Origin of the sequence: Nonomuraea sp. NPDC001636, from assembly GCF_040298265.1 — a bacterium.
GTDB lineage: Bacteria > Actinomycetota > Actinomycetes > Streptosporangiales > Streptosporangiaceae > Nonomuraea.
In genome coordinates this window covers 1-54,727 of sequence record NZ_JBEOZT010000033.1, presented here as the reverse complement: position 1 = coordinate 54,727, position 54,727 = coordinate 1, and the positions used below count along the sequence as shown (strand labels likewise).

Below are 54,727 nucleotides of genomic sequence, written 5' to 3'. Positions count from 1 at the left end.
TCACGCCGATCGTCCGAGGTTGCGGCAGGTGCTCGACCGGCTGGTGGCCGGCGACCGCGGGCCCGGCGTCGTGGCCGAGGTCCGGGACGGCGACGACCCGCCGTGGTTCGGCGCCGCGGGCGTGGCCGACCTGGAGACCGGCCGCCCCCGCGGCCCCGGCGAGCACTTCCGCATCGGCAGCTTCACCAAGGCGTTCGTCGGGACCGTCGTGCTGGGCCTGGCGGCCGACGGCGACCTGGCCCTGGACGCCCCCGTGACCACCTGGCTGCCCGGCGTCGTCGAGGAGCACTTCCCCGGCGCCGACGCCGCCCGCATCACCCTGCGGCTGCTGCTCAACCACACCAGCGGCCTGCCGGACGCGCTCCCGGGCCAGGAGACCCCGCCCGCCGGGAAGCCGGGCGAGCGGTTCGTCTACTCCAAGGTCAACTACAACCTGGCCGGGATGATCATCGAGGCGGCGTCCGGCTCGACGCTCGCCGAGCAGATCGACCGCCGCGTCGCGGCCCCGCTGGGGCTGACCGGGACGTACCTGCCCGCGGCCGGCGAAGGGCTGCGCGACCCGCACGCCCGCCACTACTCCGGCCAGGACGAGACCGGCCAGGATACGGCCCGCCACGACGTGACCGGCGCCGACCTGTCATGGGCCTGGGCCGCCGGCGGCATGGTCTCGACCACGGCCGACCTCCACCGCTTCCTGGCCGCACTGCTGGGCGGGCGGCTGCTCCCGCCCGCGCAGCAGGAGGAGATGTTCACCACCGTGCCCACCGAAGGCGCCGGCTGGGTGCCCGACACCCGGTACGGGCTCGGCGTCTACTCCCAGCGTTTCCCGTCCGGGGTCACGCTCTGGGGCGGGGGCGGCTACATCCAGGGGTCGATGACATACGCGATGGGCGACCGGCAGGGCCGCCACACCCTGGTCGCCAACGTGAACGGCGACTGGGGCGACTTCCTGGGGACCTGCGCCGAGCTGTTCCAGGCCGACTTCGGCTGACTGCGCGGGTTCCAGGCCGACTTCGGCTGACGGCGCAGGCCCCTGGCCGACTTCGGCTGACGGCGCGGGCCCCACCGGCTCAGACGAGCCCGGGGACGGTCACGTCGGCCGTCCTGACCTCGCCTGTCCGGCCGGCGAACATCTCCCCCATCCGCTCGACGCCCGGGAACACCGCGACCGTCATGAACAAGGTCCGGCCGTCCGGGCCGCCGAGCGCGGCGGCGAAGCAGGCCCGGTCGAGCTCGATCCGGTCGGTCACCTCGCCGCCCTCGCGCACCCGTACGCAGGCGGCCCCCTGTTCGTCGTCCACCTGGGTCCAGATCGCGCCCTCGGCGTCCATGCAGATGCCGTCGCCGCCGATGGGCGCCCACACCCGCCGGCCGGACAGCCCGCCGTCCGCGCCGATGTCGAACGCCGTCAGCCGCCGCGTCCAGGACTCGGCCACGACCAGCGTGGAGCCGTCCGGGGTCACCGCCATCCCGTTGGGGAAGTACAGGTCCTCGGCGACCACCCGGGCCTCGCCGTCGGGGCCGACCAGCGCGATCACGCCGGGCGCGAAGTCGGCCCGGCCGAAGTCGAAGCCGACGCAGTTCACGTAGATCCGGCCGCGGCCGTCCACGACGACCTCGTTCGGCCCGGGCGGCAGCGCGCCCAGGTCGGCGTGGACGGACGTCGTGCCGTCCGGCTCCACGCGCAGCAGCTCGTGCTCGCCGGTCACCAGCAGGCGGCCGTCGGGCAGCCAGCCGAGGCAGAACCCGGCGGGTTTCGGGCCGCGGGCGACCACCTCGCGCTCGCCGTCCGGGGTGACGGCGACGATCTCCTGCACCCCCCAGTGGGAGAACCACAGCCGGCCCTCGTGCCAGCGCGGCGACTCGCCCACGCACAACCCGGTCACCAATGTCTTCGTCTCGGTCATGTCGTCATGCCTCCTTCTGCCCTCTACACGAAAGGCGGAGGCCCGGATCGACATCGCCGGGAAAAAGATTCGCGCGGAATCTACAGGGCCGCGCGGGCGCGCTCGGCCAGCGCGGCGCGGTCGACCCCCGCCAGGGCCAGCGCCCGCGGGACCGTGCCCACCTCGGCCTGCAGGACGCCGAGCAGCACGTGAACCGGCCGCAGGTCCTTCTTGCGGCAAGTGGCGGCAAGCCGCTCGATCGCCAGCCTGACCGACGCCCCGAGCTGCGGCCGCCGCTCGGGGTCGGGCGTCGAACGCAGGTCGAAGGCGGCCGCCGACACCCCGGCCGCGGCGAGGCTGTGCTCGAACTCCCGCCGCAACGCCGCCCGCACCCCCGCCTGGTCGAGCCCGGCCTCGGCCAGGATCGGCCGCGCCGCGGTGTCCTGCGGCGCCGCCATGGCCAGCAGCACGTGGTGGGCCTCGATCGTGGGGGAGCTCTCCGCGCGCGCCTCGGCCTCCCCCCGGACCAGCACGTCGTGCAGGTAGCGGTCGAACGCGCCGCTCATGCCCGCCTCCTCAGCTCGACCCCGGCCGCGATGAGCCGCTTGGCGTGCTTCTTGTGGACCGCCTGGCGGGTGACGCCGAGCGCCTCGGCCACCTGCGGCCAGCTCCAGCCCGCCCGCATCGCCTGCTCCACGGCGGCGTCCTCCAGCTGGTCGGCCAGGCGGCGCAGCGCGACCACGGCCGCGAGCGCGTCCGCGGGCTCCTTGACTGACATTCCAGCCACCCTAGGCGTCCGCCCCCGGAACAGGCAATTCAGGTTGCTTAAAAGGCGGCCGATGCGTCATCCCGGGAGCCACCGGGTAGGGCCAGGGAGGTCATGAGCACGATCGAGAACGCCGGGGCCGCCGCCTACCGCATCCCCACCGACCAGCCGGAAGGCGACGGCACGCTGGCCTGGCGGTCCACCACCATGGTCGTCGTCACCCTGGCCGCCGCGGGCGTCACCGGCACCGGCTGGACCTACGCCCCGGCCGCCGCCGCCTCGGTCGTCACCGAGCTGCTGGCCGGCGTGCTGACCGGCGCGGACGCCGCCGACATCCCCGCCCTGCACGCCGCGATGGTCCGGCAGGTGCGGAACGCGGGCCGTCCCGGCGTCGCCGGCTACGCCGTCTCGGCCGCCGACGTGGCGCTGTGGGACCTCAAGGCGCGCCTGCTCGGCCTGCCGCTGACCCGCCTGTTCGGCGCCGCCCGGCCCGAGGTCCCCCTGTACGGCTCGGGCGGCTTCACCACCTACGACGACGAGGCCACCACCGCCCAGCTCGCCCACTGGGTGCACGAGCAGGGCATCGGCCGCGTCAAGATCAAGATCGGCGAGTCGTCCGGCGCCCGCCCCGACCGCGACCTGCATCGCGTGGCCCTGGCCCGGCGCGTCATCGGCGACCGGGCCGAGCTGTACGTCGACGCCAACGGCGGCTACACCGCCAAACAGGCCGTCCGCCTGGCCGCGCGCATGCGCGAGCACGACGTGACCTGGTTCGAGGAGCCCGTCTCCTCCGACGACCTGCCGGGCCTGCGGCTCGTCCGCGAGCGGGCCGCCCCCGACGTCACCGCCGGCGAGTACGGCTGCGACCCCGCCTACTTCACCCGCATGTGCCAGGCCCAGGCCGTCGACTGCCTTCAGGTCGACGCCACCCGCTGCGGCGGCTACACCGGCTGGTTCGCCGCCGCCGCGATCGCCGCGGGCCACAACCTGCAGGTGTCCGCCCACTGCGCGCCCAACCTGCACCTCCCGGCCGCCGCGAGCACCGCCAACCTGCGTCACGTCGAATGGTTCCACGACCACCAGCGCATCGAGGCCGACCTGTTCGACGGCGCCGCCGACCCCTCCGGCGGCCTGGCCCGCCCCCGGCCCGACGCCCCCGGCCACGGGCTGGAGCTGCGCGCCGCCGCCGCCGAACCCCACCGCGTGGCCTGACGGAAGGAGCGGGCGCCGATGCGGATCGAGGACTACGCCCTGATCGGCGACATGCACACCGCCGCGCTCGTCGGCCGCGACGGCTCGATCGACTGGTTGTGCCTGCCCCGCTTCGACTCGCCCGCCTGCTTCGCCGCGCTGCTCGACGGCCCGTCCGCCGGACGCTGGCTGCTGGCCCCCGCCGGCGGCGGCCGGGCCACCTCCCGCGGCTACCGCGAGGGCACCCTCATCCTGGAGACCACCTGGGACGGCCCCGGCGGCAGCGTCCGGGTGGTGGACTTCATGCCGCCCCGCGGCGAGGCCCCCGACGTCGTGCGCATCGTCGAGGGCGTGCGCGGCCGGGTCGAGATGACCATGGAACTGGTGCTGCGCTTCGACTACGGCCACGACGTCCCGTGGCTGCGCTACGAGCCCGGCGTGCTGGCCGCGGTCGCCGGCGGCGACGCCACCTGGCTGCGCACCCCGGTCGAGCTGTGCCCGGACGCCGACCGGCACCGCACCACCGCCTCCTTCACGGTGGGGGAGGGGCAGCGGGTGCCGTTCGCGCTGACCTGGCAGCAGTCGTGGCTGCCGCGCCCGGAACCGGTCGACCCGCCCGAGGCGCTGGCCGACACCGAACGGCTGTGGCGCGAGTGGGCCCGCCGGTGCGGCTACCAGGGTGACTACGACGAGGCCGTCCGCACGAGCCTGCTCACCCTCAAGGCCCTCACCTACGCCCCCACCGGCGGGCTCGTCGCCGCCGCCACCACCTCGCTGCCCGAGCAGCTGGGCGGCCCGCGCAACTGGGACTACCGCTACTGCTGGCTGCGCGACGCCAGCTTCACCCTCCAGGCCATGATGACCGCGGGCTACGACGCCGAGGCGCGCGCCTGGCGCGAATGGCTGCTGCGGGCCGTCGCCGGGCACCCCGCCGACCTGCAGATCATGTACACCGTCGAGGGCGGCCGGCGCATCCCCGAATGGACCGCCGACTGGTTGTCGGGCTACGAGGCGTCCCAGCCGGTACGCGTCGGCAACGCCGCCTCCGGGCAGCTCCAGCTCGACGTCTACGGCGAGACCCTCGACTGCCTGCACCTGGCCCGCCGGTCCGGCCTGGCCGTCGACGACGAGGCCTGGGACCTGCAGAACGCCCTGATGAACTACCTCGAAGGCATCTGGGACCAGCCGGACAACGGGCTGTGGGAGACCCGGGGGCCGCGCCGCCAGTTCGTGCACTCCAAGGTGCTGGCCTGGGTCGCGGCCGACCGCATGATCCAGGCCGTCGAGGCGTTCGGCCGCGACGGCCCGGCCGGCCGCTGGCGCGCCCTGCGCGAACGCATCCACCAGGACGTCTGCGCCCACGGCTACGACGCCGAACGCAACACCTTCACCCAGTACTACGGCTCGACCGGCCTGGACGCGGCCCTGCTGCTCATCCCGCGCCTCGGCTTCCTGCCGCCCGGCGACCCGCGCGTCGTCGGCACCGTGGACGCGATCGCCCGCGACCTGGTCCACGACGGTCTCGTCCTGCGTTACCGGGCCGAGGACGTCGACGGCCTGCCCGGCGGCGAGGGCACCTTCCTGGCCTGCTCCTTCTGGCTGGCCGACGCCCTGGCCGCGACCGGCCGCCGGCGCCGGGCCACCGAGCTGTTCGAACGGCTGCTCGGCCTGCGCAACGACGTCGGCCTGCTGTCGGAGGAGTACGACACCGTGCACCACCGGCAGGTCGGCAACTTCCCGCAGGCCTACAGCCACGTCTCGGTGATCAACACCGCGACCGTCCTGTCGGGCCGGTTCAGGCCTGGGCGCCCTCGGCGTCAAGCCGGGTGAAGGTGGCCCCGTGCAGCACGGCGCGGGCGCCGAGCACGTGCCCGTCGCACATCCTGGTCACCGTCCCGGCCTGGTCGGTCACCTTCCACCGGACCAGCTCCTGGCAGGGCCGGCCGGCCCGGTCCTGCGGCCAGGTGCGGTGGCAGACCCGGCACTCGGTGATGTTCGCCCGGTAGGACAGGGTGTTGCCGTGCTCGGGGCAGACGCCCCACGGCATGCCGCAGACCTGCTCGCGCTGCGCCCGCAGCCGGGCCAGGTCGCCGGCCGCCCGTTGCAGGTCCTCGCCGCCCCGGTCCAGCCAGTCGGCGGCGTGCCGCGCGGCCCGGAGCTGGTCGCCCTCGGGGGACCCGGCGGGCTCGGTGTCGCACAGCGAGCGCACCTCGGCGGCGAGGTCCTGGGCGCGGCGCGCGAGGTCGCGCAGCTGGGCGGGGGTGACAGTCATGAGGGCTCTCATCTCGTCAGGGCCGGGCGGCAACGGTGGGCGACGGTCACGCGACGGGAACGGCCGGCCGGCCGCTCCCGCCCTCCAGTCTCCTCAGCCCGGCGCGCCCGTGGCGCGCTCGCGGCCCACGAGTTCGCGCGCCTGACGGCCGGGAGCGTCAGGACGTGGGGACGCCGCTGTAGGCGGGCCCGAAGAACACCAGCGTCACCAGGTCCTCGGTGACGTCGTGGAAGCGGTGCTCCTCGCGGGCCGGGACGAACAGGGTGGTGCCGGGGCCGACCTCGACGGTGACGCCGCCCGCGGTGAAGGAGGCGCGCCCGCTGGTGACGACGTAGATCTCGTCCTCGGCGTGCGGCGACTGGCCGTCGACGGCGCCGGCCGGGATGGAGTACGTGCCGAAGCTGAGCGCGGGCACGCTCAGGTGCTCGGCGAAGTTGGCGGAACCGTCCGGGGCGGGCTCGAACCGGCCGCTGTCGATGATCTCCATGGCCCGTGATCCTCTCACGCCGGCGCGGGTGGGCCCGCCGGCGGGGAGATGCTTGCGGCTTGCCCTAAATGTGAGTAAATGTCACGTCATGTGGCGGAGCTGGAGTGGCCGGTTGTCCGCGGCCGTCAAGCGTGAGCTGTCGTACGTGCGCGGGCAGGCCGCCGGGCTGGCCAAGCGGGGGTCGTACCAGCGGCTGCAGGCGCTGCAGATCGCCAAGGCGACGCTGGCGGCGGTGCTGGCCTGGCTGACGGCCAGCCGGCTGCTGGCGCTCGGCGCCACCTGGATCGCCCCCGCGACCGCGGTGATCATGGTGCACGCCACCGTGTACCGCACGCTCACCAACGGCCTGCGCCGGGTCGCCGCGGTCGGCGCCGGGGTCATCCTGGCCGGCAGCATCGGGCACCTGCTCGGCCTGGGCGTGCTGAGCCTGGTCCTGGTCGTGCCGCCCGCGCTGGTCGCCGCCCGCTGGCACCGCATGGGCAACCACGGCTCCGACGTCGCCACCACCGCCGTGCTGCTGCTCTCCTTCGCCGCCGCCTCCCAGGAGCGCTACCTGCTGGCGTACGTGCTGGCCACGGCCATCGGCGCGCTGAGCGGGGCGGTGGTCAACAGCGTGCTGTGGCCGCCGCTGTACCGCGACCGGCCCGACGCGGCCGTCCGCCGCCTGGCCCGCGAGACGGCCGCGCTGCTGACCTCCGTCGCCGAGGGCTTACGGGACGAGTGGAACCTCTCGGCGCTGCCCGACTGGGAACGCCAGGCCGTCCGGCTGGACGAGCACCTGGCCGACGCGGCCGCCGCCGTGGCCGACGGCGCGGAGAGCCGCCGCTACAACCTGCGCCACAGCCTCCACCCGGTCACGGCCGCCCAGGACCACGAGCAGGTGCTGCGCCGGCTGACCACGCTGGCCGCGCACGTGCACACGATCGTGCACGCCCTGGCCCACCTGGAACATCACGACGGGCCCTCGACCGACGTCAGCCCCGACTACGCCCGCGACTACGCCGACCTCCTGGACGTGCTGGGCGATGCCGTGACGGCCACCGTACGGCGCGACCCGGACCCGGGAAGGGTCCGCACCCTGCTCGGGCGGGCGGAGGCGCAGGCGAGCCGCATCCACGACCAGATGACGACGGAGATCCAGAAGGGCGAGGTCGCCCACCCGGCCGGCTGGGCGCTGAGCGGCAGCCTGCTCACCGACGCAGAACGCATCCAGGCGGTCCTGACCGACATCCTGGCGGCCACGCCCGGCGGCCAGGACGACGACAACCGCCCCTCGCCCGCCGCCCACCCCTGACCCGTCCGGCCGGCCCGCGTTTGCCCGGGGAGCCGTCGCGCGGCACACTCGGGACCATGCCCATCAGGTCGTTCCCCGAGCCGGACGTGCCCGCGCACCTGCTGGCCCAGGTGCGCGACCTGCAACGGGAGGCCTGGCCCGGCCACGACTTCCCCGCGCCCGGCGGCGGCCCCGCGCACGACCCCGCCCTCGCCCCCCGCACCATGCTCCTCCTCGACGAGGGCGACGGACGCGACGAGGGCGACGAGGGCGACGAGGGCGGCGGGCGCGACGAGGGCGACGGACGCGACGAGGGCACGGTCCTGGCCGCCCTGGACATCCTGTCCAAGACCCTCAGCCACGCCGGCCACCGGTTCCGCGCCGCGGGCCTGAGCACCGTGGTGACCAGGAAGGCGGCCCGCGGCCGGGGGCACGGCCGCCGCCTGGTGGCCGCCGCGCGCGCGGCCGTCGCCGACGCGGGCTTCGACGTCGCCCTGTTCACCTGCGACCGGCCGCTCCAGGGCTTCTACGAGAGCGCCGGCTGGTCGGCGATCCCCGGCGCGGTGCTGGTCGGCGGCACCCCGCAGGCGCCCTTCCCCAGCGACCTGCCCGGGTTCGACAAGGTCACGATGGGCGACTTCCCCTCGCCCCACGGCCGGGCGCACCGGCTGTCGTTCCACCACGCGCGCGTCGAGCTCCACCCCGGGGAGATCGACCGGCTCTGGTGAGCCTGCCTCAGGCGTCCTGACCTCGCCGGACCAGCGGCAGGAAGACCTCGTCCACGATCTCCACGAGGACGTCGTCGGGCGCGCTGGGCGCACCCCGCACCACGAACTCGTTGCGCAGCAGCACGATGGCCACCGTGGCGACCCGCGGGCGCAGCGACTCGGGGGCGGCCTCGCCGCGGGCCACCGCCCGTTCGAGGACGGCCAGCCAGGGCGCGGCCACCGCGTCGTCCGACTGCTCCTGAAGCTGGGCCAGCAGCTCGGCGGCGCCGCCCGCGGCGGCGATCAGGTCGCGCAGGATCGCGCCGAGCGGCGAGCTCCAGTAGCGGTTGGCCCGGCGCAGCAGCTCCAGGGCGTCGCCGCGCAGCTCGCCGGTGTCGGGCGGCGAGACCGTCGTGGCCAGCTGCTTGTAGGCGGCGACGCCGAGGGCCAGACGGCCCGGCCAGCGGCGGTAGATGGCGTTCTTGTTGGTGCCGGCGCGGGCGGCGACCTTGTCCATGGTCAGCCCGGCGAACCCCGACTCGGTGAGCTCGGCGGCCGCCGCGCTCAGGATCGCCTCCTCCAGCGCGGCCCCGCGCCGCCGTGTCCGCCCGCCTGCCTCGGCCATCGCCACCCTCCTCGGTCTGAGGGTACCGACCGTACCTCATATAGGCTAAGGTACGGTCCGTACCGTAAATGAGAAGGGAACGCCCATGCGTGCCAAAGGCATCAGCTACGACACCGGTTTCGTCATCAACGGGACGATCGGCCACCCGGGGTTCGACCCCGACGTGGTGGCCCGCGAGATGCGCGTCATCAGGGACGACCTGCACTGCACCGCCGTCCGCGTCATGGGCGGCGACCCCGACCGCCTGGAGATCGCCGCCGGTCACGCCGCCGACCTCGGGCTGGAGGTCTGGTTCTCGCCCTACCCGCTGGAGCTGACCGAGGAGGAGATGCTGGCGCTGTTCGCCGACTGCGCCGAGCGCGCCGAACGGCTCAGGCGGCGCGGCGCCGAGGTGGTCTTCGTCGCCGGCGCCGAGCTGTCCCTGATGAGCAAGGGCTTCCTGCCCGGAGACGACATCGACGAGCGGGTCGCCCTGCTGAGCCGTCCGGAACGGGTGCGCGAGCTGGTCGGCGGCGTCCGCGCGCGGGTCAACGACTTCCTCGGGCGGGCGGTGGCCGTCGTGCGCGAGCGGTTCGGCGGCCGGGTGACCTACGCCTCCGTGCCGCTCGAAGGCGTCGACTGGACGCCGTTCGACCTCGTCTCCGTGGACCTCTACCGGTCGGCCGAGATCGCGGACGTGTTCGAGCAGGGCGTGCGCGGCCTCGTCGCGGAGGGCAGGCCGGTCGCGATCACCGAGTTCGGCTCGGCGACCTACCGCGGCGCGGGCGACCGGGGCGCGCTCGGCCTGGAGATCGTCGAGTACGCCCCGAGCACCCGCGAGCCCGTCCGGCTGACCGGCGAGCACGCCCGTGACGAGGAGGGCCAGGCCGCGTACGTGCGCGAGCTGCTGGAGATCTTCGACGCCGCCGGCGTGGACAGCACCTTCGTGTTCACCTTCGCGCTGCGCGACCACCCGCACCGCCCCGACGGCGACCCCCGCGACGACCTGGACCTGGCCAGCTACGGCGTCGTCAAGGTCTACGAGGACCGCGCCGGCACCGCCTACCCCGGCCTGCCCTGGGACCCCAAGGCCGCCTTCGCCGCCGTCGCCGGCCACTACGCCAAGCACTGACATGACCCTGCCCACCACCACACTCGGCCGCACCGGCCTGCGCGTGAGCCGCCTCGGCTACGGCGCCATGGAGCTGCGCGGCCCCCGCGCCTGGGGCCCGCCGGTGTCCGACGACGCGGCCCGCGCCGTGCTGAACGAGGCCCTCGACGCCGGGGTGAACCTCATCGACACCGCACCCGACTACGGCGACGCCGAGGAGCACATCGGCCGCTGGATCGCCCACCGCCGCGACGAGTTCGTCCTGGCGGGCAAGTGCGGCTGCTCCCTCACGGACGGCGACCCCGCGCACGACTACACGGGGGCGAACGTGCGCGCGGGCGTCGAGCGGAGCCTGCGCCGGATGCGCACCGGCCATCTCGACGTCCTGATGGTGCACCTCAGCCCGAGCGTCTCGGTGATGGCGGCCGAGGACACCGTCGCCGGGATGCGGGCACTCCAGGACGAGGGCCTGATCCGCTTCACCGGCATGTCGGGGGAGCTGCCGCACCTTCCCGAGCACATCGCGACGGGCGCGTTCGACGTGTTCCTGCTGCCCTACTCGGCGCTCGACCGCTCCCACGAAGGGCTGGTCGGGGCCGCCGCGGCGAGCGGGGCGGGCACGATCGCGCGCGGGGCGGTGGCCCGCTCGCTCGCGCCGCCGCCCGCGGCCGTGCCGGAGCCGGTGCGCCGGCCGCTGGCGCAGCGCCACGCCCGGCTCGCCGCCGCCCGCCTGGAGGAGCTGGCGGACGGCGCGCCGGTGACCGAACTGCTGCTCCGGTTCATCCTCGGACATCCGGAGCTGCACGCGGTGATCGTCGGCTCGGCCCGGCCGGAACACCTGCGGGCCAACGTCGCCGCCGCCGGCAAGGGCCCGCTGCCGCCCGACGTGGACGCGGCCGTCCGCGCCCGCCTGGGCCCGGCGTAGGGGAGGCGGGTCACTGGTCGTCGAGGAAGGTCAGCACGGCCAGCACCCGGCGGTGGCCGCCGTCCGAGACGGCCAGGCCGAGCTTGGCGAAGATGCTGCCGATGTGCTTGTGCACCGCGTTGTCGGTGATCGTCAGCCGCTCGCCGATCTCGGTGTTGCTCAGGCCGTGGGCCATCCAGGACAACACCTCCCGCTCCCGGCCGGTGAGGCTGTCCAGGCCGTGGCCCCGCCCGGCCATGAGCTGGGCGATGACCTCGGGGTCCATGACCGTGCCGCCCGCGGCCACCCGGCGGACGTCCTCGACGAACTGGCTCACCCGGCTGACCCGGTCCTTCAGCAGGTAGCCGACGCCGCCGGAGCCGTGCGCCAGCAGCTCGCGGGCGTAGATGCGCTCGACGTACTGGGACAGGACCAGGATGGGCAGGGCGGGGTCGGCGCGCCGGAGGGCGACGGCGGCCCTGATGCCCTCGTCGCGGAACGACGGCGGCAGCCGCACGTCGGCGATCACCAGGTCGGGCCGGTGCTCGGTGACGGCGTCCAGCAGGCCGCCGGCGTCCGGCACGACCGCGGCCACCTCGATGTCCTTGCTGGTCAGGAGCAGTTCCAGCCCCGTGGACAGCAGGACGTTGTCCTCGGCGATCACGACGCGCACGGCAGCTCCACGACGAGACGGGTGGGCCCTCCGGGAGGGCTGTCGATGGACAAGGTACCGTCGAGTGCGGCGGCCCTCCTGCGGATGCCCGTGACGCCGGTGCCGCGGCTCTCGTCCACGCCGCCCTTGCCGTCGTCGCAGACCTCGATGCGCAGCACGCGTCCGGACGCCAGCCGTACGGTGACGTGGCCGGCGCCGCTGTGCTTGGTGGCGTTCGTGACCGCCTCGGCCACGATGAAGTAGGCCGCCGTCTCGACCGCGGCGGGCACGGCGCCGAGGCCGCTCACGTCCGTCTCGACGGGCAGGCCGGCCTTGGCCGTCACGGCGGCCACCGCGCCGGCCAGCCCCCTGTCGGCCAGAACGGGCGGGTACATCGTGCGGATCACCTGCCGCAACTCGGTCATCGCCTCCTCGGTGCCCTCGTGCGCGTCCTTCAGCAGCCGGCCGACCGGCCCGCCGTCGTCGTCGAGCGCCTCGCGGGCCATGGCCAGCCGCATCGCGATGGCGACCAGCCGGGCCTGGGTGCCGTCGTGCAGGTCGCGCTCGATGCGGCGCAGCTCGGCGGCGTGCGCGTCGAGGACGTTGGACCTGCTCTCGGTCAGCTCGCCGACCCGCTCGGCCAGCCGGTCGGCCGCCGAGGGGGCGAGCGCGGCCAGGCAGGCGCGGGCGTGCAGCCGGGCCAGCCGCGGCAGCGCCCACCAGGCCAGCGGCGCGGCCAGGACGACCTGCGCGACGCCCATGCCGATCGCCTGCTCCCACCCGGTGACCGGGAGGGCCACCAGCAGCCGCAGCGGGTCGTCGGCGGGGAACAGCCACCACAGCGGGGCCTCCAGCACGGGGTTCACCAGCAGCCCGGCCACCCCGAGCGCGGCCAGCGCGGCGGGCAGGCCCACGACGACGTGCAGCGCCGTCCAGCGCAGGTCACGCCTGGCCCGCGTGCCCACGAGGAGCTGCCGCCACTGGTCGCGCACCCCGGTCACGGCGGGCGGCGCCGGGCGCGCCGGCACGGCCACCCCCAGCACCGCGCCGGCCTGCGCGCGCTGCCACTCGGTCCACCGGCGGAGCACCGCCATCATGCGCGGCACCAGGACGAGCCCCGCTCCGCCCACCGGGACGAGCAGGACGCCCGCGACCAGCACCGCCAGCGAGACCATCGCCGCCAGGGCCGACGCGAACACGATCAAGTGATACCGAACGAACCGCCACAGAGCTTTCACGTCACGTCATGATCTTCCGGGCGGGTAGCTCCATGGCGAGGGACACAATCGTCATCACTGCCAGGATAGAGGCGGGGACCAGCCACAACGGCCCGGCAGGCAGCGGGCGGGCCAGGAAGCCCACGCTCAGCAGCACCAGCGGCACCGCCGACAGCACCAGCCCCGACAGCGACGCCCCGGCGCCCACGAGCAGCGCCTCCCAGCGCACCACGCGCCTGAGCTGACGCCGGGTCAGGCCGATCGCGCGCAGCCCGGCGAACTCCTCCCGGCGCGCGGTCGTCGTCGCCACCAGCCGGTTGGCGACCGACACCAGCACGTAGCCCAGCAGCACGGCGAGCACGGCCACGTTCACCAGCGTCTGGGCCGAGGCCATGGCGGCCTGCGGTCCCGCGGCGCGGCTGTCGAAGCGCAGCCCGGGGCGGCGCGCCAGGTCGCCGAAGTCGGCGGGACGGGCCAGCACCGCGCTGTCCAGGCCGGTCGTCGTGTGCGCGGCGGCCAGGTCGCGGGAGACCACGATCGGGCCGAACCCGAGGCCGCGCCGGTAGGTGGCGGCCACCCGCGCCCGCACCCGCGCGCCGTCGCCCATGATCAGGTCCATGGTCCGGCCCACCTGGCCCAGGCCCTCCTCCACCGCGACGGCCGCGCCCTTGAGCCCGGACAGGCCGCCGTCGGCGAGGTCCAGGTCGACCAGGCCCTCGGCGTCCGGGCCGAGCGCCATGGCGGGCCTGGCCATCAGGGCGGGGCTGTCGCCGGTCAGCAGCGGCTCGGTCACCACGGTCGTCATCGCCATGCCCGCCGCCTTCGTCCGCGACCGCACGTCGGCCAGCAGGTCGCGCGGGACGCCGCCGAGCTCCGGAGCGGTGATCGTGACCAGGCCGCGCAGGCCCAGGGCGACCTCGTCGGCGCGCGCCCGCTCCATCGTGGTCTGGGAGAGCACCACGCTGAGGCCGAGCGTGAGGACCATGCCGAGGGCGGCCACGGCCCCGGCGGTGCGCAGCGCGTACCCGTGGGAGTTGTGCACCGCCAGCCACAGCGGGCCGGGCAGCCGCGTCATGAGCCGCGACCCGGCCACCGCCCTGGCCACCCCCTGCACCAGCCGCGGACCGGCCAGCGCCAGGCCGATCACCGCGACGATCGACGCGATGCCCGGACCGATCATGCCCGCCTCGCTCCGCACGAACAGCGGCGTCACCGACAGCGCCAGCGCGCCGAGCATGAGCAGCAGCCCCGCCCGGGTCCGCCCCGGCGACGGCGTGCGCGGCTCGGGCAGCCCGGAGACCACCGGCATGCGCGAGACCCGCAGCGACCCCGCCCACGCGGCCACCCGCGTGACGCCGAGCAGCAGCAGCGTCGCGGCCACCGCCGGCAGCGGCCCGTACACCAGCGGCTGGTCGGCGCGCACCAGCCCGATCCCGGTCAGCAGCTCGCCGAAGCGGGCGGCCAGGAAGTAGCCGAGCGCGGCCCCGAACGGCACGGCCGGCAGCGCCGCCGCCGCGGCCTGGACGGCCACCAGCCTGCGCACCTGACGCGGGGTCGCGCCGGCCGCGCGCAGCAGGGCGAGGTCGCGGCGCTGCCGGTTGACCGACAGCGCCAGGCCGCCGCCCACCACGAACCCGACCACCAGCAGGCTGATCCCGCCGATCGAGGAGGGCAGGACCAGCAGCAGACCGCGGCCGGCCGCCGCGCCCGGCGACTCCGCGTCGGCCCGGTCCCGGCCCGTGGCGTACGCGTAGCCGTCGCCCAGGCGGGCCTTCAGCCGGGCGGCCAGCGTCTCGGGGGAGACGCCGGGCGCCGCGCGGACCGCGACGAGGTCCACCGTCCGCGCCCGGCCCGCCGTCCGGGCGGCCAGAGCGGCGGCGACGGCGTCGGTGAAGTACACGCCGGGGGCGTCCACCACGGCGCTCACCCGGTAGGTGCCCGGCGTGCCGGCCGCCGTCAGCCGCAGGCGGTCGCCGACCCGCGCGCCGCTCACCGCGATCTCGTCGGCGGCGCGCGGGGCCCGTCCGGCGGTGATCCGGCCGCTCAGCGCGAGGGACGACCAGCCGTGCCCGGCGGTGGCCGGGTCGGCGGTCCGCCCGGCCGTCCCGGACCCGGCGGCGGCGGGAAAGGCGAGGTCACCGGCCACGGCCGCCACGCCGGGCACCCCGGACGCCGAGGCGACCAGCGAGCCGGGGATCCTGGCGCGTTCGGGCAGCGCGATGTCCGGCTCCTCCTTCAGCGGGATCGTCTGCCGGGCCGAGACCAGCACGTCCGCGCCCGACAGCCGCAGGGGCGGCTGCGCGCGGAAGGCCGAGTCCACCAGCACGCCGGTCCCGGTCACCAGCGCCATCCCGCCCAGCACCGCCGCGAACACCACGACCAGCCCGCCCGCCTTGGCGAGCGCCAGCGCGAGCCTGATCATGCGACCCGCTCCCCGCTCAGCCGCGCCAGCCGTACGGCCAGGTCCTCGGCGGTCGGGGCGGGCAGGACGTCGAGGACCCGCCCGTCGGCCATGACCACGGTGTCGTGCGCGCGGGCCGCGGCGGCCGGGTCGTGGGTGACCATGACGACGGTCTGGCCCAGGTCGTCGACCAGCTCGCGCAGCAGGTCCAGCACGTGGGCGGCGCTGCGCAGGTCGAGGGCGCCGGTGGGCTCGTCGGCGAACACCACGTCCGGGCGCGCGGCCAGGGCCCGGACGATCGCCGCCCGCTGCTGCTGGCCGCCCGACAACTCCGTGGGCAGGTGCCGCATCCGGTCGCGCAGGCCCATCCGGTCGACCAGCTCGCCGAGCCAGGCCCGGTCCGGGCGCACCCCGGCCATCCGCAGCGGCAACGTGACGTTGTCCTCGACGGTCACGGTGGGCAGCAGGTTGTAGGACTGGAACACGTAGCCCAGGTGCTTCCTGCGCCACTCCGTGCGGCGCGTCTCCGACATGCGGGTGACCTCGACGCCGCAGATGGTGATCTCGCCGGACGTCGGCGGCTCCAGGGCCGCGGCGGCCTGCAGGAGGGTGCTCTTCCCCGAGCCCGACGGCCCCATCACGGCCACGAACCGGCCGCGCGGGAAGGCCAGCGAGACGTCGTCGAGGGCGACCACGTCACCGTAGGTCTTGCTCACCCGCTCCAGCGTGACGACCGCCTCCATGACGGGCCGCACGACCGCGCTCACGACCGGCCTCCGGCGAAGCGCAGGATCAGCAGCCCGGCGATGCCGACCACGCCCACCACGCCCGACGCCAGCCCGACGGGGTTCAGATCGCCCCCCGTGACGATGTTGGCCGCCACGTTCACCGAGGCCCCGCCCACCGCCATGATCCACAGCAGGGGGCGCGACGCCGGTCGCCGGGGCCGGGTCCGCGGGCTGCGCGCCGGCCGCTCATATGTGTCAATTCTGTACGGATCGCTCATGGGGACAACGCTAGGGACGCCGGTCTCCGCGCTGAATCCCGCCAGCAACCGAAGTAACGGTACAGACTGCTGTAATACGTACGACCAGGGATCGGGAGGAAGACACGGTGAAGCGGATCGGGGTCATCGGGGTGGGCGAGATCGGCCGGGCCATCGTGACGGGCCTGTGTGAGGGGCCCGGCGAGCGTCCCGAGGTGTTCCTCTCCCCGCGGGGCGCCCGCGCGGCGGCGGAGCTGTCGCAGCGCTACGCCGACGTGCACGTGTGCGCCTCCAACCAGGAGGTGGCGGACCGCGCCGAGCTGGTCGTCCTCGCCGTGCGCCCGCCGGACCGGCACGACGCGCTGGCCGGCCTGCGCGTGGCCGACGACACGATCGTGGTCAACGTGATGGCCGGCGTCGCCGTCGAGGAGCTGCGCAAGCTCCTGGACACCCGCGCCACCCTGGTGCGGGCCATCCCGCTGCCCGCCGTCCGCGTCCGCGACTCCGTCACGGTGACCTGGCCGTCCCACCCGGTGACCGACGCCCTGTTCGAACGGCTGGGCGGCGTGCTCGCAGCCGAGGACGAGGCGGCCTTCAACGTCTTCTCCGCGCTGACCGCCACGCTCACCACCCACCTGTCCTACCTGGCCACGCTCAGCACGTGGGCCGCCGGGCACGGCGTGCCGCCCGAGGTGGCGGAGGGCTACGTCCGCGGCCTGTTCCAGGGGCTCGGGCGGGCTCTGGGCGACGAGAGCCGTTCGCTGGCGCGGCTCGCGGCCGACCACGAGACCCCGAACGGCAGCAACGAACGCGTCCGCACCACCTGGTTCACCCCGGCCAGGTCGCAGGCCCTCGCCGGGACGCTCGACGACCTGCTCGACCGCCTCACCTGACCGGGGGCTCCCGGCCGGGCGGTCACCGGCAGTCCTTCCCGGGCACGCAGAACCGCACCTCCGGGTAGCGCGCCGACGGCCCGTCCAGCAACGGCTGCGGCCTGCCGCGCAGGTGCAGGTCGAGGAAGGCCCGGACGTACGCGCGGACGATCTGCGTGGGCCGGGCCGCGTCCAGGGAGCCCGGCGTGCCCAGGCCGAGCGCCCTGGCCAGCAGCGGCACGTCGGTGAAGGACTGGTGGTCCGCGCCGGGCAGCGTCAGCCACCGCTTCCAGCCGGACAGCAGCTTCCAGTCGCGGTCCCAGGAGGTGTCGCGCCCGCCCGGCGGGTGGCCCGCCGACCCCAGGAACAGGAACGGCCGCGACAGCCCGCTCTTGGGGATCCGGGCGTACGTGGTGCCGTCCATGTCGAGGCCGGCGCGGATCCGGCGGTCCTTCAGCATGGCCTCCACCGCCGCGGCCCCGCCGATCGAGTGGCCCGCCATCGCGATCCTCCTCCGGTCGATCAGCCGCGAGCCCGGCCACGCCGGGTCCGGGCCGGTCAGCCGGTCGAGCACGAAGGAGACGTCGGCCGCCCGCGCCGCGGTCACCCTCGGCCCGAACCCGGGGTCGGTGTCGCTGTCGCAGGCCACGCACGTCGCGATCCGCCCGCCGGGGAAGGTCGTGGCGTAGTTCTCGTAGGCGTGGTCGACGCCGGCCACGACGTACCCGTGCGAGGCCAGGTCCTCGGCGAGGGCGGTCAGCGTGCCGCGCGGCAGGGTGAAGCCGGGGGAGAGCACCACCAGGGGCAGGCCGCCCGCCCGTCCGGCGGGCTCGGCGTCGGCGCGGGCGTTGGTCCGCACCTTGCTCAGCACGTCGGCGGGCGCGCCGGTCACCCGCTTGCCCTTCAGCGTCAGCTCGGACTCCTCGGCCGACATGTAGGGCGCGGGCGTGCCCGTCCGCGCCCGCGCCGGGTACCACAGGGTGACCATCAGCTCCCTGGCCTTCGCCTCGGGCGCCCACGGGTCGGCGCGGGAGGCGTCCTTCAGGTACAGGACGGTGGCGCCGACCGGCCGGTCGCCGGTCGGCGGGGGCAGCGCCGGGGGAGCGGCGGGCGTGGCGGTCGTGGCCGACGGGCGGGCGGCGGCGGCCCTCGGCGGCGCGGGCGCGGCGCACGCCGACAGCAGGCACGACACGGTCAGGACGGCCGACACGGCGTGGGAGATCGGCTTCGGTACGACGGCATGGCTCATGAGAAGGTCCGTCCTCGTCGGCACAGGGGATCGTCAGGGGTGCAGCAGGTTCAGCGCCGCGGCCAGGGCGGGGTCGCGCCCGGCGGCGGCGTCGCGCGGGGTCAGCGGCACGTGCACGTCGGGCGGCACGCCGACCCGGTCGATCGCCTCGCGCCCCGGCGCCAGGTGATGCCTGGACGGGAACGCGAGAACGGTGTTGTCGCCCAGCGCGTACGGCTGCGCCGGCCCCGACACGGCCCCGGCCGTCCGCGTCCCGACCAGCCGGCCGAGCCGCAGGTCCTTGACGGCGGCGCTGAAGTGCTCGCACGCCGAGGCGCAGCCCCGGTCGGTCAGCACCACCAGCGGCAGCCCGACCAGCGGGACGGTGTCGTCGGTCCGCATGGTCTCGCACGAGCCGTCCGCGGCGCACTGGTAGGCGGTCACCGCGCCGTGCGCGAACCCGCCCAGCAGCCGGTTCACCTCCCCGGGGCTGCCGCCGCCGTTGCCGCGCAGGTCCAGCACGACCCCGGCGAGCGTCCTGCCGGTCCGCAGCCGGGTGATCGCCCGCAGCACCCGGTCGGCGGAGTCGGGCGCGAAGCCGCTCATCCGCACGTGGGCGACGTTCCCGGCGAGCAGGCCGGCCGCCACGACGGGCAGGGTGTCGGGATCGGGCCGGAACAGGCGGGGCTTCAGCGTCACGGTGCGGCGGCGGCCGGTGTCGGGACGCAGCAGCCGCAGCCGGACCGGGGCGGCCTGCGGGTAGCGCGGGTAGAGCGCGGCGACGACGGCTGGGGTGACCTGGGTGCCGACGAAGGGCGCCGAGCCGTCGACCGACTCGACGACGTCGCCGGGGCGCACTCCGGCGGCCCGCGCCGGTCCGCCGGGCACGGCGGTCACGAACAGCGGCGGCAGCGCCGTCCCGGGGGCGTCGGCCCGGCGGGCGCTGGCCGTGAGGCCGAGGCCGTACTGGTCGCCGTCGTAGGCGTCGGGCGGGCGTCGTGCGCCGTGCTCCCAGCGGGCGTGGTCGTCGCCGAGCGTGGCCACGATCGCCTCCAGGGTGGCGGCGGCCAGCCGGGCGCGCAGGGCGTCGTCGCGCGGCAGGCGGTCGGTGACCCGCCGGTAGGCGGCCTCGAACGCGGTCCAGTCGGCCGTCCTGTCGCCGGTCAGCGCCGGCATCGTGGCCTCGGGCAGGTCGTGGCCGGCCCGGTTGAGTTCCGTGACGAAGGCGGCGAACCCGGCGGTGAGCAGCGTCCGGCCGTCCAGCGCGGCGGCGCCGTAGTAGCGGGCGAGCACGCACCGGTACGCCTGCGCCACCACGTCGATCGTCGTGGGCCGTTCCGCGCCGGGGGGAGCGCCGCCCTGCGGCGGCGCGCACACGGCCGGGCCGGCCGCGGCCGCCCCGGCGGGCCGGGCCTCGCCCAGGGCCCGCAGCCGGTCGGCCCGGTCGGCCAGGTGGTAGAGCGGGCCCAGCAGCAGGACGGCGTCCGCGCCGCCGTCGGGCACGGGCAGCCGCCGCGCGTCGCCGACCCGGGCGCGCAGCCCCGGCACCCTCGCCGCCCGCTCCACGTGCAGCGGCACGGGGTCCAGCAGGTCCACCTCGTAGCCGTCGGCCAGGCGAGTACCTCGCGGGTCACGGTCATGATCGATCGTGGCCGCCCCGCCGGGCCGGCGGCAACGAATTTTCTCCCGGCGGTGGCCGCGCGCTTTGTTATCCGAGCGTGTAAATTTATCCTTATGGATAACAATCAGGTCTGGCGGCTCGTCCGGGTCCTCTTCGCCGCCGTGCTGCTCCTGTCGATCGCCACGCTCGGCGTGGCCGCCGTCGTCGGCGGCAACTGGGTGGTGTGGCTGCGCGCCGCCGCCGTCGCCGCCGCCTCCGCCTGGCTCGTCTCCCTCGCCGGGCAGGCCGCCCGCGGCAGACGGGCCGCCTACGTGCGCATCCGGTTCGTCTCCGTCGCCGCGCCCGTCGGCGTCGTGCTCATCCTCCTCGCGCCGGACAGCGGCTACCCGCTGTGGATGAAGGCCGAGCAGGCCGTGGTCGGCGTCCTGGTCGCCGCCGTCGCGGTCGTCGTCAACCGCCGCGCCGTGCGTGCGGCGTTCCCGAAGCGTGGCAAGCTGGGCTGACATGGAGAGCTCCGGAACCCGTCAGGCGGCCACCGAGGCCCGCAAGGCCCAGATCGCCTCGGCCGCGATCGCCGTGCTCGCCGAGCGGGGTTACCCGGAGACCACGTTCGAGGCCATCTGCCGGCATGCCGGGCTCAGCAGCAAGAGGCTGATCTCCTACCACTTCTCCACCAAGGAGCAGCTCTTCGAGGCCGTCGTCCGGCAGGTCGTCTCCGACGCGGCCGCCTTCATGCGGCCGGCGATCGAGGCCGCGTCCGGAGCCCGTGCCCAGCTGGAGGCGTTCATCAGGGCGAACATCGCCTTCATCGCCGCCCATCCGGCCCACGTGCGCGCGGTCCAGCAGATCGCGTTCAACCGCGCGCCCGTGGGGGGCGGCGAGCGGGACGCCGCCATCGCCAGGCTGGTCGCGCTGTTCGACGACGGCCAGCGCAGCGGCGCGTTCCGGGCGTTCGACAGCGTCCTGATGGCCACGTCCCTGCGCGCCGGCATCGACGCGGTGGCCGACCGGGTCGCCGGCGGCCTCGACCCCGGCCACTGCGCCGACGAGCTCGCCGAGCTCTTCGACCGCGCCACCGCGAGAACACCCCGCCCGTCCTGACCGGCCGTCGGGCATCATGGTCGGCATGCCGGCCCTCGTCGATCCCACGCCCGCGTTAAGGGCGTCGTTCCTGGAGGCGGTGGCCGAGTTCCGGGCCGACCGCGACTTCCCGGTCCCGTGGTTCGTCCAGGACGTCGATCCCGCGGCGCTGACCGGTCCGGCGGCCTTCGCGTCCTACGTCCGGCGGCTGCTGGGCGAGCGCACCCAGGCGGGCGTGCGCGCGGGGTTCGTGCCGATGACCACGCTGTGGTGGGCCGACGGCGACCGGTTCCTCGGCAGGCTGGCCGTCCGCCACCGGCTCACCCCGGAGCTGGAGCGGCTCGGCGGCCACATCGGCTACGACGTGCGCCCGGGCGCCCGCCGTCAGGGCCACGCGACGGCGATGCTGGCCGCGGCGCTGCCGATCGCCCGGCGGCTGGGCGTCGACCCGGCCCTGGTCATGTGCGACCGGACGAACACCGCCTCCCGGCGGGTCATCGAGGCCAACGGCGGCCGGCTCCTCGACCTCACCGAGCGCAAACGCCGCTACCTGGTGCCCACCGGGCCCGGGTAGCGGCCCGCGGTCACGGGCGTTCGCCGCGCTGCGCGGCCCGCAGGTCGAGCCAGCCGATCAGCTTGACGTCCTCGGCGTCGAGGACCTCCCGGACGTCGGGGTCGGTGAACAGGGCCAGCTCCCAGCCGCGCTTGGCCGCGCCCGGCATGATGGCGCGCAGCTCGTCGGTGTCCTCGAACGGGTGGATGTAGATCTCCGTCACGCCCGGCCGCAGCGAGCGCAGCAGCCCGATCATGTCCTTCTTGAGCGAGTCGTAGTCCTCGCCGTCGGACTGCTGGAAGGGCAGCGACCACAGGTGGTCGAGGATGACCACCCCGGCGTCGTCGGCCATCGCGGCCAGGGCCCGCGCCACGGGCTCCAGCTCCTCCGGCGCGCCGGTGCCGGCCAGCGAGCGGGGCAGGCGGAAGGGCAGGCCGAACTCGGCGCACACCGGCAGGACGACGTCGAGGAAGTGGCGGCCGGTGGCCAGGCCGTACAGGCTGCCCATGTGGTTGTCGGCGTGCGAGGGGTCCAGGCCGAGCGCGACGGCCTTGCGGATCTGGTTGACGATCTCGACGCGGACCTCACCGGGGTCGGCGGACCGTTCGAAGGAGGCGCAGTCGCGGAAGAAGTGGCCGGTCTCGTCCACCAGCGTGGGGACCGGCCGGTCGCGGGTGACCGGGCCCCAGCGGTACCCCTCCCACTCGCTGGTCAGCGTCAGGTGCACCCCGACGTCGAAACCCGCGGCCTCGGCGGCGGCCTGCGGCGCCCACGGGCAGGGCGTCATCACCGTGGCCGAGCTGATCGCCCCCGCCCGCAGGAGGGAGGTGATGCCGAGGTTGGCCGACCGGCTCATGCCGTAGTCGTCGGCGTTGACGATGAGCAGCCGGTCGTCGGGGGCGTGACCGAGCCGGGAGGCGAGCGTCATCAGCGAACCCTTCGTAGGTGGCGGCCGGTGGACGACCCCGCGCGACCGATCGTGCAGCACGCGACGACCTTCGTCAATCACCGTCCCGCGATCAGTGCTCCAGGGGCGTGAGGTCGAGGACGGCCAGCCGGTCGGGGTCGGCCAGGATGTCGATCGCGGCGATCCGGCCGTCGCTGACGGTGAAGCTCATGACCGAGTACAGCCTGCCCTCGACGGTGTTGACCAGCCCCGCCAGACCGTTGACGAGCGCCGGACGGGCGACCGCGCCGATGGGCGAGCGGCGGAAGGCGACCGCCTGACCGGCCACGTCCGCCGCGCCGCGGACGACCTTCATGCCGCCGGTGAGCAGGCCGCGGTCGGCGCGCAGCACCACGTCAGGATCGAGGACGGCCAGCAGCGCGCCGAAGTCGCCCTCGCGGGCCGCGGCCAGGAACGCCGCCACCACCCGGCGCTGACCGGCGAGGTCGGGATCGGGGGTCGGGGCCGCGCCGCGCACCCGCTGACGCGCCCGGCTGGCCAGCTTCTTGGCCGCCACCGGCGTGCGTTCCACGATGGGCGCGATCTGCTCGAACGGCAGGCCGAACATGTCGTGCAGCACGAACGCCAGCCGCTCGGCCGGCGACAACGACTCCAGCACGACCAGCAGCGCCAGGCCCACCGAGTCGGCCAGCAGCACCTCCTGCTCGGGGCCCGCGGCCGGGTCGGCGGCCTCGGCCCGGCCGACCACCGGGTCCGGCAGCCGCGCCTCCAGCGGCTCCTCCCGCAGGGCCTTGCGGGCGCGCAGGATGTCCAGGCAGACCCGGCTCACCACGGTGGTCAGCCAGGCGCCCAGGTTGGCGATGTCGCCCGAGTCCGAGCGCGCCAGCCGCAGCCACGCCTCCTGGACCGCGTCCTCGGCCTCGGTCAGCGAGCCGAGCATGCGGTAGGCGATCGCCTGCAGACGGGGACGATGCCCCTCGAACCGATCAGCCAGCAGGTCATGGGGAGTCATAGCGATATTTCCTCTCAAAGGGGCGTCCTCATTCTGCTGACGCGTCCAACCGGAGAAAGGTGACCGCCGCCGCCCCGGGACACTTGCCGGGCGGGCGCGTCCGCGAGACGGTGGCCGGATGCGTGACATCCCCGGCCCTCCTCCCGCGGCGGACGGCGGGCTGAGCGCCGTCGCGGCCGCCGGCGGCCTGCACACCTACCAGCTGCGGCTGCACGAGCGGTACGGCCCGCTGGTGCGCTTCCAGCTCCCCGGCACGCCGTCCGCGATCTCGGTGGCCGACCCCGTGCTGCTGGAGGCCACGGCCGCGATCGACGCACGCCCCGACGAGCTCTTCGCGTTCCTCGCGCCCCTGTGCGAGGCCGGCAACCTGCAGACGCTCCCCGCCGACGAGCACGGCCCCTTCCGCCGGGTCCTGCTCTCGGTGCTGGCCGGCCGCCGCTCGCACGAGGCGCACTTCGCCGGCTTCGTCACCCTGGCCACCGAGCTGGCCGACCGCTGGGAGCGCCGCGCCGCCGACGGCCCGGTGGCGCTCCAGCAGGACCTGAGCGAGCTGTCCCTGCGCATGATCGCCCAGTACGCCCTGGGCGGCGGCCTGGCCGACCCGGCGCGGGTGGTGCGCGCGTTCGAGACCGTGCTGACCGTCCACCTGGGCCGCCTGCACGAGCGCGGCGACGACCTCGCGCGCGGCGACCGGGCACTGGCGTACCTGCGCGAGGTCGTGGACGGGGTGCTGGCCCGCGGCGGCAGCGAGCTGGTCGCTGCCCTGGCACAGGCGGCCATGTCGCCCGCCCGGATCAGGGACACCGTGCTCATGATCATGCTCGCCGCCCACCACACCACCGGCGTGGCCGTCTCCTGGACCCTGCACCTGCTCGCGCGCAACCCCGGCCCGGCCGCGCGGGTGGCCGCCGAGCTGGACGACGTGCTGGGCGACCGCGCCGCCCCCGACTACGCCGACCTGCGACGCCTTCCGTACCTGGAGATGGCGCTCAAGGAGTCGATGCGGCTCTACCCGCCCGGTCCGTACGGCGCCCGCGAGACCACCGAGGACCTCACCCTGGACGGCCACCACGTCCCGGCCGGCACCACGATCTTCTACCCCTTCTGGGCCGTGCACCTCGACCCCCGCCACTGGCCGGACCCGCACGCCTTCCGGCCCGACCGCTTCACCCCCGAGGAGCAGGCCGCCCGCCACCGCTACGCCTACCTCCCCTTCGGCCTCGGGCCGCGCGGCTGCGAGGGCGCGAGCCTGGCCATGGTGGAGGCCGAGCTGGTGCTCGCCGTGCTGCTCAGGAGGTTCGCCTTCGAGCCGGTCGAAGACCATCCGGTGACGCCCGTCGAACGGTTCGTGCTGTGGGCCGAGCACGACATCCGCCTGCGCCTGACCCGCCGCTCCCCCCGCTGACCACCCGGACGGGTGTGGCGGGGCTTGCCTGGGCGTGCCCGCTGGCATATGAGTGGTGCACGCTCGTTCGGACGCCGCCGGCACACCTATGCACGGGGAGAGTCGATGAACATCCGCGGGAAGGCGACGGCCACTGTGGCGGCCGGCGTCCTGGTCACGATCACCACCCTCGCCGCGGGCGGCCCGCCCGCCTCGGCCCGGACCACGGCCCGGACCACGGCCCCGGGGGTGACGCACGAGGAAAACCCCCGCGTCCCCGCGGGCGCCGCGTGGTCGGAGGCGTACTTCCCCTCCGCCGACGGCAGCGGCGTCGAGCTGCACGCCGACGTGCTGCGCCCGGCGCACCTGCCGGCCGGCGCGCGGACGCCGGTGATCGTCTCGGTCGGCCCCTACTTCGCCCACGCCGGGCAGACCGGCCCGGAGGGATGGGACCAGGTCGGGCCGTCGGCGCGGTTCCGCGACTTCGTCGACGGCGCCGGGCTGATGACCCGCGGCTACACCTTCGTGATGGTCGACCTGCGCGGCTTCGGCGGCAGCACCGGCTGCCTCGACTGGGTCGGGCCGGGCGAGCAGGCCGACGTGCGGGCCGCCGTCGAGTGGTCGGCGGCCCAGCCCTGGTCCACCGGCAAGGTCGGCATGTACGGCAAGTCGTACGACGCGGTCACCGGCCTGGTCGGCAACAACCTCAGGCTGCCGAGCCTGAAGGCGGTCGTCGCCCAGGAGCCGGTCTGGAACATGTACAACTACCTGTTCAGCAACAAGGTGCCGCGGCCCAACGTCACGGGCACGCCGGAGGCGTACAACTCGATCGCGACGATGGCGCCGATGGCCGGCGACAGCGACCGGTACAAGGCGAACGCCCAGTACGAGACCGCCCATCCCGCCTGCCTGTCCGACAACATCACCAACAACAACAATCCCGACCTGCGCTCGGCGTACTGGCGGGCGCGCGACCTGGCCGATCGCGCGGCCGGCACCAGCACGCCGCTGCTGGTCACCCAGGGCTTCATCGAGCCCAACACCAAGCCCGAGGACATGGAGGTCTACCTGGACAACCACCGCGGGCGCGAACGCGGCTGGCTCGGCCAGTGGGAGCACGTGCGCGGCAACGACACCGACGCCCAGGGCCGGCTGCTGCAGGGCCGGGCCGGCTGGTTCGACGAGGTGATGCGGTTCTACGACCAGTACCTGCGCGGCGTGCGGCCCTCGGTGAGCGACCCGGCGTACGCGATCGAGGACAGCCTCGGCGGGTGGCGCGCCCAGCCGGCCTGGCCGGTGGTCACGACGTCGTACGAGGCCCCGCTGTCGGCCGGCGCGTACCTCGACGACGGCGGCGGCGCCGCGGCGACGGCGACCACCGCCCCCTCCGGCCGCTGGGACATGGAGCACGCGCCGCCGATCGAACCGCTCTCCACCGCCGAGAAGAGCTCGGCCAGGCAGAGCGCGGCCGCCTCGGGCAGCTTCTGGACCTGGTCCACGCCCGCCGCCGAGCGGCTCAGGCTCACCGGCACGCCGCGGATCAGGCTCGACGCGAGCACGAACGGCAACGTCATGGTCCGCCTGTGGGACGTCGCCCCCGACGGCAGGGCGACGATGTTCGACGAGAACGTCGCGCTGCTGGAACGCCGCGGCCCGGTCGCGTTCGACCTGAAGTCGGCCGACTGGACGTTCGAGCCGGGCCACCGGCTGGGCGTGCAGATCGGCACCATCGAGTCCAACGGCTGGCTGGACGTGCCCTCGGGCAACACGATCAAGGTCTCCGGCGCGCGGCTCAGCCTGGACCTGCTGTCCACGCGGCACGACGTGCCCACCCAGGGTGACCGCTCGCCGTACCTGGACCGGTACCTCGCGGCCTACACCACCACGCTCGGCGGCGTCGGCCCCGGCACCTTCCCGCTGCGGCTGTCCCGCCACTGACCCGCCCGTCCCCGGCCCGTCCCACGCCCGATCCACCGGGCCGGGGGACGGGCCGGGGACGTTCCTGGCCGAATGCCGGCACATCGTCCTGGACTCGAACTGATGGAATGGGTGGGTTTGGGGTGACGCCGGTGTCAAGGTTGCATACTTCCCCGCATGATCTTCACGCAGGCAGAGCTCGACTACCTGGCCGGACAGCACCTCGGCCGGCTGGCCACCGTCTCCCCCTCCGGAGACGTGCAGAACAACCCCGTCGGCTTCTTCGTGGACGCCGCCACGGGCACGATCACCATCGGCGGGCACGCGATGGGCGCCTCCAAGAAGTTCAGGAACGTCCAGCGGGGCAGCACCGCCGCCCTCGTCGTGGACGACCTGGCCTCGGTCGACCCGTGGGTGGTGCGCGGCATCGAGATCCGGGGCACGGCGGCGGCCCTGGCCGACCACGAGCCGCCGGTGCCGTACTTCTCGCGGGAGGTCATCGTGATCACCCCCGTCAGGATCGTGTCGTGGGGGATCGACGGCGGGCGGTCGTCCCGGACCGTCTGAGGGCGCGGGCCGGCGCCGGTCGCTAGCGCGGCGGGCGCCAGCCGTGCGCGAGGAGGTCGAAGACCTGCTCGACGGCCCCGCGAAGATCCGGCCGCCCCCGCGTGAGCGCCGGGGTCTCCAGGACGAACCGGGCGAGCGCGTGGCAGGCGACGTCGTCGGGGGCCACGCCCGCGTCCTCGGCGATGGCCGTGCCGAGGGCGGCGGCGTGCCCGGTCCACATCCGTTCGTAGTACTCAGGCCGTACGTCGATCGCCCGCTGTTCGCGCTGCCCGTCCCGCACGTGTGGGAACGGTCGTCCAGCGTGACCCTGCTCGGCGACGCCGCCCACCTCATGCCGCCGCTCGGCGCCGGCGCCAACCTGGCCATGCTCGACGCCTGCGAGCTCGCCCTCGCGCTGGCCGGGTCCGCCACGGTGGCCGAGGCCGTGGCCGCGTACGAGAGCACCATGCTCCCGCGCGCGGCGGACGCGGCCCGCGCCCTTGAGCACGGCGCCGAGGCCCTGCTCGAACGGCACGAGAGCGGCGAGCTCACCGCCTTCGCCCCGCCCCGCCGCTGACCCGGCCCCGGCCCTGTCCCCGCCCCTGAGCCCGGGGGGCCTAACGCGTGGCCGCGGTCACGAACAGCGGCAGGGCGAGGAACAGCCGCCCGGCCCGCGCCCGTTCCCGCTGCTCGGCGAGCCAGGTCTCGGCCTCCGCCGCACTGACCGCCCCGGCCGAGCGCGCCATCCCCGCCAGGTCGGCCAGCACGGCCACCAGCGTCGCATCGGTGACGACGCTGGTGCGCACCTCGACGGTGACGTCGGTGAAGCCGGCGTCCAGCAGCAGGTTGCGGGTGGCGCGGACGACGCGGGGCGATGTGACGAGGTCGGCGCGGGCGTGCACGATCCGGCGGGTGAGCGCGGCGTCGCCGGAGTCGATGACGATGGTGTCCCAGTCCTGCCCGAGCAGCACGATCCGCCCGCCGGGCGCGAGCACCCGCCGCGCCTCGGCCACGGCGCGGGCCGGGTCGTCCAGGACGTGGTATACCTTCTCGGCGCGATAGCCGCGCAGCTCGCCGTCGGCGAACGGCAGCGCGTACGCCTCCGCCACCCGGAACTCGGCGGCGGGCCACCGCCCGGCCGCCACGCCGATCATCCGCTCGTCGGGGTCGACGCCGATCGCCCGCGCGCCCAGCTCGGCCATCTCCGCCGCCGCGCGGCCGGATCCGCAGCCCACGTCGGCCACCGCCGCCCCGGGCGCGAGGCCGAGCAACTCGTAGGAACGCGCCCGCAGCTCGGCCGCCCCGGGCAGGTGGTCCGCGAGGTCGAGCAGGGCGATGAGCGCGTCGGTCTCCTGGCCGGTACGGCCTGTCGTCTGGTTCTTGGTCATGTGCGGGATCCTGCGGCTTAAAGTGCGCTTGAAGTCAAGCCGCTTCCTGGGATCGGCGGTCCTGGGAAGAGCGGTCCCGTTTCGCCGCCGGGGCGGGAGCGGCAGGGTGGGGTGCGGCCGCGCGAAGGGCCGGTCCGGGCGAGGAGGGTGATCACGCGATGAAGGCTGTGCGGTTCCACGAGTACGGCGGGATCGACGTCCTGCGGGTGGAGGAGGTCGAGCGTCCGGCGCCGGGCCCCGGTCAGGTGCTGGTCGAGGTGCGGGCGGCCGGGATCCAGCCCGGCGAGACCATGATCCGCCAGGGGGCGCGGCACGGGCGCTGGCCGGCGACGTTCCCGTCCGGGCAGGGCAGCGATCTGGCCGGCGTGGTGGTGGCGGCCGGTCCGGAGGTGCGCGGGTTCGCGGTGGGCGACGAGGTGCTCGGCTTCACCCATCGCAGGGCGAGCCACGCGGAGTTCGTCGTGGCCGACGACGTGGCGCTGACCCTGCGGCCCGTGGGGCTGCCCTGGGAGGTGGCCGGGTCGTTGTACGTGGCCGGCACGACGGCGTACGCCACGGTGTTCGCGGTCGATCCGGGGCCGGGGGAGACGGTGGTGGTGTCCGGGGCGGCGGGCGGCGTCGGGTCCATCGCCGTGCAGCTCGCGCGGCGGCGGGGCGCGACGGTGATCGGGCTGGCGAGCGAGGCCAACCACGCCTGGTTGCGGGGGCACGGCGTCGTGCCGGTCGCGTACGGGGAGGGCGTGGCCGGGCGGATCCGGTCGGCCACCGGCGGCAAGGTGCACGCGTTCATCGACACCTACGGGGACGGTTACGTCGATCTGGCGGTCGAGCTGGGCGTGCGGCCCGACCGGATCGACACGATCTGCGACTGGGCGGGTGCGGCCAGGGTCGGCGCGCGGACGTACGGGGAAGGGGCGGCCGCCTGCGCGGTCGTGGTCGGGGAGCTGGCCCGGCTCGCCGCGCGGGGGGAGCTGGAGGTGCCGATCGCCCGCGTGTACCCGCTGGAGCGGGTCCGGGACGCCTTCGGCGAGCTGGAGCGGCGGCACACCCACGGCAAGATCGTCCTCAGGCCGTGACGACGGCCTGCGGACGGCCCGCGCCCGACACGGAACACCGCGCGCGGGCTACGGAGGGGTCGCTCTGCGGTGGAACAGCGCGCGCGGCTATGGACGGGTGGCGCGGACGTGGAACAGCGCGTGCGGCAGGTCGCCTTCGGTCTCCACCAGGAACCCCGCAGCGGGGATCAGCGTGCCGAGCAGGGCGCGCAGGTCATGGCGCATCGCGGGACCGGCCAGCGCGCCGACGACGCGGCGGGCCAGCGCGCCGGTCGGCGGCCGGAACTCGGCCACGAGCAGCCGCCCGCCCGGACGCAGCACGCGGAACATCTGGCGCAGCGCCTCCGGCCTGGCCGCCACGGGCATGTGGTGCACCGCGAAGCTGGAGACGACCAGGTCGAACGAGCCGTCCGGGAACGGCAGGTCCTGGCCCTCGCCGACCACGTAGTCGCAGTTGGCGGGGGCGCGCCGGGCGGCGTACCCGATCATCTCGGGGGACGGGTCGAGGCCGGTCACCCGGCCGCTCGGGGTGACCACGGGCGCGATGATCCGCGTGAGGTAGCCGGTGCCGCAGCCGACGTCGAGCACGCGGTCGCCGGCGCGCGGCCCGGCGGCGGCCAGGCGGGTGAACGCGGCCCGGCGTCCGCCGAGGAACGCGACCGCGCTGAGCAGCTCGTACCGGCGCGGGTAGTCGATGGTGCCGCCGGACTCGGCGTGCTCTTCGTGGTGGTGCAGAAACCTTCCCAGCATGGCGGTTCCTCCGGTCAGTTGCCGAACAACCTGTTCGGTAATGAATGATGTGTTCGTACGGGACGCGGGTCAACGAGCAGATCGGCCGTGGCGTCCGGTAGCGCACAGGGAGGGGGAAGGTGTCCGGAGACCGGCGGGTGCGGCGCACGCGGCGACGAGTCCGGGAGGCGCTGGTGTCGCTGATCCTGGAGAAGGGCTACGAGGCGGTGACCGTCACCGACATCATCGAGCGGGCCGACGTCGGCCGCTCCACGTTCTACGCCCACTTCTCCGGCAAGCAGGAGGTGCTGCTCAGCAACCTGGCCGAGCTGGCGTTCCTGCGGCGTCCGCCGGGCGGCGGCGCGCCGGGGGAGCTGTTCGCGTTCAGCCTGCCGATGTTCGAGCACGTTCGCGAGCAGGAGCGGCTGGTGCGCGCCCTGCTCGGACGGCGTGGCGGCGGGCCGGTGTACGCCCGGGGCGAGCAGGTGGTCGCCGACCTGGTCAGGGCCGACCTGCTGGCGGCGGGCGCGCGGGAGCAGGCCGGGCTCGACCTGCTGGTGGTGTGCGTGGTGGGGGCGTTCATGGGGCTGATGCGGGCCTGGCTGGACGGCGTGACCGCCGCCTCGCCCGCCGAGCTCGACGCCGCCTTCCGCGCGGCGGTCACCCCGGGCGTCCGAGCCGTCCTGGGCCCGTCCGCGGGGTGCGGCACGTAGGCTACGGTGGGAACGTATGTGATCTACGGTCAGGAGACCGGACATGGCAGGTGACGACGACATCTCCGGGTGACACCGGAGACTGATCGGCCCGGGCGTGCGCGCGTGAGCGCCGCCGACGTGGGCCTTTCCGTCGTTCCACGAAACCCTGTCCCCTTCACCGGGCGGCTTCGGCGCGCCCGCGTCCTCCTCCGAGGTTCACATGCTCTCCAACCCCTGCCCGCCGGCCGGCGACGCGCTGCTGGCTCACGATCTCGTCCGGACGCTGGGCACGCGGCGCGTGCTCGACGGCCTCTCGCTCACCGCCGCCCCCGGCCGCCGGATCGGGCTCATCGGCGAGAACGGCGCGGGCAAGTCCACGCTGCTGCGCCTGCTGGCCGGCGTGGACGAGCCCGACTCCGGGACCGTCGTCCGCCCCGCCGACCTGGGCTTCCTGCACCAGGAGCTGCCGTTCGCGGCCGAGGACACGCTCGCCGACGTGCTCGACGACGCCCTGCGCGAGGCGCGCACGGACCTGGCCGAGCTCGACCGGCTCAGCCAAGAGCTGGCCGGGTCGCCGGACGACGCCGCGCTGCTCGAAGCGTACGGGGCCCGGCTCGACCAGGCGCAGCAGCACGAGTCCTGGGACGCCGACCGGCGGGCGGAGATCGTCCTGGACCGGCTGGGCCTGGGCGGCGTGCCGGGGACGCGGGCGCTCGGGTCGTTGTCCGGCGGGCAGCGCGGCCGGCTCGCCCTGGCGGCGCTGCTGATCAGGCGGCCCGCCGCGCTCCTGCTCGACGAGCCCACCAACCACCTCGACGACGACGCCGCCGTCTTCGTGGAGGAGGAGCTGCGCGGCATGACCGGCGTGGTCGTCGTGGCCAGCCACGACCGGGCCTTCCTCGACGCGGTCTGCACGGACCTGCTCGACCTCGACCCCGCCGTGGACGGCCCCGTCCGGTACGGGGGCGGCTACAGCGCGTACCTGACCGGGAAACGCGCCGAGCGCGAACGCTGGGAACGGCGACACGCGGCCGAGCAGGAGGAACTGGACGAGCTGCGCCGCGCCGTCGCGGTGACCGCGCGGCGGGTGGCGCAGGACGGGTTGCGCCGCGACAACGAGAAGATGGGCTACGGACACCGCGCCGGGCGGGTGCAGCAGCAGATCTCCCGGCGGGTGCGCGAGGCCGCGCGCCGGCTCGCCGAGCTGGAACGCGAGCAGGTCCCCGCCCCACCGCCCCCACTACGCCTCCGCCCCCGCCTCACCGCCCCCCTCCCTCCCCCCGAAGGCCCGCAGGAGCACCGTGACGACGCGGCGCTTCCTCCCCTCGAAGGTCCGGAGGGAGATCGTGGCGACGGAGCGCTTCCTCCCCTCGGAGGTCCGGAGGGAGATCGTGGCGACACCGCCCTCCCTCCCCTCGAAGGTCCGGCAGTGGATCGTGGTGGCGCGGTGGGCCGGGGTGGTGGGGTTTTGGTGTCGGCGCGGGACGTCCGGGTGGCGGGGCGGCTCGCGCTCGACCGGCTCGACCTGCGGGAGGGGGACCGGCTGCTGGTCACCGGCCCGAACGGTGCGGGCAAGTCCACCCTCCTCGCGGTCCTGTCCGGCGACCTGGAGCCGGCCGGGCGGGTACGGCGGCGGCCGGGGCTGACCGTCGGCCTGCTGCCCCAGGACACGACGTTCGAGCACCCCGCCCGCACGGTGCGGGAGACCTACGAGCGGGCCCTCGGGCCGGAGCGCGCCGAGGCCGTGCCCCTGCGTTCGCTCGGCCTGATCCGCGCCCGCGACGCGAACCTGCGGGTGGGGGAGCTGTCCGTCGGCCAGCGCCGCCGCCTCGCGCTGGCGCTGCTGATCGCCGACCCTCCCGACGTGCTGCTGCTCGACGAGCCCACCAACCACCTGTCGCCGGGCCTGGCCGACGAGCTGGAGGCCGCCCTGGCCGCGGACGGCCCCGGCGCGGTCGTGGTGGCCAGCCACGACCGCTGGTTGCGCGCCCGCTGGCGGGGCCGCCGTCTGCACCTGCCCGGGGAGGGCGTGACGTGCCTCCCCCAGGACCGGGGGGAGGGCTGACGAGAGGGGTGGCGAGAGGGCTGACGTACGTCCCGTAGTACCTGGGAGCTACGCGGGAAGTGAGCTCCGCAGCGGGAGGCGCGCGGCCGGGGGCGATCCGTAGCGTCGGGGGAACCGTCCCCCCGTCGGAAGGGTTCCCATGGGCAACCGCGGCCGCCGCCTCCTGCTCGCCACGCTCGTCGCCGCCTCGGTGGCGGGCCCGGCGGCGTGCGTGTCGGGGGAGGTGCCGGCGCCCGTCCCCGGCGTCGCGCCGCCGTCCGGGCTCGCCGGGCGGTACGCCGCCGGGCGCGCGGCGATCCTGGCGGCCGGGCGCGACGCCGTCCGGCACGGCCACCGGCGCCGGGCCGCCGCGCTGCGCGAGATGGCCGATCCGGCCCGCCGGTTCCTGTCCTTCGACGGCCGCGACGCCGGCCGGGCCGTCGAGGTGTTCGGCGACCTGGCCACCGCCGTCCGGATCGCCGTGCTGGTGCCGGGCGCGGGCATCACCCTCGACAAGTACGGCCTGCTGCGCGGCGGCTCGATGCGCCTGCGCGCCGCGCTGGGCGGCCGGTCGGCCGTGATCGCCTGGCTCGGGTACGCCACCCCGAGCAGCGTGAGCCTCCAGGCGCTGACCCTCGACCGCGCCGACCGGGCCGCCCCCGCCCTGCGCGCCTTCCTGGACGAGCTGCGCGCTCTCCGGCCCGGCGCGCGCATCTCGCTGCTGTGCCACTCCTACGGCTCGGCGGTGTGCGGCCGGGCCGCGCCCGGGCTGGACGTGGCCGCCCTCGTCCTGTTCGGCAGCCCCGGGGCGGGCGTGGCCGACGCCGCGGCGCTGCGCACCCGGACGCCGGTGTGGGCCGGGCGCACGGCCGGGGACTGGGTCGGCCGGCTGCCGCACGCGTTGGTCGAGCTGCCGTCCGGCACCCTGGGGCTGGGCGCGGACCCGGTCGCGCCCGGGTTCGGGGCGCGGGTGTTCGACGCGGGCGGCGGCGGCCACAGCGACTACCTGGCGGCCGGATCGACGGCGCTGGCGAATCTCGCGCGGATCGTGACCGGCTCACCCGTAAGCTGGACCAAGGGTGTAAGCCAGGACAGAACGAACGTGGGCGAGGGCGGATGAGCAGGCTGCGCAAGGCCCTGGCCACGCTGGGCGCGGACCTGTGGACCATGGCCCCCGACCCCCTGCCGCGCATGGGCGGCCCGCGCGCCCTGTCCCGGCTCCCGCACGTCGCCGTCGCCCTGTACGCGCTGGTCATGGGCCTGTACCCGGGCGGGGAGGGCATCGACCCGACCGTCCCGCTGCTGGCCATGGCCATGGCGGCGGCCATGGTGCTGGCGATGTGGCGCCCGCTGGCCGCCTGGTGGGCGACGATCGTCCTCGTGGTCGCCGGGGCGCGGTCGGGCATGGTGTACGTGTCGGAGCAGCTGAGCTTCCCCTGGATGGTGCACCCCGAGACGTACGAGCGGCTCCCCTTCCCGCGCGCCGACCCGACCGCCTTCCCGTGGACGGGCTCGGGCGTCGCCCTGCAGGCCGGCGTGCTGTTCCTGCTGGCGCTGCGGGTACGCCCCGGCCTCGCCGTCAAGGCGCTGGTGATCACCACGCTGACCGTGGTGGCGATCGTGGTGCTCATGCCCGAGGCCAACGGGGGCGGCCTGGGCGCGACCGCCCTGCTCGCCGACGCGGTCGCGGTCGCCGTCGGGGCCGGGGTGCGCCAGCTCAGGACGACCCGTACCCGGCTGGAGGCCCAGGAGGAGCTGACGGCCGAGGAACGGGCCCGCCGCACGCTGCTGGAGGAGCGCGGCAGGATCGCCCGCGAACTGCACGACGTCGTCGCCCACCACATGTCGGTGATCTCCATCCAGGCCCAGGTCGCGCCGCACCTGGTGGACGACCCGCCGCAGGAGCTGCGGGAGAACCTGGCCGGCATCCGGGAGAACGCCGTGGAGGCGCTGACCGAGCTGCGCCGGGTCCTGGGCGTGCTGCGCGCGCAGGACCAGCCGGCCGACGCGCCGCAGCCCACGCTCGACCGGCTGGAGGAGCTGCTGGCCAACGTGCGCGGCGCGGGCGTCACGCTCACCGCCGAGATCGCCGGGCAGGCGCGCCCGCTGTCGCCGGGGGTGGAGCTGTCGGCGTACCGGATCGTGCAGGAGGCGCTCAGCAACGCCATGCGGCACGCCCCGGGCGCGGCGGTGACGGTCCGGCTGACGTACCGGCCCGCTGCCCTGGCGATCCGGGTCGTCAACGAGCCGCCCGCCAGGCCGGCGCGGCCCTCGCCGGGCGCCGGGCACGGGCTGCTCGGCATGCGCGAGCGCGCCGCCATGCTGGGCGGCGACCTCGTCGCCGGGCCCACCCCGGACGGCGGCTACGAGGTCAGCGTGTTCCTGCCGGTCGACTCGCAGAAAGGCGTCCAGGTCACCTCATGACGAGCATCCGCGTGCTCATCGCCGACGACCAGGTCATGGTCCGCCAGGGCTTCACCGTGCTGCTCAACGCCGAGCCCGGCATCGAGGTCGTGGGCCAGGCGGTCAACGGGCTCGACGCCGTCGCCAAGGTCGCCGAGCTGGACCCCGACGTCGTCCTCATGGACGTGCGCATGCCCGAGCTGGGCGGCATCGAGGCCACCCGGCGGATCGCCGCCCGTCCGGACGCGTCGGCGAAGGTGCTCGTGCTGACCACGTTCGACCTCGACGACTACGTCTACGAGGCGCTGCGCGCCGGGGCGTCCGGCTTCCTGCTCAAGGACGCCTCGGCGGCCGAGCTGGCCCACGCGGTGCGGGTGGTGGCGACCGGGGACGCGCTGCTGGCCCCGAACGTCACCAAGCGCCTGATCGCCGAGTTCGCCCGGGTGAGCCGCGGGCCGCGGGCGCCGCTGAAGGAGCGCGTGGGCGACCTGACCGAGCGCGAGACCGAGGTGCTGGCGCTGATCGCGCAGGGCCTGTCGAACGCCGAGATCGCCGAGCGCCTGGTGATCGCCGAGCAGACGGTCAAGACCCACGTGAGCCGGATCCTGGTCAAGCTCGGGCTGCGCGACCGCACCCAGGCGGCGGTCTTCGCGTACGAGACGGGGCTGGTCCGTCCCTCGGGCTACTGACCTCAGGCGGCGGCCAGCCGGACGATCTCGCGCGGCCGGGCCTCGCGCTCGTCGAAGGCCACGTCGACGTCGGCGGCGCCGAGCGCGGCCAGCGACGCGGCGAACGCCTCGTCCGACTCCCAGCGCACGATGGAGACCACCGCCTCCTCCGACAGCCAGCACTCCGCCGACAGGCAGCCGGGCATGCTCCGGAACGCCTCGGCCACCTTGCGCACCCGCCCGACGAACTCCTCCCGGTGCGCGGCGTGCGGGTAGTGCGTGGCGATCATGGCGACGTGCACGGGACTCTCCTCTGTGTTGGTTAACATAGAATACGATTGATAGCACAGAGGAGGTGGCGTGACAACGCGACGGGAACAGACCAGCAACGAGAGCCGCGAGCTCATCCTCAACGCGGCGGCCGAGCTGTTCGCCGAGAAGGGCTACCGGCAGACCACGTTCCACGACGTGGCCGCCCGGTCGGGCATCAGCCGCGGGTCCATCCCGTGGCACTTCGGCGGCAAGGAGGGCCTGCTGCTGGCCGTGCTCGAACGGTCGGTGGCCAGGGTGCGCGACGGCCTCACCGACGCCCCCGAGGGCGAGCCGGACTTCGGGCCGTTCGACCAGGGCGTCGGCGCGATGTTCGCCCTGCCGACCACCAAGCTGTTCGTCACCCTGCTGGTCGAGGCGCTGGAGCCCGGCTCGCCCATCCGTGACCGCTACGTCGAGATCCACGACACGCTGCGCGACCACTGCAGGCGCTGGCTCGAACGCCTGCCGCTGCCGCCGGGCCTGCCGGTGGAGCCGCTGGCCGTCGCGCTCATCGGCGCCGGCATCGGCATCCACCAGCAGTGGCTGGTCGCCCCCGAGCGCGTCGACGCCGGCGCGGCCCTGGCCGTCCTGCGCGCCCTGGTGGCCGGGGCGCTGCCGCCCGCGCACGACTGACCTCGGCCGCGGGCGCCCTTCTCGCCGCCCCGGCCGTACGGACATGACAGGACATCGCCGGGTAATGGAGGCGTCACGACGGGTGCCGCCGGGCCGCCGGCTGGACATGACATCAGCCGGCGACCGGACGGCACACGAGGTGCCCCGGGCGATGAGGGAGGTCGTCATGAAGGTTGTCGTGGTCGGCGGGACCGGCCTGATCGGATCGAAGCTCGTGCGCAGGCTGGCCGGAGAGGGGCACGAGGCGGTCGCCGCGTCCCCGAGCACCGGCGTCGACACCCTCACGGGGGAGGGGCTGGCCGAGGCCCTGGCGGGGGCGCGGGTCGTGGTGGACGTCTCCAACTCGCCGTCGTTCGAGCGGAGCGCGGTGCTGGAGTTCTTCGAGACCTCCACCCGCAACCTGCTGGCCGCCGGGGCGGCGGCGGGCGTCGGCCACCACGTCGCGCTGTCGGTCGTGGGCACCGAGCGCATGCCCGACAACGGCTACTTCGCCGCGAAGATCGCCCAGGAGCGGCTGATCGAGAAGTCCGGCCTGCCGTACTCGCTGGTGCACGCGACGCAGTTCTTCGAGTTCGTGCGGGGCATCGCCGACGAGTCGGCCGCGGGCGGCGCGGTGCGCATCGCGCCCGTGCTGTTCCGGCCCGTCGCGGGCGACGACGTCGCGGCGGCGCTCGCCCGGGTCGCGCTCGGGGCGCCCCTGAACGGCCGGACCGAGGTCGCCGGCCCCGAGCAGTACCGGATGGACGAGTTCTTCCGCGACGCGCTGGCCGGCCTCGGCGACCCGCGCGAGGTGGTCACCGACGAGCACGCCCGCTACTTCGGCAGCGAGCTGACCGAGCGCTCGCTGGTGCCCGGCGACGACGCCACGCTGGGCCGGACCACGTACCAGGAGTGGGCGGCCGGCGAGTAGGGGGCCGTCAGAACCAGGCGGCCAGCGCCTCCTCCAGCGCGGCGTCCGGCGCGTCGCCCGCCCAGGCGACGACGCCGTCCGGCCGGACCAGCAGGCCGCCGAAGTCGCGGACGTCCACCGGCTCGGCCGCCAGCACCGGCACCCGCGGGTCGGCCGCCAGACCGGCCCCGAGGTCCAGCAGCAGCCCGCGCCCCTCGTGCAGGTGGTCGCCGACCCGGGTGCCGTCGGCCAGCTCCAGGTCGGGGACGCTCCGGCCGACCAGCGGGTGGCCGCCGGGCAGCTCGTAGCGGTGCCAGACGCCGGAGAGCCGCTTGACGAAGTACGTGGTGCCCGCGGTGGTGCCGATCAGGTCGGACACGACGGCCCGCAGCGCCCGGGAACGGGCCTCGGGCCGCATGAGCTCCACCTGGGCGCGGGTCCAGTCGAGCACCCACGCGCCGATGGGGTGGCGCTCGGCGGTGTAGGTGTCCAGCAGCGCCTCGGGCGAGCGGCCCCGGACGACGGCGGCGAGCTTCCAGCCGAGGTTGACGGCGTCGCCGATGCCCAGGTTGAGCCCCTGGCCGCCGAAGGGCGAGTGGACGTGCGCCGCGTCGCCGGCCAGCAGGACCCGGCCGAGCCGGTAGCTGGTGGCCTGGCGGGCGTTGTCGGTGAAGCGGGTGGCCGTCCTGACGCCGGTGACGGTGACGTCCACGCCGGAGACGGCCCGCAGGCTGGCCTGCAGCTCCTCGGCGGTGACCGGCGCGGTACGGTCCTCGGGCGGCCCGTCGAACTCCACGGTCAGGATGCGGCCGGGGGTCGGCCCGTTGGCGTAGGTGCCGGTGTCGGTGTGCGTCCAGCCGGTGCCGAGCCCTTCGGCGCCCTCCATCGTCACGACGGCCTGGTGGCCGGTGATCTGCGGGGGCGTGCCGGGGAAGTCGAAGCCGGCCAGGCGGCGCACGGTGCTGCGGCCGCCGTCGCAGCCCACCAGCCAGCCGCAGCGCAACTCCCGCTCGCCCGCCCGCACGACGACGCCGTCGGCGGAGGGCTCGAAGCCGGTCAGCTCCACGCCGCGCAGCACGTCCGCGCCGAGCTCGGCGGCCCGTTCGCCGAGCACCCGCTCGATGTCCTGCTGCCGGATGCCGGTCAGGCGGGCGGCCGGCCCGCGGTCGGCGAAGTCGGGGTCGCTCTCGTCCACCAGGTCGGTCAGCAGCCACAGCCCGGCGAAATGCCCGGCGAAGGCGGACATCTTGGGCTGCCCGGCCGGCGTCGCGCCGTCCCGCTGGGCCATGAACGCCTGAAACGCCTTCATGGTCTCGGCCTGGGCCTTCTCCAGCACCGGGAGCAGCCCGCGCCGGTAGAAGGCCTCGGCGGTGGGCGTGTTGACCGAGCCGGCCTTGACCGTCTGGTCGATGTCGGTCAGCCGCTCCAGCACCGCCACGCGCACGTCGTGCAGCCGCAGCTCGCAGGCGAGCATCAGGCCGACGGGGCCGCCACCGGAAATGATCACGTCGTAGTCCATGGCGAAAACTATACCCGACTAAATTTTAAGTGCGATACACTTTTTTCGTGAATGAGACTCCATCGCTCCGCGAACGCAAGAAGGCCGAGACCCGCAGGCGCATCTCCGACCACGGGTCGATGTTGTTCTACGAACGCGGCTTCGACGAGGTGACCATCGGCGAGATCGCCGAGGCGGCGGACGTCTCCAAGGTGACGGTGTTCAACTACTTCCCCCGCAAGGAGGACATCTTCTTCGACCGCGTCCCCGAGGTGGTCGACCTGGTCACCGACACCGTCCGGGGCCGCCGGGCGGGCGAGCCGGTGCTGTCCGCGCTGCGGGACATGCTGGTCCGGCACGCGCGCGAGGGCCACCCGCTCGGCGGGGTCGACGACCGGTTCGTGCACTTCTTCCGGGTGGTGGCCGGCTCCGCGGCGCTGCGGGCGCGCGCCAGGGAGATCGCCGACGAGCTGGAGGCCGTGCTCGCGGCGCTGATCGACGAGTCCGGCGAGGGGCTGCCCGGCCGGCTGACCGCGGCGCTGCTCGTCGGCGCCTACCGCTCGGCCTTCCTGGCCACCGCGGCCCGCCAACTGGCCGGGGAACGGGCCGCCGACGTGCTTCCCGACCACGTCGCGGCGCTCGACGTGGCGTTCGACGTGCTGGCACGGGGGCTGGCGCCCGTCCGGTCAGGATCGGAGAAGCATCCACCCCGCGACCCGCACTAACGTGAGGCCGTACCCACGTGGCCGGCCGGATTCGGCCCGGCGACGCCTACGGGGGCCCGCGCGAGAAGATGGAGAGACGATGAGCACGCACACGCCGCCCGAGCGGCAGATCGCCGACAGCCACGATCTGATCCGCGTCCACGGCGCGCGCGAGAACAACCTCAAGGACATCAGCGTCGAGATCCCCAAGCGCCGGCTGACGGTGTTCACCGGCGTGTCCGGCTCGGGCAAGAGCTCGCTGGTGTTCGCCACCATCGCCGCCGAGTCCCAGCGGCTGATCAACGAGACCTACAGCACGTTCGTCCAGGGGTTCATGCCGACGCTGGCCCGGCCCGAGGTCGACGTCCTGGAGGGGCTGACCACCGCGATCATCGTCGACCAGCAGCGGATGGGCGCCGACCCCCGCTCCACCGTCGGCACCGCCACCGACGCCAACGCCATGCTGCGGATCCTGTTCAGCCGGCTCGGCCGGCCGCACATCGGCTCGCCCAACGCCTACTCCTTCAACGTGCCCTCGGTCCGCGCCAGCGGCGCGATCACCGTCGAGCGCGGGTCCAGCAAGACGGTCCGGCAGAGCTTCACCCGCCTGGGCGGCATGTGCCCCAAGTGCGAGGGCCGCGGCACGGTCTCCGACATCGACCTCACCCAGCTCTACGACGACTCCAAGTCGCTGGCCGACGGCGCCTTCACCATCCCCGGCTGGAAGTCCGACAGCTTCTGGACCGTGCGCGTCTACGCCGAGTCGGGGCTGCTCGACCCCCACAAGCCGATCCGCGACTTCACCGAGCAGGAGATGCGGGACTTCCTCCACCGGGAGCCGACCAAGGTCAAGGTCGAGGGCGTCAACCTCACCTACGAGGGCCTGATCCCGAAGATCCAGAAGTCCTTCCTGTCGAAGGACAAGGAGGGCATGCAGCCGCACATCCGCGCCTTCGTCGAGCGGGCGGTCACCTTCACCACCTGCCCCGAGTGCGACGGCACCCGGCTCAGCCCGGAGGCCCGGTCCTCCAAGATCGACGGCGTCAGCATCGCCGACGCGTGCCGGATGCAGATCACCGACCTGGCCGGGTGGATCCGCGGCCTCGACCAGCCGTCCGTGGCGCCGCTGCTGGCCACGCTGGGCCGCACGCTCGACTCCTTCGTCGAGATCGGGCTGGGCTACCTGTCGCTCGACCGGCCGGCCGGCACGCTGTCGGGCGGCGAGGCGCAGCGCGTCAAGATGATCCGCCACCTCGGCTCCTCCCTCACCGACACCACCTACGTCTTCGACGAGCCCACCATCGGCCTGCACCCCCACGACATCCAGCGGATGAACGGCCTGCTGGTCAGGCTGCGTGACAAGGGCAACACCGTGCTCGTCGTCGAGCACAAGCCGGAGGCCATCGCCATCGCCGACCACGTCGTCGACCTGGGCCCCGGCGCCGGCACGGAGGGCGGCACGGTCTGCTTCGAGGGCACCGTCGAGGGGCTGCGGGCCAGCGGCACCGTCACCGGCCGCCACCTCGACGACCGGGCCCGGCTGAAGGACGAGGTGCGCAAGCCCACCGGCGCCCTGGAGATCCGCGGGGCGAACAAGCACAACCTGCGCGACGTCGACGTCGACATCCCGCTCGGGGTGCTGGTCGTCGTCACCGGCGTGGCCGGCTCCGGCAAGAGCTCGCTCGTGCACGGGTCCGTACCGGCCGGCGCGGGCGTGGTGTCGATCGACCAGAGCCCGATCCGCGGCTCGCGGCGGAGCAACCCGGCGACCTACACCGGCCTGCTCGACCCGATCCGCAAGGCGTTCGCCAAGGCCAACGGCGTCAAGCCGGCCCTGTTCAGCGCCAACTCCGAGGGCGCCTGCCCCAACTGCAACGGCGCCGGCGTCCTCTACACCGATCTGGGCGTGATGGCCGGCGTCGCCACCGTCTGCGACGAGTGCGAGGGCAGGCGCTTCCAGGCCGAGGTGCTGGAGTACCGCCTGGGCGGCCGGAACATCAGCGAGGTGCTGGCGATGCCGGTGACCGAGGCCGAGGAGTTCTTCGGCGCGGGCGAGGCGCGCACCCCGGCCGCGCACGCCATCCTCGGCCGGCTCGCCGACGTCGGGCTCGGCTACCTCAGCCTCGGCCAGCCGCTCACCACGCTGTCCGGCGGCGAGCGGCAGCGGCTCAAGCTGGCCACCCAGATGGCCGAGAAGAGCGGCGACGTCTACGTGCTCGACGAGCCCACCACCGGCCTGCACCTCGCCGACGTCGAGCAGCTGCTCGGCCTGCTCGACCGGCTGGTCGACGGCGGCAAGTCGGTGATCGTCATCGAGCACCACCAGGCGGTCATGGCGCACGCCGACTGGATCGTCGACCTCGGCCCCGGAGCCGGTCACGACGGCGGCCGGGTCGTCTTCGAGGGCACCCCCGCCGACCTCGTCGCCGCCCGCTCCACCCTGACCGGGCAGCACCTGGCGGCCTACGTCGGCGGCACGTCCGCATGAGGCTGCTCGTCGTCGGCGGCAGCGGCTTCCTGGGCGCCGAGCTCGTCCGGCAGGGCGCGGCGGCCGGGCACGAGGTGACCGCGACCTGCCACACCCGTCCGGGGGAGGCGGCCGGCGTCGCCTGGGCGCCGCTCGACGTGCGCCGGCGCGCCGACGTCGAGGCGCTGGTCGCCGCGGTCCGGCCGGCGGCGGTGGTCAACGCCGCCTTCCGGCAGCGCGACTGGGCGACCACGGCCACCGGGGCCGCGAACGTCGCCCTGGCCGCCGCCGCGGCGGGCAGCCGCCTGGTGCACGTCTCCAGCGACACGGTCTTCTCCGGCGCGGCGGTCCGCTACGACGAGACCTGCCTGCCCGACCCGATCACCCCGTACGGCGCGGCCAAGGCGGCCGCCGAGACCGTCGTGGCCGCGGTCGCGCCGGACGCGGTGATCGCCAGGACGTCGCTGATCCTCGGCGGCGGCCGCTCGTCGCACGAGGCGCTGGTGCACGCCCTGGCCACCGGCACGAGGCAGGGCGTGCTGTTCACTGACGACGTGCGATGCCCGGTGCACGTCGCCGACCTCGCCGCGGCCCTGCTGGAGCTGGCCGCGGCCGGCCCGCCCGGCGTCCGCCACGTCGCCGGGGCCGACGCGGTGAGCCGGTACGAGCTGGGCCTGCTCGTCGCCCGCCGCGACGGGCTCGACCCGGCCCGGCTCCCGGCGGGCCGGCGCGCGGACTCGGGCGTGCCCGGCCCGCTCGACGTGCGCCTCGACTGCACCGCCACCCAGCGGCTGCTGCGGACCAGGCTGCGCGGCGCGCGCCGGTTCCTCGACCCGGCCCGCCCCTGACCTCGCCGCCCGCGCTTCGCCGGGTCAGGGCCGCTGGTTGATGCGGATCAGGTTGCCCGCCGGGTCCCGCACCGCGCAGTCGCGCACCCCGTACGGCTGCTCGGCCGGCTCCTGGACGATCTCCGCGCCGCTCGCCGCCAGCCAGTCGAAGACGGCGTCGAGGTCGTCGGTCGACAGGTTGATGCCAGCGAAGGTGCCCTTGGCCATCATCTCGACGATGGTGCGGCGCTCGTCCTCGGTGATGCCGCAGCCGTCGGGGACCGGTGGCTGCAGCACGATCGACGTGCCGGGCTGGCCCGCGGGGCCGACCGTGATCCAGCGTTTCCCGTCGTAGCCGACGTCGCCGCGCACCTCGAAGCCGAGGGCGTCGCGGTAGAAGGCGAGGGAGGCGTCCGGGTCGTCGTGGGGGAGGTAGCTGGAGTGGATGGTGATGTCCATGCCGGTCACGCTAGTTCGGCCGGTCCGGACGGCGCTTCTCGATTCCTGACCGCCGTCCGTCCGGGCCTCCGGCGGCCTCAGCTGTGGCCCGGGACGGGCGTGCCGGCGCCCCGCTCCAGCGGCAGCACCGGGACGCGCAGTGTGGTCGTGCCGGTGGTCAGGCGGAAGGTGACGTCGATCGGCGTGGCCCCGAGCGGGCGGTCGATGTCGAGGATCTCCAGGTGCGGACGGCTCTGCCCCTCCTGCAGCGAGACGGTCGAGCGGGCCGGGACGGTCACGTTGACCTCCTCCTGCGCCGCCCCCGGCCCCGCGCGGTAGACGACCTTCCTGGCGTGCACCGTGCTGACGCCGTCGAGCTTCTGGGGCTGGTCGCTCTCGTTGACCAGCGTCAGGTAGAGGCCGAGGTCGTCGCCCGCCTTCTGCTGTTCCATGGACGGGGCCAGGATGTGGACGTGCAACAGCCGCATCGCCCCCACCTGCCCGTCGACCAGCCCCTCGCGGACCGTGCCCTGCGGGAGGGGCGACTGCCGCTGCCCCGGGTTGCAGGCCGGCAGCAGCGCCAGCACGCACAGGGCCGACAGGAAGGGCAGCAGCAGCGCTCGCGGGCCCCGTGGTGATGTCCTCATGTTCGTGCCTTCGTGTGGTGTGAGGCCGGTGACGAGGCCACAGCGCGGGCCCGCTCGCACGAGCGCCGCCTGCGGGGGGTTGACCGCAACCACGATGTACCCCTTTGACCGGGCCCCATGCCGGACCCGCCTACCCGCCGGAGTCGCGGTAGAAGCTCAGACCGGCGTGCTCGGGGTCGGTGTAGACCTTCACCGTCCCGTCCGGGTACGCGGCGAACGGCAGGACGACGCCGTCGGGGCACGGGTGCAGGAACATCAGCGTCGGGCCCACGACGACGAACGAGCGGGCCTTCGGCGTGGCGTGCTCGGTGCCGTGCTCGGCCCGCCACCGGGCCACCCGGTCGGCCGCGCCCGGCTGCCTGGCGACGTCCTCCACCTTCCCGATCAGGTCCTCGATGGCGACCTGGTCGAGGATCTCGACCTGCACCTGCTGCGGTTCCCCCATGCCGTTCTTCCTTGGCTCGTGTCCTGCCCGGCCCCCCGCGACGGGGACACCGGCCGGCCGGTGAGCCCGCCGGCCCCGGGATGTGCGGCCTACCCTCTGCCCGGCACGGCGAAACGGCGCAGGTCAGCGCCTTGATCACCGGGCGGCGGCCCCGTCCGTGCCCCGAGGGGCGGCGGCGACGATAGACCTCGCCGCGGCCGGGCAGAGAAGGGGGTTTCTCAGGTTCAGGAGCCCCCATGTCTGGTGATCAGTCCATTTCCGCCGCCCCGCCGGGCGATCCCGGCGCGGCGTCGGCGGCCGCCCGCGACGGCCACGCCGCCGGCCCCCGCCCGGAGCCGACGGGGCTGCCCTTCGGCAGGCCAGGACGCCCGTTCGGCAGCACGCCCTTCGTCTTCGGGTTCACCGCCGCGCTCGGCGTGCTGACCGCCTGGCTGCTGGTCCAGGCGCTCACCGCCAGCGCCTCGATACTCCTGCTGATCATCGTGTCGTTGTTCCTGGCCGTCGGCCTGGACCCCGCCGTGCGATGGCTGGAGGAGCACGGCCTGCCGCGCTGGGCGGCGATCACCGCGGTGTTCACGGCGGTGATCGTGCTGTTCGCCGGGTTCGCCATGGCGATCGTCCCGGCGCTGTCGGAGCAGGCGGGGCAGTTCGCCGAGCAACTGCCCACCTACATCCAGCAGTTGCAGAACAACCCGCAGATCCGCGACCTGGACCAGCGCTACCAGCTCCTGGAGCGGCTGCAGGCGTACCTGACCAGCGGCGACCTCGGCCGGCAGGTGTTCGGCGGGCTGCTCGGCATCGCCTCGATCGTGGTCAGCGCCGTGTTCTCCACGCTGACCGTGCTCATCCTCACCCTGTACTTCCTGGGCGCGCTGCGCTCCATCACGCGCACCGGCTACCGGCTGATCCCGAGGAGCCGCAGGGACCGGGCCCGGCTGCTCGGCGACGAGATCCTCAACCGGGTCGGCGGCTACGTGGCCGGCAACCTGATCATCTCGCTGATCGCGGGCGTGACCACGTTCGTCTTCCTGTCGATCGCGGGCGTGCCGTACGCGCTGGCCCTGGCGATCATCGTGGCCCTCACCGACCTCATCCCGCTCATCGGCGCGTTCATCGGCGCGGGCATCGCCACGCTGGTCGCGCTGTTCGCCTCGCTCCCGGTGGCCATCGCCACCCTGATCTTCTTCGTCGTCTACCAGCAGATCGAGAACTACCTGATCGCGCCCAAGGTGATGAAGTCCTCCGTGGACGTGCCGGCCGCCGCCACGATCGTGGCCGCCCTCATCGGCGGCGCCCTGCTCGGCGTGGTGGGCGCCCTGCTGGCCATCCCGGTCGCCGCCGCCGTCCAGGTGATCGTCAACCACGTGGTGCTGCCCCGTCAGGAACGTCACTGAGCGCGCCGGGTGTGAGCGCCTGACCTCGGGGTACCTGGGGCGGACCCGACGCCCGGCATCCCTCGTCCCCGCCGGGCGTCCCGACCCCAGGGAGGCCGTCCATGGACGCGATCGTGCTGCTCAAAGAGGACCACAAGACCGTGGAGAAGCTGTTCAAGGAGTTCGAGAAGGCGGGCCAGGACGCCCACAAGACCAAGCAGAAGATCGTCGCGCAGGTCATCGAGGAGCTGACCGCGCACACCTACATCGAGGAGAAGATCTTCTACCCGGCCGCCCGCTCGGGCGTCCCCGACACCACCGACCACGTCCTGGAGAGCGTCGAGGAGCACCACGTCGTCGTGTGGATGTTGTCGGAGCTGAAGGACCTCGACCCGGCCGACGAACGCTACGACGCCAAGATGACGGTGCTCATGGAGAACGTCCGCCACCACGTCGAGGAGGAGGAGAAGGAGTGGTTCCCGCAGGTGCGCGAGTCCATGGGACGCAACCGGCTGCAGGAGCTGGGCGAGCAGATGGCCAAGGCCAAGGCCGAGGCCCCGCGTGACCCCCTGAAGATCCCCAGCGCCTCCTCCTAGCCACGGCGCGGGATGGAACGGCTTGTGGCGGCCACGGTCACCGTGAGTTGCGAGGACGCCGCGCGGTAGGGCGACGCGGCAGGGCGGCGCGCCGGACAGCAGGGACATGTCCGGCGCGTTTTACCGTCGTCCGACGTGGGGTTGATCTGGCACTAAGGTGTGCCGCATGAATATAACTACGGAGAGTAGCATCATGCGTACTCTCAGACACGATGTGCCGGCATCGCTGGTGGTGTTCCTCGTCGCGGTGCCACTCTCGCTCGGCGTCGCCCTGGCCGCGGGCGCGCCACTGGCCGCCGGGCTCGTCGCCGCCGCGGTCGGCGGCATCGTCGCCGGGCGGCTCGGCGGCTCGGTGGTGCAGGTCAGCGGCCCGACCGCGAGCCTGACGGTGGTGATCGCCGGTCTCGTGCAGACCTACGGCTGGCGCGCCACCTGCCTGATCACGATCATGGCCGGCGGCCTGCAGGTGCTGCTCGGCGCGTTCAAGGCGGCGCGGGCCGCGCTCGCGGTCTCACCCGCGGTCGTCCACGGCATGCTGGCCGGGGTCGGCATCATCATCGCGCTCGCCCAGCTGCACGTCGTCCTCGGCGGCAGCCCCGAGCAGTCGCCGTGGGCCAACCTGGCCGAGCTGCCCAGCCAGATCATGGACCTGCACGGCCACAAGGTCATGGTCGGCATCCTCACCATCACGGTCCTGCTGGCCTGGAGCCGGATGCCCAGGCACGTCCGGGCGATCCCCGCGCCGCTGGCCGCGCTGCTCGCCGCCGCCGTCACCGCCGCGCTGTTCGGCTGGAACGTCACCCGCATCGACCTGTCCGGCGCGATCACCGCGTGGGCGCCGCCGGTGCTGCCGGCCGGCGACTGGCAGCACATCGCCATGGGCGTGCTGCTGGTGGCGCTGGTGGCCGGGGCGGAGTCGCTGCTGTGCTGCGTGGCCACCGACAGCATGCACACCGGCCCCCGCTCCGACCTCGACCGCGAGCTGACCGGCCAGGGCGTGGCCAACATGGTGAGCGGCGTGCTCGGCGGGCTCCCGGTCGCCGGGGTGATCGTGCGCAGCACCACCAACATCCAGGCGGGCGCCCGCACCCGCTGGTCGGCGATCCTGCACGGCGTCTGGGTGCTGCTGTTCGCCCTCTGCCTGGGCTGGACGATCAAGCTGATCCCGATGGAGGCGCTGGCCGCGCTGCTGGTCTTCATCGGCATCAAGACCATCAGCCTGGGCCACCTCAGGAAGGTCCACGGCCACAACGAGGTGCCCGTCTACGTCATGACCATGTCCGGTGTGATCCTGGTCGGGCTGGCCGAGGGCGTCCTGGCCGGGCTGGCGCTGGCCGCGCTGCTGGCGCTGCGGCGGCTGACCCGGGTGACCGTGGACAAGCGGCAGGAACCCGGCGGGGTCATGCACGCGACGGTCTCCGGCTCGCTCACGTTCCTGGGCGTGCCCCGGCTGACCCAGGAGCTGCGCGCCATCCCGCCGGGCGTCGCCGTCGACCTCGACCTGAACATCGACTTCATGGACAACGCCGCCTTCGACGCGATCCACTCCTGGCGGCTGGACCACGAGCGCCTGGGCGGCACCGTCACGATCGACGAGCTGCACGACGAGTGGTACACGATGGCGGCCAGCGGCGGACGCATGTTCCCGGCCAAGAGCCCGCCCAAGGCGCCCGGCCGCTGGTGGCTGCCGTGGACCCACCGCGGCCGTCCGCTGTCGGCCACGGCGGCGATCGAGTGCCGCCTGGCCCAGGGCGCGGACGAGTTCCACAAGCGCACGGCCCCGCTGCTGCGGCCCATCTTCACCCAGCTCGCCACCCAGCAGCGTCCCTCGCACCTGTTCATCACCTGCGCCGACTCGCGGGTCGTGCCCAGCCTGATCACCTCCAGCGGGCCCGGCGACCTGTTCACGGTCCGCAACATCGGCAATCTGGTGCCGTGCGCCGGCTCCGAGCCGCACGACGACTCGGTGGCCGCCGCCATCGAGTACGCCACCGGCGTGCTGAGCGTGCACACCATCACCGTCTGCGGCCACTCCGGCTGCGGTGCGATGGCGGCGCTGCTGAAGGGCCCGGGGACCACCGAGGGCCTGCCGCAGCTCAGCCGCTGGCTGCGGCACGGCCGTCCCAGCCTCGACCGGCTCGGCGCGGGCGGCCACGACGCCTCCGCCGAGGACGCCGCCCTCGACGCGCTGTGCCGGCTCAACATCCAGCAGCAGCTGGAGAACCTGCGGACCTACCGCAAGGTCGACGAGCAGGTCAGGGCCGGGCAGCTGACGCTGGTGGGGCTGTACTTCGAGATCGGCTCGGCGCGGGTGCACCATGTGCCGCCGCGCGCGTCCGCCGCCCCCGAGTCGGACGGGCCGCTGCCGACCGGGCCCAGCCCCACGTAGGCGCGCCCCCGCCGCGCCGGTCCGCCCGGCGCGGCGGGGTCACACCACGTGGTTGCGCAGGCCCAGCTCCTCCGGGTAGGGGGAGAAGTACGTCTGGTCCTGGACGTAGGTGGCCGCCTCGCCGCGGGCGTGGTGGCGCAGCAACGTCAGCGGCACGCTCAGCGCCACCCGGTGCGCCGCGTACGAGCCGATGACCTCGGCCAGGTCGGCGCGGCGCACCGGGTCGAGCTCGTCGCCGAGCATGCCGAGGCAGTGCTGCAGCACGTTGACGTTGCGCCCGATCGACGCCTTGACCGCCATCGCCCGCCGGAACGCCGTGCCGTACTCCTCGGCCAGCTCCTCGCGCGGCCGGATGCCCGCGGCGGCGACCAGGCGGCCGGTCTCGCGGTAGCCCTCGGTGGAGTGGGCCAGCAGCTGCATCTTGTGCCGGGCCTGGAAGGCGACCAGGTCGCGCGGCCGCCAGTCGCTCTCCAGCAGCTCGCGCAGCCGCGCGTGGGCGAAGATGCGCTCGACGAACGCCTCCCGCAGGACGGCGTCGTTGAGCCGCCCCTCGTCCTCGACGGGCAGCAGCGGGTGGCCCTCGATCACCGCGTCGGCGAACAGGCCCCGGTTGTCGCGGGTCACCGCGTGGTCACCGGCGTAGAGCGGGATGCCGTGGATGCCGCAGCTCGGGCTCTTGGCCTTGAACACGTAACCGTCGGCCGCCAGCGCCGGGGAACGTTCGGCGGCCAGCTCGTCCATGGCGGAGGTGAGGTCGCGGCGGCTCTGCCGGGTCATCAGGCGGGGACCGGCGGGCGAACGCTCCAGGCGCAGCGTCTCGCGGGGCGCGCCGAGGCCGAGCTCCATCTCGGGGCAGATCGGCACCCAGTCCACGAACGGCGCGAGGTCCTGCGTCAGGAAACGGGCGCGGCTGTGCCCGCCGTTGTGCCGTACCGGCTCGCCGAGCAGACAGCTCGACACCGCCACCCGCGGCCTGCCCCAATCCTGCGCCTGCGCCATGTCCTGACAGATGCCCAGCTCGCGCCTCCGCACGCCACGAAGATTTGTCGCAACCAGGGCGTAGCGTTCAGGCATGACGAATGCGCACATTCCGCTTGATGGCGAGCAGTGGCAGCCTGGGGACCTCGTCGTCGACGCCGACGGCGGCCTGTTCACGCGCGCGAGTGCGCAGGACGAGGCCGACGGCGTGCCCTGGGGGCGTCCCCGGCACGCGGCGCGGCACGCCGACGGGAGCATCCACGTGCCGGCGGGCGAGGCGGGGGAGCAGGTGCCCGCCCGTCCGCTGACGTTGCTGCTGCGCGACGGGCGGCCGGCGTTGCCCGCCGTACCGGCCGACGCGGCGACGGTGCTCGGCACGCAGGCCCGCCAGACCGCGGCGCTGGCCGGCGTCGGCGGCCTGTTCCTGGCCGCCACCGCCTTCGACCCGGACGGCGCCGGCGACCCGAGGGCGGCCCGGCTGCGCGCGGACCTGCTGGACCACGTGGTGGTGGTCGACGACGCCGAGGAGCTGGCCGCGATGTTCGGCGGCGCGGCCGACGGGCTGCTGGTCGAGCTGGCCGAATGGCACCGGCGCAGCGTGGGCGAGACCGCCTGACCGGGGGCGGCCGGTCGCCCGCCCGGTCCGCTTCCCGGGTCAGGGGCCGGTGGGACGGGTGCGGGCCATGCGGAGGCGGACCTGGGAGGAGGCGCTGGTCTGGGTGATGACGAACTCGTCGCAGAGGCGGCGCATCACCCACAGGCCGTAACCGCCCGGCCCGACCTGGGGACGGGCGTCGGGGCAGGCGTCGGGCCGCAGGCTGCCCGCGTGGTCGTCGACGTCGACGGTGAGGAAGTCGTCGTCGGCCCAGATGTGCACCCAGCCGGCCCCGCCCGCGTGGTCGAGGACGTTGGTGACGGCCTCGTTGGCGGCGAGCGCGAGGTCGTCGCCGCGCTGGGAGGCGAGCCCGGCCTGGAACGCGTGGCGGCGGACGAGCTCCCGCAGCCCCGCGAGGTCCCGGCTGATCGGCCAGCTTGCGGCAGCGCCGGGGGAAGGCTCGGACATCGATCCCTCCTACCCGAAATCACACACCGTGTGCCCATGATGACATTGACTCGGTCGTGCGCGCAGGCCAAGCGGAGACAGAAAGGGCTGGTCCATCTTGCCCGAGTCGCGGCTTGCGCGCCATGCCCGACCAGGGAACCTTCCGGAGGCGGGCCGTCGGACCGCAATGACGTACCGAGGGGCCGAAAAATAGCATCGTTCCAAATGGGGGATTTATCCGGAAGTTCTGGCCGGTGACTCGATCTTGCTCCATCGTTGGCGATGCAACGCGGCTCCGCTGCTGCGGAGGCGTACCGAAAGCCAAGGGAGTTCCATGCTCAACCGATATCGGGCCCTGCCGGTCGCGGTGGCGATGCTCACCGCGCTGGCGGGTGCGGCGGCGCCCGCGCAGGCGTCCGCCGTCGCACCCCTCACCGTGACGTTCGCCGCCACGGAGGACGTGTTCATCAGCCAGGCCGAGCCGGCCAAGAGCTTCGCGACCGCGACCTGGATGAGCGTCTGCGGCACCGCGTGCGGCAGCGCCGCCGCGGGCCAGCGGGTCGGCCTGACCCGCTTCAAGGTCGCCGGGATCCCGGCGGACGCCGAGGACGTCAAGGTCACCCTGGACGTCGTCCCGGCCAGGACGACGGACACCACCGTGTCGGTCCGTCCCGTGACCGGCTCCTGGACCGAGGCGGCCACGACCTGGAACACCCGCCCCGAGTTCGGCGCCGCGCCCGTCGCCTCGCACACCGGTTTCACCGCCGGGACGACGGTCAGACTGGACGTGTCCGCCGCCGTCGAGGGCGACGGCACGTACGCCTTCGCCCTCACCGGCGGCGACGCCACCGCCACCGTGCTGATGTCCTCGCGCGAGACCGGGGACCGCGGCCCGAAGCTCACCGTCACCTACACCGAGGGCGGCGGCCAGACCGACGGGCCGCTGCCGTTCGTGCTGCCGGGGAAGGCGGCCCTGCGCGGGTCGGCCAAGAAGGTGTTCGCGCACTACTTCACCCCGTACCCGGTGTCGCTGGACAACCAGGCCCCGGCCGCCGACTACTACGCCAGGAACTACCTCAAGCCGGACGGCGAGAGCGGCAAGCACGCCGCCTACGGCGGCCTGCTGCGCGACCGGCCGGCCGGACGTGACCCCATCACCGGCGACTACGCGCTGGCCGACTTCAAGACCGAGGTCAAGCAGGCCATCGCGGCCGGCCTGGACGGTTTCACCGTCGACATCCTGTCGATCACCAGCGCCCACTGGACGCGGGTGCAGAACCTGATCAAGGCCGCCGAGGCCGTGGACCCCGGGTTCAAGATCGTGCTGATGCCGGACACGAACGGCCTGGCCTCGGTGGACAGCGCCGCGTTCGCCGCCGCGATGGCGAAGCTGGCCGCCTCGAAGTCGGTCTACCGGCTCGCCGACGACCGCCTGGTGGTGGCGCCGTTCAAGGCCGAGGGGCGCACCCCCGCCTGGTGGGCGGCCTGGATGAAGACGATGGAGACCGAGCACGGCGTCAAGGTGGCGCTGGTGCCCTGCTTCCTCGACTTCAACAAGTACCGGGACGCCTTCGCCTCGATCAGCTACGGCTTCGCCAACTGGGGCAACCGCAACCCGGCCGCCAACGCCGCCCTGGGCGGCAACATCGACCGCGCGCACGGCATGGGCAAGATCTGGATGCAGCCGGTGTCCGTCCAGGACGAACGCCCCAACCAGGGCGTCTTCGACGAGGCGGGCAACACCGAGAACCTGCGGGCGACCTGGAAGGGCGCGATCGACGGCAAGGCCGACTGGGTCCAGCTCACCACCTGGAACGACTACTCCGAGAACACCCAGTTCGCGCCGTCCAGGAACGCCGGCTGGACGTACCTGGACATCAACGCCTACTACCTGACCTGCCACAAGCTCGGCTGCCCGAAGATCACGAACGACGCGGCGTACCTGACCCACCGGGTCCAGCCGGTCGCGGCCCAGCCGTCCTTCGCGCAGACCAAGCTCATGAAGCTGCGCGGCGGCAGCACGGCCGCGCGTGACACGGTCGAGGTGCTCACCATGCTGACGGCGGCGGCCAAGGTGTCGGTGACCGTCGGCGGCACGACGCAGAGCTACGACGCGCCCGCCGGCGTGTCGGCCAGGACGTTCCCGCTGAAGGCGGGGACCGCGTCGGCGACCGTCACCAGGGGGTCGGCGGCGGCGGCCAAGGTGGTCTCGCCGTACCCGATCACCGCGACGCCGTACGTGCAGGACCTGCACTACCGCGCGGCCTCCAGCGAACGCTGACCGCGCGGGTCCGGGCCCGCGACCCGCGCGGGCCCGGCCTCCCGGCCGGGCACGTCTGACGGCGTCTGGAGTTGACGGGCGCGCCCTGCTGTGAAAAGCTGAAGGCGGCACCGAGGTTGACACTTATAGTAAGTGTGGACATTCGTTTCTCAGTTGAGTTATGCTGCTGCCTCGCGCTGCCCTTCGACGCCCCGGATTCCGGTCCGGGCGTTTGGCGTGCGCGCAGTTCGATTCCATCCGTGCCCTCCGGAAGGACAGCTGTTGGCAGCCTCACGTAGTGTTCCCGCTGGTCCCCGTCGTGTCTCTTTCGCGCGCATCCAGGAGCCCCTCGAAGTTCCTGATCTTCTCGCTCTGCAGACCGAGTCGTTCGACTGGTTGCTGGGCAACGAGAAGTGGAAGGGCCGGGTAGAGGCGGCTCGTCAGGCCGGGCGCAGGGACGTCCCGACCCAGTCGGGCCTCGAAGAGATCTTCGAAGAGATCAGTCCCATCGAGGACTTCTCGGGGACCATGTCCTTGTCGTTCCGCGACCACCGGTTCGAGCCGCCCAAGTACTCAGTCGATGAGTGCAAAGACAAGGACATGACCTTCTCCGCCCCGATGTTCGTGACGGCGGAGTTCATCAATAACACCACCGGTGAGATCAAGAGCCA

At 74.3% G+C, this 54,727-nt stretch carries 56 protein-coding genes and 1 pseudogene (1 of these 57 cut by a window edge); 32 read left to right on the top strand and 25 right to left on the bottom strand.

All coding sequences use genetic code 11. The features are described from left to right. Positions 1-991, top strand: the 3' portion of a protein-coding gene (locus ABT158_RS42625; RefSeq protein WP_352363661.1) for a serine hydrolase domain-containing protein. 11 nt of this gene lie to the left of the window's left edge; 991 of the gene's 1,002 nt are visible here — the last part of the coding sequence; its start codon lies beyond the left edge, outside the window; its stop codon occupies positions 989-991. A gap of 79 nt (positions 992-1,070) precedes the next feature. Here the strand turns inward: ABT158_RS42625 and ABT158_RS42620 are convergent, their stop codons facing one another. The 3 genes from ABT158_RS42620 to ABT158_RS42610 form a co-directional block, all read right to left on the bottom strand. Next, entirely contained in the window at positions 1,071-1,907 is an 837-nt protein-coding gene (locus ABT158_RS42620; protein WP_352363659.1) for an SMP-30/gluconolactonase/LRE family protein, read from the bottom strand. An 80-nt stretch (positions 1,908-1,987) separates the two neighbouring features. Beyond that, a complete protein-coding gene (locus tag ABT158_RS42615; RefSeq protein ID WP_352363657.1) occupies positions 1,988-2,452 on the bottom strand; it encodes a Clp protease N-terminal domain-containing protein in 465 nt (154 codons plus the stop codon). Further along, a complete protein-coding gene (locus ABT158_RS42610; protein ID WP_352324434.1) occupies positions 2,449-2,664 on the bottom strand; it encodes a hypothetical protein in 216 nt (71 codons plus the stop codon). Before ABT158_RS42610 ends, ABT158_RS42615 begins: the two co-directional genes overlap by 4 nt. A 102-nt stretch (positions 2,665-2,766) precedes the next feature. On the opposite strand from ABT158_RS42610, the gene ABT158_RS42605 reads away from it, so the two are divergent. Together ABT158_RS42605 and ABT158_RS42600 are read left to right on the top strand one after the other, a co-directional pair. Next, positions 2,767-3,864, top strand: coding sequence for an enolase C-terminal domain-like protein (locus ABT158_RS42605; RefSeq protein WP_352363655.1), 1,098 nt, complete (start codon positions 2,767-2,769; stop codon positions 3,862-3,864). Positions 3,865-3,882: 18 nt separating this feature from the next. Next, positions 3,883-5,673, top strand: a complete 1,791-nt coding sequence (locus tag ABT158_RS42600) for a glycoside hydrolase family 15 protein (RefSeq protein WP_352363653.1) — start codon at positions 3,883-3,885, stop codon at positions 5,671-5,673. Here ABT158_RS42600 and ABT158_RS42595 read toward each other — a convergent pair. Together ABT158_RS42595 and ABT158_RS42590 are read right to left on the bottom strand one after the other, a co-directional pair. Beyond that, a complete protein-coding gene (locus ABT158_RS42595; RefSeq protein ID WP_352363651.1) occupies positions 5,639-6,115 on the bottom strand; it encodes a hypothetical protein in 477 nt (158 codons plus the stop codon). The two genes, ABT158_RS42600 and ABT158_RS42595, sit on opposite strands and share 35 nt — an antisense overlap. A 157-nt stretch (positions 6,116-6,272) precedes the next feature. Next, positions 6,273-6,602, bottom strand: a complete 330-nt coding sequence (locus ABT158_RS42590) for a cupin domain-containing protein (protein WP_352363649.1) — start codon at positions 6,600-6,602, stop codon at positions 6,273-6,275. 112 nt (positions 6,603-6,714) lie between these two features. Here ABT158_RS42590 and ABT158_RS42585 point away from each other — a divergent pair, with 112 nt between their 5' ends. Further along, positions 6,715-7,896 (top strand): FUSC family protein, encoded by a 1,182-nt coding sequence (locus tag ABT158_RS42585; protein WP_352363647.1) that lies wholly within the window; start codon positions 6,715-6,717, stop codon positions 7,894-7,896. 56 nt (positions 7,897-7,952) lie between these two features. Then, entirely contained in the window at positions 7,953-8,603 is a 651-nt protein-coding gene (locus ABT158_RS42580; RefSeq protein ID WP_352363645.1) for a GNAT family N-acetyltransferase, read from the top strand. A gap of 7 nt (positions 8,604-8,610) precedes the next feature. On the opposite strand, the gene ABT158_RS42575 is transcribed toward ABT158_RS42580, so the two are convergent. After that, a complete protein-coding gene (locus ABT158_RS42575) occupies positions 8,611-9,207 on the bottom strand; it encodes a TetR/AcrR family transcriptional regulator (RefSeq protein ID WP_352363643.1) in 597 nt (198 codons plus the stop codon). A gap of 85 nt (positions 9,208-9,292) precedes the next feature. Between ABT158_RS42575 and ABT158_RS42570 the strand changes: the two genes are divergently transcribed. Together ABT158_RS42570 and ABT158_RS42565 are read left to right on the top strand one after the other, a co-directional pair. Next, positions 9,293-10,318: a glycoside hydrolase family 113 protein gene (locus tag ABT158_RS42570; protein WP_352363641.1), complete on the top strand. Its 1,026-nt coding sequence runs from the start codon at positions 9,293-9,295 to the stop codon at positions 10,316-10,318. Between the two features lies 1 nt (position 10,319). After that, a complete protein-coding gene (locus tag ABT158_RS42565) occupies positions 10,320-11,222 on the top strand; it encodes an aldo/keto reductase (protein ID WP_352363639.1) in 903 nt (300 codons plus the stop codon). A gap of 10 nt (positions 11,223-11,232) precedes the next feature. On the opposite strand, the gene ABT158_RS42560 is transcribed toward ABT158_RS42565, so the two are convergent. Genes ABT158_RS42560 through ABT158_RS42540 form a run of 5 tightly spaced genes read right to left on the bottom strand, consistent with a single transcriptional unit; the run spans position 11,233 to position 16,477 of the window. Beyond that, positions 11,233-11,874, bottom strand: a complete 642-nt coding sequence (locus tag ABT158_RS42560; RefSeq protein ID WP_352363637.1) for a response regulator transcription factor — start codon at positions 11,872-11,874, stop codon at positions 11,233-11,235. Beyond that, a complete protein-coding gene (locus ABT158_RS42555) occupies positions 11,862-13,052 on the bottom strand; it encodes a sensor histidine kinase (protein ID WP_352363635.1) in 1,191 nt (396 codons plus the stop codon). The genes ABT158_RS42560 and ABT158_RS42555 overlap by 13 nt, the downstream gene beginning before the upstream one ends. 40 nt (positions 13,053-13,092) lie before the next feature. Further along, the gene (locus tag ABT158_RS42550; protein ID WP_352363633.1) at positions 13,093-15,492 is read right to left on the bottom strand and encodes an FtsX-like permease family protein; all 2,400 of its coding nucleotides are present in this window, start codon (positions 15,490-15,492) and stop codon (positions 13,093-13,095) included. Further along, positions 15,489-16,214, bottom strand: coding sequence for an ABC transporter ATP-binding protein (locus ABT158_RS42545; RefSeq protein ID WP_352363770.1), 726 nt, complete (start codon positions 16,212-16,214; stop codon positions 15,489-15,491). The genes ABT158_RS42550 and ABT158_RS42545 overlap by 4 nt, the downstream gene beginning before the upstream one ends. A 20-nt stretch (positions 16,215-16,234) precedes the next feature. Further along, positions 16,235-16,477, bottom strand: coding sequence for a hypothetical protein (locus tag ABT158_RS42540; protein ID WP_352363631.1), 243 nt, complete (start codon positions 16,475-16,477; stop codon positions 16,235-16,237). Between the two features lie 107 nt (positions 16,478-16,584). Here ABT158_RS42540 and ABT158_RS42535 point away from each other — a divergent pair, with 107 nt between their 5' ends. Next, on the top strand, positions 16,585-17,349 hold the full coding sequence (locus ABT158_RS42535; protein WP_352363630.1) for an NAD(P)-binding domain-containing protein: 765 nt from the start codon (positions 16,585-16,587) through the stop codon (positions 17,347-17,349). A gap of 22 nt (positions 17,350-17,371) precedes the next feature. Here ABT158_RS42535 and ABT158_RS42530 read toward each other — a convergent pair whose 3' ends face one another. Together ABT158_RS42530 and ABT158_RS42525 are read right to left on the bottom strand one after the other, a co-directional pair. After that, a complete protein-coding gene (locus ABT158_RS42530; protein ID WP_352363628.1) occupies positions 17,372-18,577 on the bottom strand; it encodes an alpha/beta hydrolase family protein in 1,206 nt (401 codons plus the stop codon). Positions 18,578-18,610: 33 nt separating this feature from the next. Beyond that, complete coding sequence (locus ABT158_RS42525; RefSeq protein ID WP_352363626.1) at positions 18,611-20,152, bottom strand: S41 family peptidase; 1,542 nt, start codon at positions 20,150-20,152, stop codon at positions 18,611-18,613. 138 nt (positions 20,153-20,290) lie between these two features. Here ABT158_RS42525 and ABT158_RS42520 point away from each other — a divergent pair, with 138 nt between their 5' ends. Genes ABT158_RS42520 through ABT158_RS42510 form a run of 3 tightly spaced genes read left to right on the top strand, consistent with a single transcriptional unit; the run spans position 20,291 to position 21,831 of the window. Continuing rightward, the gene (locus tag ABT158_RS42520; protein WP_352363624.1) at positions 20,291-20,680 is read left to right on the top strand and encodes a hypothetical protein; all 390 of its coding nucleotides are present in this window, start codon (positions 20,291-20,293) and stop codon (positions 20,678-20,680) included. A gap of 1 nt (position 20,681) precedes the next feature. Then, positions 20,682-21,278 (top strand): TetR/AcrR family transcriptional regulator, encoded by a 597-nt coding sequence (locus ABT158_RS42515; protein ID WP_352363622.1) that lies wholly within the window; start codon positions 20,682-20,684, stop codon positions 21,276-21,278. A 25-nt stretch (positions 21,279-21,303) separates the two neighbouring features. Continuing rightward, the gene (locus tag ABT158_RS42510; RefSeq protein ID WP_352363620.1) at positions 21,304-21,831 is read left to right on the top strand and encodes a GNAT family N-acetyltransferase; all 528 of its coding nucleotides are present in this window, start codon (positions 21,304-21,306) and stop codon (positions 21,829-21,831) included. Between the two features lie 10 nt (positions 21,832-21,841). Here the strand turns inward: ABT158_RS42510 and ABT158_RS42505 are convergent, their stop codons facing one another. Together ABT158_RS42505 and ABT158_RS42500 are read right to left on the bottom strand one after the other, a co-directional pair. Next, positions 21,842-22,798, bottom strand: coding sequence for a polysaccharide deacetylase family protein (locus ABT158_RS42505; RefSeq protein ID WP_352363618.1), 957 nt, complete (start codon positions 22,796-22,798; stop codon positions 21,842-21,844). Between the two features lie 31 nt (positions 22,799-22,829). Then, positions 22,830-23,729 carry a sigma-70 family RNA polymerase sigma factor gene (locus ABT158_RS42500; protein WP_352363616.1) on the bottom strand — a complete coding sequence of 300 codons (900 nt, stop codon included), beginning with the start codon at positions 23,727-23,729 and terminating at the stop codon, positions 22,830-22,832. Positions 23,730-23,847: 118 nt separating this feature from the next. On the opposite strand from ABT158_RS42500, the gene ABT158_RS42495 reads away from it, so the two are divergent. The 3 genes from ABT158_RS42495 (at position 23,848) to ABT158_RS42485 (ending at position 27,597) form a co-directional block, all read left to right on the top strand. After that, positions 23,848-25,134 (top strand): cytochrome P450, encoded by a 1,287-nt coding sequence (locus ABT158_RS42495; RefSeq protein ID WP_352363614.1) that lies wholly within the window; start codon positions 23,848-23,850, stop codon positions 25,132-25,134. 105 nt (positions 25,135-25,239) lie between these two features. Then, entirely contained in the window at positions 25,240-27,051 is a 1,812-nt protein-coding gene (locus ABT158_RS42490) for a CocE/NonD family hydrolase (protein WP_352363612.1), read from the top strand. Between the two features lie 156 nt (positions 27,052-27,207). Further along, positions 27,208-27,597 carry a PPOX class F420-dependent oxidoreductase gene (locus ABT158_RS42485; protein WP_352363610.1) on the top strand — a complete coding sequence of 130 codons (390 nt, stop codon included), beginning with the start codon at positions 27,208-27,210 and terminating at the stop codon, positions 27,595-27,597. 22 nt (positions 27,598-27,619) lie between these two features. On the opposite strand, the gene ABT158_RS42480 is transcribed toward ABT158_RS42485, so the two are convergent. After that, a complete protein-coding gene (locus tag ABT158_RS42480) occupies positions 27,620-27,877 on the bottom strand; it encodes a hypothetical protein (protein ID WP_352363608.1) in 258 nt (85 codons plus the stop codon). Positions 27,878-27,898: 21 nt separating this feature from the next. Between ABT158_RS42480 and ABT158_RS42475 the strand changes: the two genes are divergently transcribed. Continuing rightward, a complete protein-coding gene (locus ABT158_RS42475; RefSeq protein WP_352363606.1) occupies positions 27,899-28,153 on the top strand; it encodes an FAD-dependent monooxygenase in 255 nt (84 codons plus the stop codon). Between the two features lie 40 nt (positions 28,154-28,193). Here the strand turns inward: ABT158_RS42475 and ABT158_RS42470 are convergent, their stop codons facing one another. Beyond that, positions 28,194-28,964, bottom strand: coding sequence for a methyltransferase domain-containing protein (locus tag ABT158_RS42470; RefSeq protein WP_352363604.1), 771 nt, complete (start codon positions 28,962-28,964; stop codon positions 28,194-28,196). A gap of 158 nt (positions 28,965-29,122) precedes the next feature. Here ABT158_RS42470 and ABT158_RS42465 point away from each other — a divergent pair, with 158 nt between their 5' ends. Further along, a complete protein-coding gene (locus ABT158_RS42465; protein WP_352363602.1) occupies positions 29,123-30,040 on the top strand; it encodes an NADP-dependent oxidoreductase in 918 nt (305 codons plus the stop codon). Between the two features lie 87 nt (positions 30,041-30,127). On the opposite strand, the gene ABT158_RS42460 is transcribed toward ABT158_RS42465, so the two are convergent. Then, positions 30,128-30,769, bottom strand: a complete 642-nt coding sequence (locus tag ABT158_RS42460) for a class I SAM-dependent methyltransferase (protein ID WP_352363600.1) — start codon at positions 30,767-30,769, stop codon at positions 30,128-30,130. Between the two features lie 119 nt (positions 30,770-30,888). Between ABT158_RS42460 and ABT158_RS42455 the strand changes: the two genes are divergently transcribed. The 5 genes from ABT158_RS42455 (at position 30,889) to ABT158_RS42435 (ending at position 36,579) form a co-directional block, all read left to right on the top strand. Beyond that, a complete protein-coding gene (locus ABT158_RS42455; RefSeq protein ID WP_352363598.1) occupies positions 30,889-31,461 on the top strand; it encodes a TetR/AcrR family transcriptional regulator in 573 nt (190 codons plus the stop codon). Positions 31,462-31,663: 202 nt separating this feature from the next. After that, positions 31,664-33,508, top strand: a complete 1,845-nt coding sequence (locus ABT158_RS42450; RefSeq protein WP_352363596.1) for an ABC-F family ATP-binding cassette domain-containing protein — start codon at positions 31,664-31,666, stop codon at positions 33,506-33,508. Between the two features lie 139 nt (positions 33,509-33,647). Further along, positions 33,648-34,607: an alpha/beta hydrolase gene (locus ABT158_RS42445; RefSeq protein ID WP_352363595.1), complete on the top strand. Its 960-nt coding sequence runs from the start codon at positions 33,648-33,650 to the stop codon at positions 34,605-34,607. After that, on the top strand, positions 34,604-35,911 hold the full coding sequence (locus tag ABT158_RS42440; protein WP_352363593.1) for a sensor histidine kinase: 1,308 nt from the start codon (positions 34,604-34,606) through the stop codon (positions 35,909-35,911). Before ABT158_RS42445 ends, ABT158_RS42440 begins: the two co-directional genes overlap by 4 nt. Further along, the gene (locus ABT158_RS42435) at positions 35,908-36,579 is read left to right on the top strand and encodes a response regulator (RefSeq protein WP_352363591.1); all 672 of its coding nucleotides are present in this window, start codon (positions 35,908-35,910) and stop codon (positions 36,577-36,579) included. The genes ABT158_RS42440 and ABT158_RS42435 overlap by 4 nt, the downstream gene beginning before the upstream one ends. A 2-nt stretch (positions 36,580-36,581) precedes the next feature. Here the strand turns inward: ABT158_RS42435 and ABT158_RS42430 are convergent, their stop codons facing one another. Next, positions 36,582-36,860, bottom strand: a complete 279-nt coding sequence (locus ABT158_RS42430) for an antibiotic biosynthesis monooxygenase family protein (RefSeq protein WP_352363589.1) — start codon at positions 36,858-36,860, stop codon at positions 36,582-36,584. Positions 36,861-36,918: 58 nt separating this feature from the next. Between ABT158_RS42430 and ABT158_RS42425 the strand changes: the two genes are divergently transcribed. Continuing rightward, positions 36,919-37,503, top strand: a complete 585-nt coding sequence (locus tag ABT158_RS42425) for a TetR/AcrR family transcriptional regulator (RefSeq protein WP_352363587.1) — start codon at positions 36,919-36,921, stop codon at positions 37,501-37,503. Positions 37,504-37,669: 166 nt separating this feature from the next. Further along, on the top strand, positions 37,670-38,413 hold the full coding sequence (locus tag ABT158_RS42420; RefSeq protein ID WP_352363585.1) for an SDR family oxidoreductase: 744 nt from the start codon (positions 37,670-37,672) through the stop codon (positions 38,411-38,413). A 7-nt stretch (positions 38,414-38,420) separates the two neighbouring features. Here the strand turns inward: ABT158_RS42420 and ABT158_RS42415 are convergent, their stop codons facing one another. Beyond that, positions 38,421-39,911, bottom strand: a complete 1,491-nt coding sequence (locus ABT158_RS42415) for an FAD-dependent monooxygenase (RefSeq protein WP_352363583.1) — start codon at positions 39,909-39,911, stop codon at positions 38,421-38,423. Positions 39,912-39,958: 47 nt separating this feature from the next. Here ABT158_RS42415 and ABT158_RS42410 point away from each other — a divergent pair, with 47 nt between their 5' ends. The 3 genes from ABT158_RS42410 (at position 39,959) to ABT158_RS42400 (ending at position 43,909) form a co-directional block, all read left to right on the top strand. Then, a complete protein-coding gene (locus ABT158_RS42410; protein WP_352363581.1) occupies positions 39,959-40,615 on the top strand; it encodes a TetR/AcrR family transcriptional regulator in 657 nt (218 codons plus the stop codon). A gap of 79 nt (positions 40,616-40,694) precedes the next feature. Continuing rightward, positions 40,695-43,082, top strand: coding sequence for an ATP-binding cassette domain-containing protein (locus ABT158_RS42405; RefSeq protein WP_352363579.1), 2,388 nt, complete (start codon positions 40,695-40,697; stop codon positions 43,080-43,082). Then, positions 43,079-43,909: a sugar nucleotide-binding protein gene (locus ABT158_RS42400; protein WP_352363577.1), complete on the top strand. Its 831-nt coding sequence runs from the start codon at positions 43,079-43,081 to the stop codon at positions 43,907-43,909. Before ABT158_RS42405 ends, ABT158_RS42400 begins: the two co-directional genes overlap by 4 nt. Positions 43,910-43,933: 24 nt before the next feature. Here the strand turns inward: ABT158_RS42400 and ABT158_RS42395 are convergent, their stop codons facing one another. The 3 genes from ABT158_RS42395 to ABT158_RS42385 all read right to left on the bottom strand — a co-directional run bounded on the left by ABT158_RS42395 (position 43,934) and on the right by ABT158_RS42385 (position 45,418). Continuing rightward, on the bottom strand, positions 43,934-44,347 hold the full coding sequence (locus tag ABT158_RS42395; protein WP_352363575.1) for a VOC family protein: 414 nt from the start codon (positions 44,345-44,347) through the stop codon (positions 43,934-43,936). A gap of 77 nt (positions 44,348-44,424) precedes the next feature. Continuing rightward, positions 44,425-44,973 (bottom strand): copper chaperone PCu(A)C domain-containing protein, encoded by a 549-nt coding sequence (locus ABT158_RS42390; protein WP_352363574.1) that lies wholly within the window; start codon positions 44,971-44,973, stop codon positions 44,425-44,427. A gap of 130 nt (positions 44,974-45,103) precedes the next feature. Further along, on the bottom strand, positions 45,104-45,418 hold the full coding sequence (locus ABT158_RS42385) for a hypothetical protein (protein ID WP_352363572.1): 315 nt from the start codon (positions 45,416-45,418) through the stop codon (positions 45,104-45,106). A gap of 236 nt (positions 45,419-45,654) precedes the next feature. On the opposite strand from ABT158_RS42385, the gene ABT158_RS42380 reads away from it, so the two are divergent. From ABT158_RS42380 to ABT158_RS42370, 3 genes are all read left to right on the top strand, one after another. After that, positions 45,655-46,812, top strand: a complete 1,158-nt coding sequence (locus ABT158_RS42380; protein ID WP_352363570.1) for an AI-2E family transporter — start codon at positions 45,655-45,657, stop codon at positions 46,810-46,812. Positions 46,813-46,913: 101 nt separating this feature from the next. Beyond that, positions 46,914-47,387: a hemerythrin domain-containing protein gene (locus ABT158_RS42375; protein WP_352363568.1), complete on the top strand. Its 474-nt coding sequence runs from the start codon at positions 46,914-46,916 to the stop codon at positions 47,385-47,387. 193 nt (positions 47,388-47,580) lie between these two features. Continuing rightward, positions 47,581-49,776 carry a SulP family inorganic anion transporter gene (locus tag ABT158_RS42370; RefSeq protein ID WP_352363566.1) on the top strand — a complete coding sequence of 732 codons (2,196 nt, stop codon included), beginning with the start codon at positions 47,581-47,583 and terminating at the stop codon, positions 49,774-49,776. Between the two features lie 39 nt (positions 49,777-49,815). On the opposite strand, the gene ABT158_RS42365 is transcribed toward ABT158_RS42370, so the two are convergent. Then, positions 49,816-50,775: a YbgA family protein gene (locus ABT158_RS42365; protein WP_352363768.1), complete on the bottom strand. Its 960-nt coding sequence runs from the start codon at positions 50,773-50,775 to the stop codon at positions 49,816-49,818. A 73-nt stretch (positions 50,776-50,848) separates the two neighbouring features. Between ABT158_RS42365 and ABT158_RS42360 the strand changes: the two genes are divergently transcribed. After that, positions 50,849-51,370, top strand: coding sequence for a hypothetical protein (locus tag ABT158_RS42360; RefSeq protein ID WP_352363564.1), 522 nt, complete (start codon positions 50,849-50,851; stop codon positions 51,368-51,370). Between the two features lie 39 nt (positions 51,371-51,409). Here the strand turns inward: ABT158_RS42360 and ABT158_RS42355 are convergent, their stop codons facing one another. Beyond that, entirely contained in the window at positions 51,410-51,817 is a 408-nt protein-coding gene (locus ABT158_RS42355; protein WP_352363562.1) for an ATP-binding protein, read from the bottom strand. A 313-nt stretch (positions 51,818-52,130) separates the two neighbouring features. Here ABT158_RS42355 and ABT158_RS42350 point away from each other — a divergent pair, with 313 nt between their 5' ends. Together ABT158_RS42350 and ABT158_RS42345 are read left to right on the top strand one after the other, a co-directional pair. Beyond that, positions 52,131-54,077 (top strand): glycoside hydrolase family 71 protein, encoded by a 1,947-nt coding sequence (locus ABT158_RS42350; protein WP_352363560.1) that lies wholly within the window; start codon positions 52,131-52,133, stop codon positions 54,075-54,077. A 261-nt stretch (positions 54,078-54,338) separates the two neighbouring features. Further along, positions 54,339-54,727, top strand: a pseudogene (locus ABT158_RS42345) (DNA-directed RNA polymerase subunit beta); the annotation flags it as partial.

Bases quoted from the DNA above. Each gene is read 5' to 3' on its own strand.
- ABT158_RS42620 (WP_352363659.1), bottom strand. From the start codon at position 1,907: ATGACCGAGACGAAGACATTGGTGACCGGGTTGTGCGTGGGCGAGTCG.
- ABT158_RS42615 (WP_352363657.1), bottom strand. From the start codon at position 2,452: ATGAGCGGCGCGTTCGACCGCTACCTGCACGACGTGCTGGTCCGGGGG.
- ABT158_RS42610 (WP_352324434.1), bottom strand. From the start codon at position 2,664: ATGTCAGTCAAGGAGCCCGCGGACGCGCTCGCGGCCGTGGTCGCGCTG.
- ABT158_RS42605 (WP_352363655.1), top strand. From the start codon at position 2,767: ATGAGCACGATCGAGAACGCCGGGGCCGCCGCCTACCGCATCCCCACC.
- ABT158_RS42600 (WP_352363653.1), top strand. From the start codon at position 3,883: ATGCGGATCGAGGACTACGCCCTGATCGGCGACATGCACACCGCCGCG.
- ABT158_RS42595 (WP_352363651.1), bottom strand. From the start codon at position 6,115: ATGACTGTCACCCCCGCCCAGCTGCGCGACCTCGCGCGCCGCGCCCAG.
- ABT158_RS42590 (WP_352363649.1), bottom strand. From the start codon at position 6,602: ATGGAGATCATCGACAGCGGCCGGTTCGAGCCCGCCCCGGACGGTTCC.
- ABT158_RS42580 (WP_352363645.1), top strand. From the start codon at position 7,953: ATGCCCATCAGGTCGTTCCCCGAGCCGGACGTGCCCGCGCACCTGCTG.
- ABT158_RS42575 (WP_352363643.1), bottom strand. From the start codon at position 9,207: ATGGCCGAGGCAGGCGGGCGGACACGGCGGCGCGGGGCCGCGCTGGAG.
- ABT158_RS42570 (WP_352363641.1), top strand. From the start codon at position 9,293: ATGCGTGCCAAAGGCATCAGCTACGACACCGGTTTCGTCATCAACGGG.
- ABT158_RS42565 (WP_352363639.1), top strand. From the start codon at position 10,320: ATGACCCTGCCCACCACCACACTCGGCCGCACCGGCCTGCGCGTGAGC.
- ABT158_RS42550 (WP_352363633.1), bottom strand. From the start codon at position 15,492: ATGATCAGGCTCGCGCTGGCGCTCGCCAAGGCGGGCGGGCTGGTCGTG.
- ABT158_RS42545 (WP_352363770.1), bottom strand. From the start codon at position 16,214: ATGGAGGCGGTCGTCACGCTGGAGCGGGTGAGCAAGACCTACGGTGAC.
- ABT158_RS42540 (WP_352363631.1), bottom strand. From the start codon at position 16,477: ATGAGCGATCCGTACAGAATTGACACATATGAGCGGCCGGCGCGCAGC.
- ABT158_RS42530 (WP_352363628.1), bottom strand. From the start codon at position 18,577: ATGAGCCATGCCGTCGTACCGAAGCCGATCTCCCACGCCGTGTCGGCC.
- ABT158_RS42520 (WP_352363624.1), top strand. From the start codon at position 20,291: ATGGATAACAATCAGGTCTGGCGGCTCGTCCGGGTCCTCTTCGCCGCC.
- ABT158_RS42515 (WP_352363622.1), top strand. From the start codon at position 20,682: ATGGAGAGCTCCGGAACCCGTCAGGCGGCCACCGAGGCCCGCAAGGCC.
- ABT158_RS42510 (WP_352363620.1), top strand. From the start codon at position 21,304: ATGCCGGCCCTCGTCGATCCCACGCCCGCGTTAAGGGCGTCGTTCCTG.
- ABT158_RS42500 (WP_352363616.1), bottom strand. From the start codon at position 23,729: ATGACTCCCCATGACCTGCTGGCTGATCGGTTCGAGGGGCATCGTCCC.
- ABT158_RS42495 (WP_352363614.1), top strand. From the start codon at position 23,848: ATGCGTGACATCCCCGGCCCTCCTCCCGCGGCGGACGGCGGGCTGAGC.
- ABT158_RS42490 (WP_352363612.1), top strand. From the start codon at position 25,240: ATGAACATCCGCGGGAAGGCGACGGCCACTGTGGCGGCCGGCGTCCTG.
- ABT158_RS42485 (WP_352363610.1), top strand. From the start codon at position 27,208: ATGATCTTCACGCAGGCAGAGCTCGACTACCTGGCCGGACAGCACCTC.
- ABT158_RS42470 (WP_352363604.1), bottom strand. From the start codon at position 28,964: ATGACCAAGAACCAGACGACAGGCCGTACCGGCCAGGAGACCGACGCG.
- ABT158_RS42465 (WP_352363602.1), top strand. From the start codon at position 29,123: ATGAAGGCTGTGCGGTTCCACGAGTACGGCGGGATCGACGTCCTGCGG.
- ABT158_RS42460 (WP_352363600.1), bottom strand. From the start codon at position 30,769: ATGCTGGGAAGGTTTCTGCACCACCACGAAGAGCACGCCGAGTCCGGC.
- ABT158_RS42450 (WP_352363596.1), top strand. From the start codon at position 31,664: ATGCTCTCCAACCCCTGCCCGCCGGCCGGCGACGCGCTGCTGGCTCAC.
- ABT158_RS42445 (WP_352363595.1), top strand. From the start codon at position 33,648: ATGGGCAACCGCGGCCGCCGCCTCCTGCTCGCCACGCTCGTCGCCGCC.
- ABT158_RS42440 (WP_352363593.1), top strand. From the start codon at position 34,604: ATGAGCAGGCTGCGCAAGGCCCTGGCCACGCTGGGCGCGGACCTGTGG.
- ABT158_RS42435 (WP_352363591.1), top strand. From the start codon at position 35,908: ATGACGAGCATCCGCGTGCTCATCGCCGACGACCAGGTCATGGTCCGC.
- ABT158_RS42420 (WP_352363585.1), top strand. From the start codon at position 37,670: ATGAAGGTTGTCGTGGTCGGCGGGACCGGCCTGATCGGATCGAAGCTC.
- ABT158_RS42415 (WP_352363583.1), bottom strand. From the start codon at position 39,911: ATGGACTACGACGTGATCATTTCCGGTGGCGGCCCCGTCGGCCTGATG.
- ABT158_RS42405 (WP_352363579.1), top strand. From the start codon at position 40,695: ATGAGCACGCACACGCCGCCCGAGCGGCAGATCGCCGACAGCCACGAT.
- ABT158_RS42400 (WP_352363577.1), top strand. From the start codon at position 43,079: ATGAGGCTGCTCGTCGTCGGCGGCAGCGGCTTCCTGGGCGCCGAGCTC.
- ABT158_RS42395 (WP_352363575.1), bottom strand. From the start codon at position 44,347: ATGGACATCACCATCCACTCCAGCTACCTCCCCCACGACGACCCGGAC.
- ABT158_RS42390 (WP_352363574.1), bottom strand. From the start codon at position 44,973: ATGAGGACATCACCACGGGGCCCGCGAGCGCTGCTGCTGCCCTTCCTG.
- ABT158_RS42385 (WP_352363572.1), bottom strand. From the start codon at position 45,418: ATGGGGGAACCGCAGCAGGTGCAGGTCGAGATCCTCGACCAGGTCGCC.
- ABT158_RS42380 (WP_352363570.1), top strand. From the start codon at position 45,655: ATGTCTGGTGATCAGTCCATTTCCGCCGCCCCGCCGGGCGATCCCGGC.
- ABT158_RS42375 (WP_352363568.1), top strand. From the start codon at position 46,914: ATGGACGCGATCGTGCTGCTCAAAGAGGACCACAAGACCGTGGAGAAG.
- ABT158_RS42370 (WP_352363566.1), top strand. From the start codon at position 47,581: ATGCGTACTCTCAGACACGATGTGCCGGCATCGCTGGTGGTGTTCCTC.
- ABT158_RS42365 (WP_352363768.1), bottom strand. From the start codon at position 50,775: ATGGCGCAGGCGCAGGATTGGGGCAGGCCGCGGGTGGCGGTGTCGAGC.
- ABT158_RS42360 (WP_352363564.1), top strand. From the start codon at position 50,849: ATGACGAATGCGCACATTCCGCTTGATGGCGAGCAGTGGCAGCCTGGG.
- ABT158_RS42355 (WP_352363562.1), bottom strand. From the start codon at position 51,817: ATGTCCGAGCCTTCCCCCGGCGCTGCCGCAAGCTGGCCGATCAGCCGG.
- ABT158_RS42350 (WP_352363560.1), top strand. From the start codon at position 52,131: ATGCTCAACCGATATCGGGCCCTGCCGGTCGCGGTGGCGATGCTCACC.